The following is a 57671-nucleotide window of genomic DNA, read 5'->3' on the forward strand; positions in this document are numbered from 1 at the left end:
GTGGAGAAGTAATATTGCCTGGTATGGCAAGGACATCCCGATTTTCAGACAAAGCCAAACTAGCAGTAATTAAACTTCCTGACCTTTGCTTTGCCTCAACAACAATTAATTTTTCGCAAAGGCCAGCAATGATGCGATTTCGTTCCACAAAATGGTATTTTAAGGGCCTACTTCCTAATGGATACTCACTGATAACCAGGTTGGTTCTCATCAAATTATCCTGAAGCTGCGTACATTCAGCGGGATAAAAACGGTCCAGACCTGTCCCAATCACCGCAATTGTATGACCATCATGTGCTAAAGCACACTGATGACTTAAACAATCAACTCCCTTAGCCAGACCAGACACAATCGTAAACTTTTTAAGTACCTGACGTGTAATAATTTCCTTAATTGCTGCGATTGAATAACTTGTACACTGTCGTGCACCTACCACAGAAATCGAACGTGTTGTAAGTAACGACACGTCACCCACATAAAAGAGCACAATTGGCGCGCAATAAATATCAGCAAGTTGTTCAGGATAACCATCATCAAGAATGGTCATCCAATGATATTTTTGGTTCAAACGAAAAGATCGCTCTAACTCACTACTTAAAAATGAATTCTTAAACTTCGTTGTCTGCAAATGATGACGTTTTAATAGATTGATTAATTCACCTTCAACCTCAGATAAAGACATGTTTTCAACTGAAGTCCCCTTAACCCACCGTGCAAGAATTGCTTCGCCTTTAATCCCAATCCCACGACATAACTTGATTCTAAGCAATAATTTCCGTTTATCCATTTTCTACCTCCTGGTTTGTCTATGGATAAATACGTAAATTAATGATTGATTGTTTTTAATACTGGTGAAAAAGTCTTGCGATGAATTGGGGTCGGACCAAGTTTATCTAAAGCCCGTAAATGTTCTTTGGTTCCATAACCCGCATTTCGTTCGAATCCATATCCGGGATACTTACGAGCGTATTCATTCATTAAATCGTCTCGAAAAACCTTAGCAAGGATACTAGCAGCAGAAACACTAACTGATTTTGAGTCTCCCTTAATCAACCTAGTCTGCGGAATACTGTCATCAATTGTCATGGCGTCCACAATAATATGACCTGGCTGTGGATCTAACTTACTAATTACGTTTTTCATGGCAATTCTAGTTGCTTCATAAATATTGACTTGATCAATCATCTGACTTGAAACCGCAAAAAAGTTGTAAGCAATCGCCTCCTTTTTGATTTTTGGAACTAGTTCTCGTCTTTTTTCATCACTTAATTTTTTGGAATCATTGACGTCAATAAGATCAAAGTCAACTGGTAAAATTGCCGCACCAGCGACTACTGGACCAGCAAGCGGCCCTCTGCCCACTTCATCAACGCCAGCAATATACTTCACCCCGCGTTGCCATATTTCTTTTTCATATTTAAATCTGGTTAAAAAATCACGTTTTTTCTCGGTCTGGGTATTAATTCGCTTCAACGTTCTCTTAATAATTCTTTGAACTCCAATTCGTGGATCATCCCCAAAGCGGACAAAAAGCGGATCACTAACATTATCAACGTTAGCAAGCCGCTCAGAAATTTCTCTAATCGTCATTACCATACTCATTTCTTTCCACCAGTTCAAGGGAATCTAACGTAAAACGCCCTAATTTTCCCTTTTGAACATCATTAATAATCCTGACGCTGGCTCGGTCGTAATCGTCTTTCATTCCAATCTTTTCAGTAATTTTAAGTAATAACTCAACATCACTTAAGTTTAAATCGGACGGACCCAAATGATAACGTTTCAAGATCTCGTCGCTATGGTGACTACGAAAAAAATGAAGCGCAAATAAAGCAATATCATCAGGATGATAAATACTCTCCTTAATTGCTCCCGTTAACGCTAATTTATCAGCAATCTCCTGATTTTGAAACTTTGGCCACAATATTCCGGGAGTATCCAATAATTCCATCGTTTTACTGGAGGTTAACCATTGTTGACCCTTAGTTACTCCCGGACGATTGCCAACCGCTGCTGATCTCTTACTAACTAACTGGTTCAACAAAGTTGACTTGCCAACGTTCGGAACCCCAACACAGACAGCCTTAATGATGTCTTTTTTTAATCCCTTTGCTTGCGATTGTTCTAACTTATCCTTCAGAACTTTCCGAGCAGCAGTCTCAATCTTATTTCTGACCCCACGTGATTTTGAATCGATTGAGATGGCCGATAATCCCGTACTATTAAAGTAATCTAACCATTCTTTAGTCATCTTTGGATCAGCTAAATCAGATTTAGTTAAAATAAACAAGCGTGGTTTACTACCTGATACTCGCTTAATCTCTGGATTAATCGATGAATACGGAATCCTTGCATCAACCAATTCAAAAATAATATCAACAACGTGGACATTTTCCTCAAACTGACGAATAGCTTTCGCCATGTGTCCAGGAAACCATTGTATATTACTTCCCATTTATTGCTCCTTTATCGTTAATCGAGGTAGGCAAGATACTCTTTCCATGCATCATCAAAAATTGTCATGGATGGTAAATAACCAGCATTTTCCTCCAAGTACTTAGAAAGCCTTTCAAAATTATCCTCTTGCTTTGGAAATAATTGATCAAAGAACGCATTATTAGCAAACTCCGCAATCGGATCGGAACTCCCTGGATGTCTTCTAGTCATTAAAAATTCATAAAAACTTTTTCTCAATTTCTTACCTCTTATTTCTTACGCTTAAATATCTCAAAAGTATGCGGATAAACATTATGTTCATCAACTTTTCCAGAAATCTTCTTTTCTAATTCAAATTGAGAATAATCAATATCAATCATTTTAACATCCCCATCAAAATCATGATTGATACTAGTGCGATACAGATAATCAACAAACGGCAACAAATCTTCAAATACAGACGTTCCACCAACCACAAAAATCATTTCATTAGGGTATCTTTTTGCATACTTCAAAAATTCATCAACCGTTTTAAAGGTCACAACCCCACTCGGAAAATCACTCTGCGGGCGGTGAGTCAAAACCAAATTTTTGCGTCTTGGTAATGGTCTTTTAAAACTATCATACGTGGTTCTACCAGCTAGAATTTGATGATCGATCGTATTACGTTTAAAAAATTGCATGTCATCCGGCAAGTGCCAGGGTAATTTACCATCTTTTCCAATGACATGTCCGTTTGACTCTGCCCAAATATAAGCTAACATAATAATCTCCTATACTGCCACTGACGCTTTAATTGGCTTGTCGTGGTGATAATCAACCACCTTAATATCATCCATATCATAATCAAAAATACTTTCCTTATCGGGATTTAGCCAAAGATGTGGAGCTGGGTGTGGCTTTCTCGTTAACTGCTCTTTGACTTGATCAATGTGATTACTGTAAATATGAGCATCACCCAACGTATGGACAAAATCACCAGGAATTAATCCGACCTCTTTGGCAATTAAACTAGTAAGTAAAGCATAACTTGCGATATTAAATGGAACTCCCAAAAAAATATCACCACTACGCTGATACAATTGGCAACTTAACTTGCCATCGTTTACGTAAAACTGAAACATTACATGACAAGGTGGAAGAGCCATACTAGAAATATCTTCTGGATTCCAAGCACTCACAATCATTCTTCTGGAATCGGGATTAGTTTTAATGGTATTAATAACATTTTTAATCTGGTCAATGGCCTTACCATTGCTCGTTTTCCAGTTACGCCATTGACTCCCATAAACCAAGCCTAAATCGCCATATTTTTTGGCAAAATCATCGTCATTTAAAACTCGTTCACAAAATATTTTCTTCTGCTTTTGGTATTCTTCACTAAATTCGGGATCACTTTGTGAACGCAAACCAAAATTAGTCATATCTGGTCCATGATATTCATCAGAATTAATCCATTTTTCAAACGCCCATTCATCCCAAATATGATTATTATGTTTAAGTAAATAACGAATGTTAGTATCACCCCGCAAAAACCAGAGTAATTCTGACTTAATCAACCGAAAGGGAACCGCCTTAGTGGTTAAAAGTGGAAAGCCGTCCTGTAAGTTAAAACGCATTTGATAACCAAAGGTACTAATGGTTCCGGTACCAGTTCGATCTGATTTTTTGTGACCATTATCTAAAACGTAACGTTCTAGATTTAAATATGCATCCTCTAACATTTTAATCTCTTCCTTTTTTAATAAAAACAACTACTCATCAACGTACTGGCTCAAATATTCCCATCGGTTCATTAATTGATCTGATTTCTGATTTAATTCATCAAGATTTCGTTGTAACTCTGCTAACTTATCGTAATCCGAACTATTTTCTTGCATCTGTTTTTTTACATCTTTAGTCTGACGATCTAAAGAATTAATCTTGCCATCGATCTTATCCCACTCAATTCTTTCAGCATACGTTAACTTGGTTTTCGATTTCGTGCTTTTTTTCTCGGAAGTGCTATCTTTAGCTTCATCTAATCGGCTATTGGTTTGGTTCTTACTATCATGATGAACCTGTTTCCTTTGCATTTTCATTTTTTGTAGATAATCAGTAAATTGACCAGTATAACGCTCAATTTTAGCATTCCCATCAAAAATCAATAATCGAACAGCTACTTTATCAAGAAAGTAACGATCATGAGATACTGTAATCGTTGTCCCATTAAAGTGCTTGATGTAATCCTCTAGAACCGTTAAGGTCCCAATATCGAGATTATTAGTTGGCTCATCAAGAAGAAGCACATTTGGTTGCTCCATCAATAATTTCAGTAAATAAAGGCGCCTTTTTTCTCCACCTGAAAGCTTGCGGATCAAAGTTCCATGCATAAATTTAGGAAAAAGGAACTGTTCTAATAAATTAGTAACGCTGACCTTATTTCCATCCTTATCAACCACATTTTCACCGATATCAGTTAAATAACTAATAACACGTTTGTCTTCCGGGATTTTCTCCATTTTTTGTGTATAATATGCCATTTTAACGGTTTCACCAATATCAATGGTACCGGACTGAAGTGGAAGCTTTCCAGCAATTACATTTAAAAAGCTTGATTTCCCGGCACCATTTTCACCACTAATTCCGATTCGTTCACCATTTTGAATTAACATGCTGAAATCTCTTAGAATTGGCTTATGAGCAATTGTTAAGTTAGCGTGTTTAATGTCAATCACTTTTTTACCAAGCCGTTTTTGACCCATCGTGATATCGACATCTTCATCGATTGGATTGCCCTGATCAACATCAGCTTTTAAATCGTTAAATCGATTAATTCGTGCTTGTTGCTTAGTGGAACGAGCTTTAGCGCCTTTTTTCATCCACTTTAACTCTTGTTTGTAAAGCCGTTGCTGCTTATGAGAGGCAGCCTCTTGCTCTTCATCAAGTTCAGCTTTCCTCTGGACATAATCTTGATAATTACCGGGATACTTATAAAGTTTACCAAATGATAATTCCCATATTTGATTAGCAATTTGATCCAAAAAATAACGATCATGGGTAACAAATACTAAAGCTCCCTTGTATTTACTCAAAAATCGTTCCAACCAGTCAACCGAGTCAAAATCCAAGTGATTGGTAGGTTCATCTAATAAAAGTAAATCAGGTGACTGAATTAAAACCTGAGCTAATCCAACTCGTTTCTGCTGGCCACCCGACATGCTTCCCACCTTTTGATCTAAATCGGTAATTTTCAGTTGATTAAGGATGTTTTTAACGTCCACTTCCGCCGTCCAGGCATCCTCTTCATTCATTTTTGCTTCTGCATTCTCAAACTTTTTTTCAAAATCTGAATTTTCCGGATGCTTAGAGTAATTTTTAAGTGCATGTTCATAGGATCTGATGATTTTAAAAATCTTTTGATCACCAGCAAAAACAGCGTCAATAACAGTTAGGTTTTCATCTAAATCTGGAACCTGCTTTAGGTATCCAATTGTGTACGACTTAGAAGTGGTAATTGTCCCATTAACATCATGATCAATTCCAGAAATAGTATTTAAAAGGGACGATTTACCACTTCCATTCGTTCCAATTAATCCAATTCGGTCATGTTCATTGATAATAAAGTCAAGATTTTTAAATAAAGTCTTTTCACCATACGTCTTCGTCAAGTTTTCTGCTTTTAATGTTTGCACAATATCTGCTCCAATTATTTTTAATCATTATTTATTTGCTTCGATGCAGAAAGTAGTGAATCTGAATCATTTTTAATTTGGCCACTTATAACGGAACGTTCCAGTTGATTAAGAACATTTCCTAATAATGGACCTGGTTTAAAACCTCTATCAATCAACATTTTACCGTTAATTTTTAGTTCACTTTTACTTTTAATCGGAAGGCGATCATATTCATTTTCTATTTGGTCAATATTTACTACCTTACCTAAGGTCATGGCTACTTGACATGCGTTATCAAGATTGATGCGACCAACTTTATACGACGTTACTGGATCTAAAACATCACTTACAATCTTGTAAGTTGCTTTAACCGTTAGTTTAACGTTCTCGGTTAACCTATTTGATCCCTTCCAACTCTTCATCAGATGTCCAATCTGTTCACTATTTAATTCGCACTGACATGCAATTAAGGACCAAACCTGAACTTCATTATTAATGTATTCTGAAATGGGACGTGACCCTAACCTAGCTATTTCAGAAACATAATCACCCAAGACGGGAACATACTTAATTAAATTCGTTTGGATCATCTGTTTAAGCCCCCTGCCAGGAGCCATCCCTAGCATCATCTTTACAAATTCCACGTTAATTCGTTCCACAGCAATCTTTTTTAATAGATAACTATGTTTACTAATCGCATTAAAAGTGTTCTTTTCAATTGCAAAATTCAGTTTACTAGCAAAGCGAACAGCACGCATCATTCGTAAAGCATCCTCATTAAAACGTTGTTCTGGATCTCCAACAGCCTTAATTAGATGATTTCTTAAATCATTTAAGCCACCAAACAAGTCAATGATTTCACCATTTTCTTTCATGGCAAGCGCATTGATAGTAAAATCACGACGCTTTAAATCATCTTCAAGTGATCGAACAAAGGTAACTTGATCGGGACGCCGATAATCTTGGTATCCTGATTCAGTCCGAAACGTCGTGATTTCATAAGATCGACCATCGTGCACCACCGTGACGGTTCCGTGTTCAATCCCAGTATCAATTGTCTTCTTGAAAATGGTTTTAATTTCTTCAGGATACGCACTACTTGCGATATCAACGTCATGAATTGGTGCATGCAAAATAGTGTCACGGACTGATCCGCCAACAAAATAAGCTTGAAATCCCGCTTCTTCAATTGTCTGAAGAACCCTTCTAGCATCATCAAATTCACTTGGTAAGTTGTCTATTTTCATGATCCACACACCTTCACTGATTTCATTCTACCAAAATTATCATATAAAAGTTAGGCTTGTGTCTGGTTCTTGTGTTATGATTAAGTTAAAGTAACTTATTACAGGAGACAAATCATGAGTAACAATTATCCATATCAAGATCATTTTGAACGTTATCTAAGAAAAAAAGAACTCTCAAATGTAACCATTCGAGAGTATTCCAAAACCTTATCGGATCTTTTTAATTATTTATCTAATTTTAACGTGGGATACCAAGCGGATCACCGAGTTAGTCAAATCTTTGATCGAGACATCGAGCAATATCTAGATATGATCATTTCTAAGCGTAATAACGGAAACAATACCTATAACAAGGTTTTATCTCAGATCAACGTCTATTTTAAATTCTTATTTAACAACCACCTTAATACCCATCTTCCTACAATTAACATTAAAAGTAAGGAAAAAAACGAACATAATTCATACATTACCAAGTGGATCTATTCTTTACCAACTATCCTCGAAGATCCTGAGGTTCACTACTACACTAGAATGACGCTGTTACTTATCAGTAAGGGATACCAATCTTCAGAGTTTCTCTTACCTGGCTTTTATCATGAATTAAACCACGTTGACTTTTCACCTGAAGAAAAATCCTTTTTATCTAATTTTCAAAAATTTGTTACCCCGCTTCAAATTCGTCATCATTCAAAGGACCTCTTTTTAAAGCAAAGAATCGCTTCCAACTGCCATATTACATCTGCAGGTCTTCACAAATACTTAAAGCCAGATAGTGAATACCTAGCAATGAATCTCAATCCCAAATCACTATACCAAGCATTCGTCATTAACTATCTCAATCAACATCCAAAGGATAGTGACAAAACTCTCGCACAAGATTTAAGAATGGATCCAGCGTCACTAATCTATTATCAAAAATTAGCACAAAAATAAGGATCAGAGTATCAAATCCAACTCTGATCCTTATTTTGTTACTCGTAATCTTCTAAATCTTCAAGCATGTATGCCATTTCATCATCAGTCGGGACAAGTTTCACATAATGTTTTAGCAGTTTAATGGTTTCCTTAATTTGACCATTCTCTCTAAACAATAAAATCGCCTCATGTAAGAAATCAGGATTATCATCAAAGTACGGAAGAGCTCGCTCATAGTACTTTTGAGCATTATCATACTTTTCAAGATGAGCATAAGACACCGCCAAATTCCAGTAAATTTGTGGATCGGTTTCTTCTTCTTTTACGTATGGGCTTAAAAAATCAACATTTTTTTGATATTCGCCCTGCTTAACGTACAAATTAGATAACTTAATAATTAATTCCATGTTATCCGGATCAACCTGATGTCCCTTATTAAGATACTTCAGGGCTAGGTCTTCTTTTGAAAGTTTAGTAGCAACGTCTGCAGCTTTAATGTACATACTGACATTATACTGATCAACACTCATACCCTCCTGATAAACCTTTAAAGCATTTTTAGGTTCATTCATTTGAATGTATGCTTCCCCTAAGTAAGGATACAGTGAGGCATACTGAGGATCCTCTTCTCGCAACTGCTTGAACATCTCAATCGCCTTAGCGTAGTTCTTCAACTGTAAGTACGTAAAACCCGTTTCAAATTTGACGTCTGGCGTCATATCAATGGGCTTAATCTGTTCAAGGTATCCAATAGCCTGTTCAAAATGACCTGCATTAGCATATGCCACCCCTAACCTTTCAACCAAATTAACTGAAGAAATGTTCAAAACACCTTGTTTAATTATTCCCAAATATATAGGAATGGCTTTATCAAATTGTCCGGTAGAAAAATACAATTCAGCCAGGGCAAATTTAATTACATTTTCGTCTGGATCAATTTTTTCAGCTTCAAGTAACTTTTGTTCACTAACGTTATACATTTCCTGAGTTTGATAAAGATCAGCTTCAACCATCAAAGCATTAACATAATTTGGGGAATCAGGTTTAATCTCACTTAAATAATTAAGCGCTTTATCAATCTTGCCTTCAGAAATCAAAATATCTGCAATACTTGTTCTTAACTCGTCTTCCTCAGGATATTTTTTTAAAAGATCTTTATATATATCAATCGATTCGTTTAAAAAACCTAATGAATAAAGTTCTGCTGCTAACGAATAAATCATATCATCACTATCATTTACCTTGGCTTTTTTGATGTCATCGTTAAATTGACTCATATCACCCTTTTTTAGGGCGTCTAAGGCTTGCTCTGAATAAGTCATTACACATGTCCTCCTACTAATAAAAAAACCAGTACGCATAAGCGCACTGGTTAAACCATTAAATAAAACTATTTAACAGCTTCCTTTAAAGCCTTACCGGGTTTAAAGGCAGGTACTTTACTTGCAGGGATTTGAATTTCTGCACCAGTTTGGGGGTTACGTCCCTTACGAGCGGCACGATTACGTACTTCGAAATTACCAAAACCGATCAATTGTACCTTTTCACCGTGAGTCAACTTGTCTTGGATTGAGTCAAAAACTGCATCCAAAGCTGCGGTGGCATCTTTCTTAGTTAAACCAGTTGCCTTTGCGACATCATTAACTAATTCTGCTTTGTTGGCCATGTGTATTCACCTCCTGAATAGATGTTTTTTATGTAAAAAACACCCAATAAGTTAAAGATTAAGCCAGGGGAAATGATGTACTACTACATCATTTCTAGTCTTAATTTAGCATAAGAATGGTGTCATTGCAACAAATAATGGAAGTATAATTAACATTTACTAAAAAAATTTTAATATAATTATGATTAGAAGGTTGTTACCATTACTCATTACTTTCGACGCCTTGCTATCAAGTGAATTGGTGTCCCAGCAAAGTCAAAATTTTTTCTAATTTGATTTTCCAAATAACGTTTGTACGAAAAATGAAGTAGTTCTGGATCATTTACAAACAAGACAATCGTTGGCGGTCCAACAGCAACCTGGGTAGCATAGTAAATCCGAAGTCGCTTCCCATTTCTGGTTGGTGTTGGAGTAATTGCGATTGAATCCATGATAACATCATTTAAGGTTGACGACTGGATTCGACGCTGGTGATTTTCGTTAACTCGTTTAATCAAAGATGGTAACTGACTAACATGTTGTTTGGTCGTTGCGGATACAAAAATAATGGGTGCGTAAGCCAAATACTGAAATTGCTCACGAATATCAGCTTCAAATTGTTGTTGCGAGTGATTATCCTTTTTTAAAGCGTCCCATTTATTAACGACAATGATGACACCCTTGCCGGCTTCGTGCGCATACCCAGCAACCCGCTTGTCTTGCTCTCTAATGCCTTCTTCTGCATTAAGAACCATCAATGTCACATCACTTCCATCAATTGCTCTCATAGCTCGCATTACGCTGTATTTCTCGGTCTTTTCATAAACCTTACCACGTTTCCGAATTCCTGCGGTATCAACAATGGTGTACTCTTGACCATCATTTTCAAACTTAGTGTCAATCGCATCGCGAGTAGTGCCAGCTACATTTGATACGATCACCCGATTCTCTCCTAAAATAGCATTGACAAGTGATGACTTGCCAACATTTGGTCGGCCAATCACACTAAATTTAATACTATCATCGTCAGCTTCGTTAGCGTTTTCTGGGAAATTCTTAACAACAGCATCTAACAAATCCCCTAAACCAAGTCCGTGAGAGCCCGAAATGGGATATGGGTCACCAAACCCCAAAGCATAGAAATCATAAATGTCGGTCCGACTTTCGGGATTGTCAATTTTATTAACCGCCAATACAACTGGTGTATCAGATCGATACAATAATTGGGCCACTCGTTCATCAGCATCAGTCATTCCCTGCTTACCATTTACCATAAATATAATTACATCAGCTTCATCAATCGCAATTTCTGCTTGATCAGTAATTTGCTTAATAAATGGTTCATCAGCAACTTCAATTCCACCGGTGTCGATCAAATTAAAATTGTGACCAAGCCAACTCCCATGAGCATAAATACGATCACGGGTCACCCCAGGAGTATCTTCAACAATTGAAATTCGTTCACCAGCAATTCGATTAAAAATTGTTGATTTACCAACGTTTGGTCTTCCAACAATTGCTACAGTAGGTTTTGCCATTTTATATCACCTCTTATTTTTGAGAATAAAAAAAATCCTTCATAAATATGAAGGATAATTTTCTAATTACTCATTGTCATCATCATTTAATTCATTTCCAACAATGTCACCTAACGTAAAACCATTCTCTTCTTCAGGAGCATTATTAGTTGAATTATCACTCACATTTTTCTTTGGAGTTTTTTGATCATCTCTGGGGTCTTTTTCGAGAGCTTTCATTGACAATGCTAATCGATGTTCTTCAGGTTGAACGTCAAGGACTTTAACTTTAACGTCTTCGCCAGACTTCAAAACATCACTTGGCTTGTCAATATGCTTATGTGAAATTTGTGAAATGTGAACTAATCCTTCAACACCAGGGAAAACTTCAACAAAAGCACCAAAATCAACTAAGCGCTTAACTTTTCCGTCAAGGACACTTCCCTTAGGAGCTTTTTCTTCAATGTCACTCCAAGGACCTGGTTGAGTTTGTTTAATTGATAATGAAATACGATTACGATCAGGATCAACTGAAAGAACTTTAACCTTAACCTCTTCGCCAACCTTCAAAACATCACTTGGTTTGTTAACATGTTCATAAGAAATTTCTGAAACGTGAACAAGTCCATCAATCCCACCAAGATCCACAAAGGCACCAAAGTTAGTCAAACGAGCAACTTTCCCTTCAACAACATCTCCGGGTTTTAGTGTGCTCATAATTCGATCACGAGCTTCTTTACGTTCTGCTTCAGCAATCGCTCTATGTGATAAAATCAAACGATTCTCTTCAGGGACAACTTCAATAATCTTAACTTCGAGTTCTTGACCTTTAAATTGATTTAAATCATCAACAAAGTGATCAGTAATCATGGAAGCTGGAATAAATCCACGAACTCCGTCAGCATTTACCACTAAACCACCTTTTACCGCACGAGTAACAGTAACTTTGATGGTGTCACCCTTATCAGCTTTTTCCTTGATGTCATCCCAAACCTTGAGAGCCTCAAGTCTTCTGATTGAAAGAAGGTAACTTCCACCTTCCTTATCATCACCAATTCGAGATACAACAACAACCTTAACTTTGTCTCCAACTTTGTAGTTTGAAGTTGGGTTATCTTCCCTTTGTGCGGAAATTTCTTTCCTTGGAATAACTCCTTCAACACCAGCGCCTTCGATTCCCACGACTAATTGCTGGTCATCATCAATGGCCAAAATTTCACCATTAACAACATCACCAACGTTTACCTGCTTAATATTATCGAGAGCGGCTAATAAATCTTTGTTTGCATTAGTATCGTTTTCACTCATCAAACATTTCCTCCTTGCAACAACTCTAATTGCTATTTTATCTTAGTTGGAAATAAAATACCAGTTAATCGGCTTTATTATTTGAAAGTTGTTGAATTTTATTTTCGATTAATTGCGAAATTGCCGCAACCACGTCATCAATCGACATTGAAGTGGTATCAATTTCAAAAGCATCAGATGCTTTTTTTAATGGGGATATCTTTCGATGGGAATCCTTATAATCCCGTTCCTCAATATCTTTTTTAAGTTTATTGAGACTAACCGAAATTCCCTTTGCTTGATCCTCTTTATATCTCCGCTCAGCTCGCTCCGTAACACTGGCAATTAAAAAGACTTTTACATCTGCCTTTGGTAGAACCGTCGTGCCAATGTCTCTACCATCCATAACGATTCCACCATCTTTTGCCAAATCCTGTTGTCTTTTAACTAATTCGAAACGAATTGATCCAAGTGCTGAAACTGCTGAAACATTGCTAGTTACCTGAGGACTGCGAATATCATTTGTAACTTCTTTACCGTCAACAAAGACCTTTTGAACTGGATCACCCGGTTCAAAAGTAATCGTGGTTTTTTTTAAAAGATCAAGAAGGGTTTTCTCATCATTTAAATCCAATCCTAGTCTAATTGCTTTTAACGTAATTGATCGATACATTGCACCGGTATCACAATATATGTAATGAAATTTTTTTGCAACTAGTTTAGCTACCGTGCTTTTACCCGCTGAAGCAGGCCCATCGATTGCAACTTGTAAGCCGTTCTTACCCAAATGTAATCAATCCTTATCATTTATTTGTAATTACTTAACCCTTAAACTTTGTCCTGGATGAATCTGGCTGGATGAACTAAGTCCATTTAATTTTAATAACTGTTGCATACTAATACCCGCATTAGTAGCTACGCGATAAACTCCCTGACCTTTTTGAACCTTAACGTAATCATTACTACCAGCATTATCAGTGCCATTCGTTGTTTGGGCTGGTTTTTGTTGCTGCGCGTTATTAGCAGTAGATGATGAATCACTACTTGGAGTCGTACTACTTTGGTTACTTCCCATTTCGTTTTGAACGGATGAAGATGAAGTCTCTTCAGATCCAGCATCAGATGAAACAGTATTATCATTTGTAGTATCCTCACTTTGAACACTACCTGAGTTTGCTTTCGGTTTCTTTGATTTCTGACCTTTATTCTTTTTGGGCTTTGCGTGGTGCATCTTACTACTCTGTGTCTTTTGACTGGCACTCCCATTTCCAACCGCACGTTCCTTAGAAAGCCCAAAAACAAGTGCAACAAGGGCAATAATTACAATAACAGAAACCAGCATAATCACGACTAATGAATTACTACGATGGTGCTTACGATACTCGGTTCTTGAAAGATTTCCATCTGGATCGGTATCATCTGAAAATGAATCATCCCATGGATCATTTTTTTTGTTATCTTTATGTTTGTCGTCCCTCATAAATACATCCCTCCAAAACTTCTATGGTGATTATATCATTTTTTGCGCCTAATTATTATTAAAAAAGTTTGTCCAAAATCTCATACCAAGTACCAGCTAAATTGGACTTTTCACTATTAACGTCTTTTAACAAACCAAGACTCATTAAATCAAACTTTTCACTTCCAAAGTCACAACAATCATCAGTGTGGTCATCAAAGTTCACATCAAATAAAGAAAGCAGAAGTTTTCGCCGACAGTCAGTATGATTAATGTACCGGACAACTTGCTTTAAACTTTGATCCTTTTTAAGGGTGACCTCAGAAAAAATCTGTTTGACGTCATCATTACCATACCCATGATTTAAATAGAACTGAAGGAGTCTCTTATTCTGCTCGCTCATTTTAGCTTTGGGATTTGAAAAGAAATTATCAATCTGTTGATCATTAGGAATGGACCTAACAATTAAGCTCTGTGCAATTTGTTCATCACCATTAGAGTAAAGTAACACTGCGATACTCTGTTTACCGTCTCTTCCAGCTCTGCCAATTTCTTGAACATAACTTTCCATATCAGTCGGCATATGGTAATGGACTACAAATCGGATGTCTGATTTGTCAATCCCCATTCCAAAGGCGCTGGTTGCACAGATGACCTGAAGCTCATTATCCATAAACTGATGCTGAATCCGATACCGATCATCGTTACTAAGACCGGCATGATAAGCTGCCACTTTGATATCAGTTTGTTCTCTAAGTTTCAAAGCAACTTTCGAAGCCTTATCTCGGCTAGAGAAATAAATTATACCGGGATACTTGAGTTTCTCAATTAAATTAAAAAGATAGGCTTGCTTATCTTTTTCACCTGAACTTTTATGAACCGCAAGGAAAACGTTAGGCCGATCCACATTTTCAATTATTTCTTGAACGTCAGTTAACTTCAAATAATTAATGATATCTCTTTGAACTTTCTTTGAAGCAGTTGCCGTTAGCATTAGCGTTTGCGGATGTCCTAACGTACGAATCACCTGTCTTAATGACAGGTAATCAGGACGAAAATCAAGTCCCCACTTAGAGATACAATGTGCTTCATCAATCACCAATAAGCCAATTTTCAATTGCTTAATTCGGTTAAGCACATCAGAATTAGATAATAGTTCTGGCGAAACAAAAATATAACGAAACTGATCAAGATGATTCAATAGCCGGTGTCGCTTCGACCAATCGTTCATTGAATTTAAAGCACACACCCGCTTTTCTCCCATAAAGTTCATCCGACCAACCTGATCTTCCATAAGAGAAATAAGTGGCGAGACAATCACAACCGGCCGCTTAATTAAATACCCATATAACTGGTATATTAATGATTTACCTGCCCCAGTTGGCATGACTGAAAGAACATTTGCGCCATTTAATAGTGCAGAAATGGTCTTATCTTGACCAGGCTTAAAATCACTAAAGCCAAACTTGTTTTTTAATATTTGTTTAGCAAGTTTCATCTTGTTCATTATTAATTCCCTGTTTTGTCTGTTTGATTTCAAGTAATCTAAATTGAAAAAAACTAAACTGCTCTAAAACATCAGTTGGTAATTGATGATAGTCCCAGTCATCAACGTCCGTTCCAAGTAGAATACGCCTAACTTTTCTTTCCATTTGAAGGGAAATGAAATTTTGATAAGGAAACTTGTCATAATCAACGTAAATTGCAACTTCCAGAAGATGTTCTAGGACAGTTGACTCTTGTAGATTTCGCAGTTGTTCAACCTTTTTTATATTACCCAATCGTTCATATTCATTAAAAGTCCTTTTAGCACTACCAGAAATTGGATTTTTGAAAAGACCATTAAGTAATGGAACCATTACAGATTGGTCACTTTGCTCAACAAAGTTCGCCAATTTTGCATAATTGATAAAATCAGCAATATAACTTTTGACTAACGATTGGTTTAAATTATGTGCAATCTGCTGGATTGTGAATCCATTAGCATTAAATCCAACTAATCCTTGAGCAAATAAATCAGCGTCATTTAGATCGAGTAAGGATAAAAATCGTTTCAACTCTTTCTTTAAATCTGTGCCAACTTGCTTGCGATCAATCAGTCGATAATATTTTTTAATAAAATCTTTATTCACTCCATCAACATTGACTGGATAATAGTGTCTAACGTTATGGACATGCTCTGAGATAATCTGAACAAACAACTGAAATCGTTGCTTAAAACTAACTAAATCAATCCTTTGAAAAGTATGTAATGAAAAAGAAAGATTAGAATCATCAATCATTTTAACTAATTCTGCTCTTTCTTTTTCTCCTTCAGACGTTAATTTAAACTGACCATGTTCAACTTCTTCCAGCAAATTCGCACTAATCAGAGACTTAACATCTAATTCGTTTTTATTAAAGTATCGTCCAACTCCAAGAAGGTCTAAAAGACCATATCTCATTGCCCAGTATAAGGTGGCTACCGTTTTCTTACCTAATAGTAAGTTTTCAATTAATCGAGCTCTTCGTTTTTGGGTTGCACTAAAAACGAAAAGACCAAGAGCTTTATTTGTATTATTAATCATTTTTGATAAGATCGCTTATTAATCCATTTCTGCATTTGTTTTGCAATAATCACAAAAATCAATCCAATCACAATACCCTTGATTAAGTTAAAGGGAACTACTCCGTAAAGAATCGTTTTGGCAAGCGAAAAATCTAACTTTAAATTTGTTAGTTTCACATACAGTGGAGTACTAATGAACAAATTGGTAATACTCATGACAATTGTTAACGCCAGCGTTTCAACCAAAACAATCAAAAAGTCAATCCAATGACTTTTAAATAAATATTTTCTCAAAAAGTAAAACACCAAAATCATTGTTAATGAGGCTAAAAGAGAGGTGGTCAACCCAATTAACTCAAGTGGTGAAAAACCCATCACCATCCAGTAAATAAATAGTTTAAGTATCACAGCTTCAATGGCTGCACCCGGTCCCAATAATAACAAACAAATCAAAATTGGAATATCCGAAAAATCCAATTTCAAATAACTCATGTATGGGATGATTGGAAATGAAATCAACATTAACAAAAATGAGATCGCACCAATCACGGCAGTTATAGTAATTCTTTTAATTCGATCGTTTTTAGCTATCATCACAATTCCTCCAATTAAACGTTCTTCAAAGTCAATTAGGGTAAATTGCGCCATAAAAAAACTCATCTTCTTTATACCAGACTTTACTGTCGGCAATGGGATTTCACCATCTCAACCAATTTTCATTGGGTAGTGGGCTGTAACCACCGATTGGGAATTTCACCCGACCTTGAAGACGTTTTATTAATTATTTAGTTAAAGCATACAAATCTCGTATTTCTCTTTTTCGGAGCCTACGAAACTCACCAGGTTGTAAGTTTTCTAAACCGATCCCAGCAAACTCTTCCCGTTTTAATTTTTCAACAGGATGACCAACTGCTTTCAGCATATCTTTAACTTCATGATTCTTACCCTCGTGAATCGTCAAACGTAGCACCGAATTATTCTTTGAATTACCAGCCTTATAAATCACCTCAACTTCCGCGGGTGCACTCTTATACTTGCCATTAATTAAAACACCCTTTCGAATTTTATTCAACTCATTGTGATCGAGTTTCCCAATCACCTTAACTAAGTACGTCTTTTTTACTTCATATTTAGGATGAGTTAACTGGAAATCAAGCGTTCCGTCGTTAGTTAAAATAATTATCCCACTCGTATCATAATCTAATCGTCCAACCGGGTATATTCGTTCAGGAACCTTTTTAAAAAAGTTCAAAACGGTCTTTCGATCCCTTTCATCCCTCACAGAAGAAATTACCCCACGTGGCTTATACAGGGCAAAATATACTAGATCTTCTTTTCTTAACGATGTTCCATCCACCTCAATCTTATCAGTGGGTTCAACTTTTATCCCTAACTGATTAACAATCTTACCATTAACCTTCACATGTCCAGTACTAATGAGTTCCTCAGACTTTCGTCTCGAAGCCACCCCATCATGCGCCATAACTTTTTGTAATCTTTCACTCATTTCGCTGATCCTCCAATGGTTTCATTTTGTCATCAAACATCTGACCATAATCCTTTGGATCTCTTTCTGCGTCTAAAGCTGGTAAATCATTAATGCTTTTAAGGTTAAACGCGTTTAAAAAAAGGTCGGTAGTAACATATAGCTTAGGTTTGCCTGGTTCATCACGCTCACCCTTGATGGTAATTAAATTTTGTGCCAAAAGATTTCTAATTGAAATCAAACTATTTACGCCCCTCACCTCATCAACCTCAACGCGCGTTATTGGCTGTTTATACGCAATAATCGTAAGCGTCTCAAGTGCCGACTGCGTTAACAACTCTTCATCGGATTTAACGAACTTTTGAATTACTTTTGAATAATCCTTTTTAGTTGTCATATGGATAATGTCTCCATTTTGTAAAATGCAGATGCCAAATTGATCACTTGAATAACGCTCACTCAACGAAGCGATACAACTCCGAATGGTGGAATCATTTGCGGAAGTTAATTTTTTCAACCGTTCAATTGTCATTCCAGACTCTCCCGAAACATACAAGAGAGCTTCAATTTCTGCCATTAAATTCATTAATTAGATTTCCTTAATAAGATTTCTCCGTCATTACTGGTTTGCACAACCATAATACGATGATGTTTAACCATTTCCAAAAGTGCCAAAAAATCGGTCACTAATTCTTCTAAAGGAGAATTGGCCTCAAATAACTTGGAAAAATAGATTTCATGACTACTAGCTCTATTTATTCGTCTCATAATTACTTCACTTTGCTCATTAACACTAAAATTCCATTCTGAAACTTGTTGAACTGGCGGTTTAGAAGTTAACTGATGTCGTTTAATGATCTTATTCCATGCTTGTTCCAGCAAGCTAATTTCAAACTCATTTTCACCAATTGCAATCTCTGACTTATTAAAAGAACGAATCCTAGAATGATAATGATTTCGTTCTACTTCTTTTTTTTGCAACTTTTTCGACGCTTTTTTATACCGATTATATTCAACCAACTGATCAACCAGATCATCCCGTGGATCATCATCTAATTCATCATCAGTTTCTTTAGCTAACAACATTTTAGATTTAATTCGCATCAAATTAGCCGCCATTACAAAGAAATCACCAGCAATATCAAAATTTAAACGTTTCATTTTATTTAAATATTTAAAATATTGCTCAGTAATATCCTTAATGTCAATATCATAAATATCCATCTTTGCTTGTTTGATTAGATGCAGTAAAAGCTCTAGTGGACCATCAAAGTCATTAACGTGAATCTGTAGATTGTCTCTGTTCATGACTTAACTCCCATTTACTAATGACATCTTGCGTATTAAACGTTCCCATGACTTTTTTGTCAGGATATTCATTTTCAACACTATCAAGAATTCGAAATTCATTAAAAATATTGTTAGCATCTGGCGTAAGGGTAATCCTTCTAACAACCACGTTTTTCGGGTTGATTTCAACTCCTACAATTCCAGCCCAATTTCCAAATCGATCCTTCCAAAGAAAAATGTCACGATTGTCAGCATTTCGATACCAATTCATTTCTTCCACAAGATGTTTCGTTTTATCGTTACTTTTAGAAAGTGACAACATCCCCATCACAATCTTTTCATAATCATTTCGATACCTGAATAGCATCGACATCACCTCAATTACTTGCTGTCATTACTCCATCTCATTTTATGCTCTTGGATGATATTTATCATACACCTGACTTAACCGCTCGTGGGAAATATGAGTGTAAATTTGCGTCGTGGAAATATCAGAATGTCCAAGTAATTCCTGCACAGTTCTAAGATCGGCTCCATTTTCTAAAATGTGCGTTGCAAAAGAATGTCGTAATGTATGTGGAGTAACGTTCTTTTTAATGCCAGCTAAACTAACGTAACGTTTAATCTTTTCCCAAATGCTTTGTCGACTAATTCGTCCACCATGCGCATTCAAAAAAACGTACGGAGATGTCCGGTGCTTAAGTAACTGTAATCGACTATCATTTAAATACTTAAATAGCCAATTCTGAGCAACTTCTCCAATTGGAACAATTCGTTCCTTATCTCCCTTTCCGATGGTCTGAATCAGATTCATTTCTAAATGAAGATCAGATAACTTTAAATTAATCAATTCAGATACTCGAAGCCCAGTAGCATACATCACTTCTAAAATGGTTCGATCTCTTACCCCATACTTGGTGTTCACATCCGGCATTTTAAGTAATCGATCAACTTCATTAACGGATAAAACATCGGGTAAGTGCTTGCCCTTTTTAGGAGTATCAATCTTGTTCATGGGGTTCTTTTTAATCACCTTAAATTCCATTAAATATTGAAAAAATTTACGAAGCGTTGATACAAATCGAATGATTGTATTACGAGACTTACCACTATTTTTCATTGTTTCCATGTAATTTAAAATTGCATACTGGTCGACATCTTTAAACGAACTGATGTGATTTTTTTTTAAATCCAACTCAAATTCCCTTAAATCTTGTCGATAACTTTTAATGGTATTGTCAGATAATCCTCTTTCTACTAGTAAATAGTGGAGATAATCTTCAATTTGATCATTCACTTACTTTCATCTCGTTTCAGTTAATTTAATTCCATCTGGGGTTTCGGAAATAACATGAGCCTTTAATAAATGCCCCAGGGCTCGTTTAAACTGAGATTTGCTGATTCCAAAGTAATCCTTAATTACTTGAGGGTCACTTTTATCATTATAGGGTAATTCATTATTAGGCTTATGCTCAAGAATTGTCTGAATCATCTTGGCATCCTCACCAATCACTTCATAAGATCGTGGTCTAAGTGATAAATAAAGCGTTTTATTGGGTCGGATTCCAATAATCCTAGCGTTTACTTTCTCTCCTAGTCGTGGTTGTTCTTCCTCTTCTGATTTGTCAATGAACCCTAAATTATAGTGGTCCGTTATTACTTGCGTTCCCATCAGTTTAGGGTTAATGACCCAAGCGTTAACATCCCAATTTTTCAATTTTGGATCATTAACTGGTTGGGAAATCGCTTTATATATCTGAGGATCAGCTAATTTACCCCAGATTCGATTCTTACTATCTTTTTTTAAAGCAATTAAAAGTTGGTCACCAACTTCTGGCCATAATGACTTAATATCCGGCAAATCATCAAGAGAAACAGCAACATCTTTGTCCGGTAAACCGATGTCAACAAAGATTCCCAATCCAAATTTAATTCCAACCACTTTTCCCCATGCATAGCTGTCAATCCCAACATCAGGAACGTTTCGCGTGATTTTCATTTGATGCTTTTCATTTTCGTAGACAAATCCCTTAAAATTTCCACCTAATTTAATTGGCTTTTTTAACTCGCCCTTGTTTAAAGAATAGGTAATTCCGTTATTTTGAATGAAATACTCCTTATCGTTTTCATCAGTGACTTTTCCCGTAATTACGGTTCCCAAATCTTCATTCATATTAATTCTCCATCCCAGTGCTTTTAATGAATATTATACCAAATAAAAAAAGCATCCGATAATAATCGGGTGCTTCATTCTTAATAATTATTATTTAGCTTTTGATTGGTTACCAGCGTAAACAACACCGCGACGACCATCAACAGTAACTAATTGACCATCTTTGATGTTTTCAACTGCATCAGTAGCACCAACAATTACTGGAATATTAAGTGAGATACCAACGACAGCAGCGTATGAGGTCAAACCACCGTTTTCAACCACGATTGCACTTGACTTCTTCATTGCTGGTAAGTAGTCCTTGTTTGTATCCTTAACAACTAGAACACCACCATCAACGGCTTTATCGTTAGCTTCCTTAGCATCCTTAGCAACTACTGTCTTGCCAATGACAGTTTCACCACCAACACCTTGACCTTGAGCTAATTTAGTTCCAATCAACTTAACGCGAATTGTGTTAGTAGTTCCTTGATCACCTAATGGTACACCTGAAGTAATCAAGATCATGTCGCCTTCCTTAGCGAGTCCAGTTTCAACTGCCTTTTTAGCAGCCAATTCGAACATTTCATCTGGATTTGATGGTTTATCAACTAAGATTGGTTGAACACCATAGTTAACCGTCAAGCCACGACGAACACGATCGTTAAACGTTAAAGCAAGAATATCAGCGTCTGGATGATATTTTGAAATCATTCTTGCAGTGTAACCTGAACCGGTTGCAGCTACAATCGTGTGAATTCCCATATCCTTAGCAATCCGTGCAACTGCTTCACCAAGTGACTCAGTGACGTCACCAGTACCGAACTTAGGACGTGGAGTACCAAATTCAAAGAAGTGTTTGTCAGCTTCGATATCAATCTTGCTCATCATTGCAACTGACTTAACTGGGTAATCACCGTTAGCACTTTCACCTGAAAGCATAGTTGCATCAGTACCATCATAAACAGCATTAGCAACATCAGATACTTCGGCACGAGTAGGTCTTGGTTCTTCTTGCATGGAATCAAGCATTTGAGTAGCAGTGATAACTGGTTTACCTAAATCATTACAGATCTTGATTAAATGTTTTTGAACGGTTGGGACATTTTCTGGTGGAATTTCAACTCCCATGTCACCTCTGGCAACCATCAAACCATCAGATACTTTGATGATTTCGTTAAAGTTGTCGATTCCTTCTTGTGATTCAATCTTAGGAAAAATTTGAACGTCTTCCATATTCTTGCTTTCAAGTAAGGCACGGATATCTAGGACATCTTGTGGCTTTCTAACAAATGAAGCAGAGATATAGTTAATACCATGGTCACATCCGAAAAGGATATCATCAGTATCTTTTTCAGTAATACCAGGTAAGTTAATTGAAACTCCTGGAGCATTAACACCCTTACGTGAGCCCAAGACCCCGTTATTTTGGGCAGTAACCACTAACTCTTTGTTGGCATCATCTTTTTTGTCAATCTTGGTATCCAAAAGACCGTCATCAAACAGAACGTGTCCGCCAACTTTAACGTCGTCATACAAGCCTGGGTAAGAAACAGCAATCTTGTCTTTGGTTCCCTCAAGGTTACCATCCATTGAAATTCTAAATTGATCACCAGTGTGGTATTCAATCTTTCCGTCTTTTTGTACCGTGGTTCTGATTTCAGCACCCTTAGTATCTAAGACAATTCCAACAACCTTACCAGTTTTCTTTTCCGCTTCTTTCACTTTATTCATACGGTCTAAATGTTCCGCATGGTCTCCGTGTGAAAAATTGAAACGAAAAACGTTTGCTCCTGCTTCAATAAGCTTAGTGATGGTATCAACATCAGTACTTGCAGGACCAAGTGTACTTACGATCTTTGTTCTCTTCATAAGTAAAGCCTCTCCTTTTTGCATGGCACACATCTGCATACCAAGCATTATTTGATTTCAAGTGTATTGTATCACTTTTTATAAGGATTGTCGTTAGTTTCACAGGCAAAATTTATCATTGTGTAACAACGTTTCCCACTCCTAAAATGTCACGTAAATCATGCATTAAATCAGAATTAATGGCCACGTTATATGCTTTATCTAATAGTTGCTTTCGATCATCGGAAGCTCGATAAAGCAAAATTGGTGTTGAACCAGGATATCTTTTTATTATCCGGATTAAATCTTGATAGATTGAATCTCGATCATGATCTAACGCAATCTTTAAATAAAGCTTTTTTTGATGATCAACTTTTTTTAAAGACTGATGAACGACATTAGCAGCTGGTTCAATTGAATTTGCCACTAATTGAAGTCCCCGTTGAACCTCAATGTTTCCAGACACCAAAACCACTATTCCACTTTTTATCCATCCACTAATTTTAGCGTAAAGATTAGGAAAGATGGTCACATCAATATCACCAAACTGATCATTACCATCTATGAAAGCCATAAGTTGCCCTTTTTTCGTTCGGATCGTCTTTACATGAGATACAAACAAAATCATTTTCACGTTTTTACTGGGCTCATGAATATCATTAGTAGTTAAAGCATACACTTGTTCTTGTAAATCAGTATAGTGACCAACTGGATGCCCGGTTAAATAAGTTCCAAGGTATTCATTTTCCTTGTTTAGTTTCTCCCAATCAGAAAAATCATCAGTTCTTTTAATTTTGGGAGCCAACGCTTGAATTAATTCAATTGAGTTTCCACTTAATTCAGTAGAACTAATAAATTCTGGAATGGCATTAATTAATTCTTTTCGGTTATACCCAAAACCATCAAGCGCCCCTGAATAAGCAAGTGCATTTAAAAGATCAATTTTTCTAAACCTGGGATCGATTCGACTGATTAATTCCTGTAAATCATGAAAATTACCATTTTGTTTTCGTTCTTCCTCAACATTCTTAATAAAATCGGTTCGTAATCCTTTGATGGTACGAAGTCCAAACCTGATTTTACCATCCTGATAAGTATAAACATCTTTACTCTCATTGATATCAGGACGCTCAACTTGAATATCTGATTCTTTGGCTTCTTGAACGTAATTCTTGGTCTTACGTGAATTACCGATCACCGAATTTAGCAACGATGTAAAAAATGGACCAGGAAAATGAACTTTTAAATAGGCCAACTGAAACGCCATTTTGCTATATGCAACTGCGTGAGACTTATTAAATCCATAGTCGGCAAATCGTTCCATATAGTCAAACGTTGTCTTTGAAACGTCTTTAGAATATCCTTTTTTACTAGCGCCATCAATGAACTGGATCTTCATGTTATCCATTTCTTTTTTATGCTTTTTGCTCATCGCACGGCGCAAAATATCAGCTTGTCCCAGTGTAAAACCACCCATTGCCGATGCAAGTTGCATAACTTGTTCCTGATAAACAATAATGCCAAAGGTTGAACCCAAAATGTTTTTAATGGTTTCATTTGGATAGTTAACCGTCTGAGTCCCATTCTTTCTGGCAATAAACATATCAATATTCTTAATGGGACCGGGTCGATACAAAGCATTCACGGCTGCCACCATATCAAAATCATTTGGTTTTAATTTACGTAACACGTTTTGAATCCCAGATGATTCAAATTGAAAAACCCCATTAGTCTTACCAGATTGAAAAAGCTTCAAAGTATCCTGATCATTTAAATTGATGTCAGTTATTTCAAAATTACGATCAACTTTTGAATGAATAATTTCTAAAATGTTAGCCATTGTAGAGAGGTTTCTCAAACCCAAAAAATCAATCTTTAAGAGCCCCACGCTTTCAACATAATACTTGGAGTACTGGGTCATCAACAATCCATCATTTCCGGATTGAAGTGGAGCACGATCAACGATGGGATCTTCACTTAAAATTAAACCAGCAGCGTGAGTGGAAAAATGGCGTGGTAGTCCCTCTAGTTTTTCAGCAATATCAAATAGCAACCGATTGGTTTTACTATCAGCTAATAAATTTCTTAATTTCTGTGATTCTGATTCGGCCTTAGCCAGGGATTCATGAAGCTGATTTGGAATTGCAGATGACCACTTTGCCATTTGAGTTGGAGTCATTCCAAATACCCTGCCAACATCTCGAAGAGCTTGTTTGGCAGCTAACGTTCCAAAAGTCACAATTTGAGCAACATGTTCATTTCCATATTTTTGATGAACATACTGTAAAATATCATCACGCCGATTATCGGGAATATCTAAATCAATATCCGGCATCTGTGCTCGTTCTTCGTTTAAAAATCGTTCAAATAGCAAATTATACTTAATCGGATCCACATCGGTAATTTTTAAAGTGTACGCAACTAATGATCCCGCTGAAGATCCCCGACCAGGTCCAGTTATAATTCCTTGGTGATGAGCAAAATTTAAAACATCCCATACAATCAAGAAATAATCATCAAATCCCATCCGATTAATAACTTTTAGTTCAGAATCTAACCGGTCCTGATACTCACTACGATTAAGATGCGATTGATCCTTCAATCTTTCCTTTAAACCAAGTTCACATAATTGACGTAAATAGTCCTTTGAAGAAAGATTATCTGGAGCTTTAAACGTCGGTAGTTTAGGTTGCTCTTTGGGAATCGCTACGTCAACTTCATCAACCATTTTCTGGTTATTTAAAACCGCTTGATCAAGCCCTAGATTGTGATACTGAGTCTCAATATTATGACGATCCTTCAACCATTTTGTTCCAACCTGGTGCCGTTCTTCCATTGGATTTTTGATCACATCACCAGTTCCAATCGACTTTAAAACTTCATTTGAAAAATAATCATCTGCGTCAAGATATTCAACCGAATTAAGCGCCACTAAATCAACATCAGCTTGGACCCCTAGGTTCTTAAGCTCATTTATAATTATCTTAGTTCGATTTAAGCTAATTCCAACTTTTACTGCATTTGAATCGCTAACGCTCTTTACTTTAGCAATTAAGGTTTTAACCTCGCTCATTCTTCCTACTTCAATTAGTTTATTTAACTCACTATTCTCTGGAAAAATGACAAATAGATGGTGGAGTTTATCCTTGATTTTTTCAATAACATTAGTTTGATCATTACTCATCAAAAGTGATGAAATTTTCATCAAATTCTTGTACCCATCCTGATCTTTAGCAATCAAAATCAATTCGGACTTGTTTTCTTTAAAAAACATCCCGTCCAAAACTGCCGTTAAACCAATAATTGGCTTAATACCCTGCTTTTTTGCCTCATTATAAAAAGCTACCGACCCATACATCACATTCCGATCAGTTAGAGCCACACTTTGATAACCACGCGCACGAGCTTTTTCAATTAACTTAGGAACCGTATTGGTACTTTGAAGCAAACTATACGATGTGATGTTTTGTAACGGATTGTATCCCAAAATTTGTCATCTCCTTTCTTAATTCATATTCATTATAGCAAATGGACCCGATAAATTTTATTCGAAGTTTGTAATTGATTTTTTCTACTGTAGTGATAAACTACTGGTATTGAGAGGTGTTAATTATGAAGACGTTTGCTGCTAACTTAACTGGTGCTTTCTGGGGATTTGTATATGGCGAAATTATTGGTTATATTGGATCGGCCTTGGTTGGCGCACCTTATAATTGGATTCAAGTTGGAGTAATCGGCGCTGTTGTTGCCCTTATTGCCTTCAACGGAATTAAACTAATTAGTCGTTAATTAGAAATAAAAATAACCTGCAGGTTCAACCTGCAGGTTATTTTTTTAGTCTTTTGAAACATCCTCTGAAATCTTAATAATTAAATCGACAGCCTTTTCCATCGTTTGAAGCGACACATATTCAAAGCGGCCATGCATGTTTTCTGGTCCAGCAAATAGGTTGGGAGTTGGAATCCCAAGAAAAGAAATCTTAGAACCATCAGTACCACCACGAACCGGATAAATATTTGGCTTAATGTTAACTTCATTCATGGCATCCTTAGCAATGTTGACGGGTGTCATATCTTTCTTAATGATTTCCGCCATGTTGTAATATTCATCATGCATCTCAAGTTCAACTCTCCCATCACCATATTTATCATTAAACTTATTAACTAAGTTTTGAATGAATTGCTTGCGTTCGTTGAACTTACTCTTATCATGATCACGAATGATGTAATCTAATTTAGCATGATCAGTTACCCCATCAATCGCAAGCAGATAATAAAAGCCCTGACGATCTTTGGTATTTTCCGGTCGTTGGTCCTTTGGTAATTGATTATGAAAATCAATTGCAAGCTGAGAGGCATTTACCATCACACCATAGGCGTCACCAGGATGAACATCAGTTCCGTTGAATTTTATTGTGGCAGACGCCGCATTAAACGTTTCGTACTCTAAGTCTCCAAGTGGACCACCATCAACCGTGTATGCAAAATCAGCACCAAAATCAGTAACGTCAAATTGATCGGCTCCGGTACCAATCTCCTCATCTGGTCCAAACCCAACTACGATATCGCCATGCTTAATTTCGGGATGATCAACTAAGTATTTCATTGCCGTCATAATTTCAGCCACTCCCGCCTTATCGTCAGCTCCTAAGAGAGTTGAACCATCGGTAGTAATTAAAGTTTGACCAGCATACTTTTTAAGGGTTGGGAATACGCTCGGATCCAGCTGGTATTTGCCATCTTTATCAAGTTTAATAATCGATTTTCCATCGTAATTTTTAACTACTTGTGGATTGACGTGTTCTGAATTAAAGTCTGCAGTGTCTATATGAGAGATAAATCCAATCTTAGGAACTTTTTGCTTAACATTACTTGGTAAATCAGCAAAAACATAACCACTTTTTTCATTGGTTCGTACGTTTTCCATTCCAATATCCTTTAATTCATAAGAAAGTTCGTTTAAAAAATCAACTTCTTTAGGATCAGACGGAATTGTGTCAGAATTCGGATTAGATCTCGTATTCACCTTCACATATTTCAAAAAGCGATCCAGTAACTGCTTGCTATCAGCCATAACTATTCCTCCTATATAAACTCAAACGGATCCGTGTTTAGTTGCGATGCAAATACATTGATATCCCAACGATTTTCATCAGACCAGCGCGTAAACATTTCAGCTAACTTATTTTTACATATACTTTCAATATGGTGCCCGGGATCAATCGCAGACAGACCACTTGAAAGCATCTCTTGAGAAGTATGATAATACAAATCGCCAGTAATATAAACTTGAACGCCTTGTTCAATCGCTTGTCGATAGAACTTGCCACCGTCTCCACCTAAGATAGCAATCCGCTTAACACGCTGCTGATCATCATTTGTTACTATTCGTAAACCACTAATTCCAAACACTTGTTTACATAGTCGACCTAAATCAATGATTTTCATTGATTGTTTCAAGTTGCCAACGCGTCCCATCGAATAATTAGTAGGAAAACCCTTAGTATCCAAATGGGGTACCAGTCCAACGGTATTTTGAAGACCGATCGCATCTGCTAGCCAGTCATTCATTCCACCATTTGCATTGTCCAAGTTCATATGAGCCGCATAAACGGTAATATTATGTTTCAAAATATTAGCGTACATTTGATTTTGGGGATCAGCTAAATCTAAATTCTTTGCAGGATGAAACATCACGGGATGATGGGCAAAAATAAAATCAACGTTCTTGTTGATCGCTTCATCAACCACTTCAGGTCTAACGTCTAAAGTGGTCATGACGTTTTTAATACTTCGCTTTTTAGAACCAATTTGAAATCCAGTTGGGTCTTTTGGTTCAGCAAGTGAAAGTGGTGCGAATCGTTCAAATCTAGTAATTAAGTCATTAACGGTTGTCATCTAAAATCTCCTCTAATTCTTCGTTAATCTTTTGGATGTGTTGAATTTTTTCAAGAGGTGGATTAGTAGCATTATGCAGATTATCCAAAACAATCTTATTTTTCCGCATCCGATCAGTCCATTTTGCAATAAATGCTTGTTTTTGTTGTTTTAAAAGAATCGGTCCAAACCTTAGTTCCTGATTAGAATACTTAACCGGATTCGTTGATGGAGTTGCCAAGATCATTTCATAAAAATGACCAGCATCAAAAACAATGTTTTCAATATCGATCTTATACTGATTTGTAACTAACCAACTTCTTACTCGAATTTCATCAACGTTTGGTTGCAGAATTAGGGCCGTTTGTTTAGAAAGTTTCTCTTTGCCACGTTCAAGGATCTGAGTGATTAATTCACCACCCATCCCAGCAATCACAATTGCATTCACGTGGTCACTTGATTTAATCACATTAAGTCCATCTCCCAACCGGGTCACCATTTTATCACCTAAGTGTTGTTCTTTCATTTCCGATGTTGCGTTATGCAGTGGTCCAGGAGCAACCTCACCGGCAATCGCAAACTTAATCAAATTCCGTTTTAACAAATAAGCCGGAACATAAGCGTGATCCGAACCGATATCAGCTATTGTTGCCCCATTAGGAACTAAATCAGAAACTGCTTGTAAACGTGGCGATAACTTTTTTGCCGTCATCGTTTCCCTCCTAATCCAATAAAAAAGCAGCGATCCAGTTGGATCTCTGCCACATCTTTAATCTAAGAAATCTTTTAATTGTTTACTGCGTGATGGATGTCTCAGTTTTCTTAATGCTTTAGCTTCAATCTGTCGAATTCGTTCTCTAGTGACACCAAAGACTTTTCCAACCTCTTCTAAGGTTCGAGTTCTTCCATCATCTAACCCGAATCTAAGTCGTAAAACGTTCTCTTCACGGTCAGTTAACGTATCTAGGACACTTTCAAGTTGTTCTTTTAAAAGCTCATAAGCAGCATGATCAGCAGGACTAGTGGCATCTTCATCTTCAATAAAGTCACCTAAGTGGGAGTCATCTTCTTCACCAATTGGAGTTTCAAGTGAAACTGGTTCCTGAGCAATCTTAAGGATCTCTCTAACCTTTGAAGTTGGCATATCCATCTCAGCACCAATCTCAGATGGTAACGGTTCTCTGCCAAGGTCTTGGAGTAATTGACGCTGAATTCGAATCAGTTTATTGATGGTTTCAACCATATGAACGGGAATTCGAATGGTTCGAGCCTGATCCGCAATGGCTCGAGTAATTGCTTGTCTAATCCACCAAGTAGCGTACGTTGAAAACTTAAATCCCTTACGGTAATCAAACTTCTCAACGGCCTTCATTAAACCCATGTTCCCTTCTTGAATCAAATCAAGAAATTGCATGCCACGGCCAACGTAACGCTTGGCAATTGAAACAACTAATCGCAAGTTTGCTTCAGCTAATTCTTGTTTAGCTGTTTCATCACCCTGCTCGATTCTAAGAGCTAATTGTACCTCTTGATCAGCGGTAAGTAATGGAACTCGACCAATTTCCTTTAGGTACATTCTGACCGGATCATTAATTTTAACTCCCTTTGAACTGGAAGCATTTTTTAGTTCTTTTTGAGTAACTTTTTTAGCTGCTTTTAAAGCTCTGGGATCAGGTTCGCCACTTTCATCAACAATACTTATTCCTGAGTCTTCAACCTTTTCCATCAATTCGTTCATTTGTTTTTTATTTAAACTAAATGGAACCTGGAGTTCTTCCTCCAAGACCCCATAGGTGATGTGACCAACCTTCTTGTGCTTCTTTACAACGGCGTCAAAAACCTTCTTATATCCAGTTTTATCAAATTTTTCTTTACTCGTTGTCTTCTTTGCTCTAGTTGCCTTAGTTTTAGTCGTTTTCTTTGCAGTAGTCTTTTTAGTGCTCTTATTTTTAGGAGCACCGCTCTTTTTGGGAGCTGCTTTCGCAGTCTTATTTGTGGAATTTACTTCATTTTTCTTAATGTCTTTTTCTGCCATAAAAATTGCCTCCCATTACTGTATTCTTATTGATACTTCTTTTGCAGGTCCTGGTATTCTTTACCCAATTGGGCAGCCTTATCAGTATCACCAAGTTTAACTGCATCTAACATTTCTTGATACTTTGATTTAAGGGATACCCCACCAGTTAAAGCCTGCTTTATTATTTTAACACAATCGTCAACTTCTTTTTCACTTGGCTCATTAGATAAAGCAGCCATTTCAATATTAGCGAAAGTTGATTGCAAATCAGATTCCTTCAAAAAGTCACTAAATTCAGCAGGAACGTACTCGTCATGCGACTGAAAATAATGTTGTGCAAGTAAATAAATCGTTTGATACCCATCATGAACAAAACTAAAATCAGGATCATCGGTCACCTTTAGCCAAACATCATGATTATTCAACATTCGTGACAAAAGTAAGCGCTCCGCACTTTCAACTTTAGTAATCTTCTTTGGATTTCGATTCAAAACTTCAGGAGATGAGTCAGTCTTCAACCTACGAATTTGTTTTCTTTGCTGTTTATTGATGAAGGTCGAACGAATTTGTTTACATTGAACCGACAAAGCATTGATATCCAAGTCAAACTCATCAGCTAAATGTTTTAAATAAACACTACGTTCAACGGGTTTGTCAATTTTTGCAATCACATTAACGGCTTCATCTACATAATTTAGTTTTTCTTCATCATTACTTAAATCATACTGCGTTTTAAGAAAATGCAATTCAAAGGAAGTTGTGGTTTCTCGAGCACTTTTGATAGCATCTTTAAACTTGTCATTTCCATTTTTTCGTCGATACTCATCAGGATCAACCCCGTTAGGCATTTGAATCACGCCAACTTTAAACTTACCTTCACTACTTAAAAGGCTAATCGCTCGCTTAGTAGCCTTCTGTCCAGGTTCATCGCCATCATAACAAACGTATATCTGATTCGTTAACTGATTGAACTGATAAATTTGTTCGTTCGTCAAACTCGTTCCCATTGAAGCAACGCCGTTTTTAACCCCGGCCTGAAAAGCAGAAATAACGTCCATAAAACCCTCAAACAGAATTAAATTTTGCTCATTTCGAATACTAGACTTGGCAAGATCGAGATTATAAATAATCCTTCGTTTATTAAAGATGCTAGTTTCAGGACTATTTAAATATTTTGGAAGATCAGGATCTCGATGTAAGATTCTACCGGAAAATCCAATGGTCTTAGAATTAGGATCCCTGATAGGATACATGATCCGATTCGAAAATCGATCATTCAATTCACCACTCGAATTTTCAACAAACAATCCCGATTTTCGTAAAAGTTGAAAATCAGTTTTTTTGTTCTTAAAGAACGGTTTTAAGAGTCTTTGGCTAGGGGCAAATCCTAAGTTAAAAGTTTCAATCATTTCATCCGTTATTTTTCGTTCATGCAGATATTTTAATGCGGGAACTCCAAGCTCAGTGTTAACCAATACATGATGATAGAGTTTACTGGCTTCCTCATGAAGATTAATGAGGCTGTTCTTTTCTGAATTTACTGGAGATTTACTATTATCATTTTGAACTGAGTCAGGAAGAGTAATTCCCTCATCTTCTGCCACAGCAATAACAGCTTCTGGAAAGGAAATTCCTTGCAAATCCATGAGGAATTTAAAAACATTTCCACCGCGTCCACAACTAAAACAATGAAAAATCTGTTTACTTTCTGACACAGAAAAGGATGGTGTTCTTTCCTCATGGAACGGACACAAACCGAATAAATTATTTCCTGACTTCTTTAGATTGACATACTTACTAACAACGTCAGTAATGTTAGTCTTACTTAAGACATCATCAATTACCGTTTCAGGAATTTTTGCCATGAGATCACCATCCTTTCTCGGAAATCTATTCTAATATTAATTTTTTTATTTAACAATTATTTCGTCGACATCAGCAAAGTGATCAATCATTCTTGCTAAATTAGCCAATTCTGCCAGACGATTATTGCGAACTTTCGTGTCGTCTGCCATTACCATGGTTTTATCAAAATATTCATCAATGAGTGGCTTTAAAGAAGTTAATTCATTAAAAGCTTGGTTAGCATTCAATTCATTAAAGTTTGGGCTGATAAGTTTGATTTTATCATTAAGGACTTTCTCTGAATCATTTTCAAACAACTTTTCATCAACTTTAACACTACCAGCTGGAAAATGACCTTTTTGAGCAATCCGAACCACTCGTGTCAGTGCTTCAATTGATTCTTTAAAATTAGGATCATCTTTATGATCATTTAATGTCATTGCGGTTTCAACGTTAAAGTAAATATCACTGTCAGTTGATCCCACCGCCGCATCAATTAGATCATAGCGAATATCTTTCGACTTGAGTTGTCGTTTAATTCTTTCTTTAATAAACGCAACCACGTCAGAAACAATCTTAGTTTGATCTACTTTTGGTAAGACCGCTTTAGCTTTCTCTTCAGCAATCACTTGATTCATTAATGGCATAAGTGGTACTCGCCACTTTTCACTAACAACAATTCTAACAATTCCAGCTGCCTGCCTTCTTAATGCATACGGATCATTTGAACCACTAGGAATCATATCTGCAGCAAAGAAGGTCATCACACTGTCAAGTTTATCTGCCAATGACAAAACAGCACCTACTCTAGTTTTGGGAAGTTCCCCGTCGGATGAAATGGGAAGATAATGTTCACGAATTGCAGTAGCAACTTCCGGATCTTCACCCGCAAGCAATGCGTATTTTTCACCCATTACTCCTTGTAATTCAGCAAACTCTCCAACCATCCCGGTAACTAAATCAAATTTATAAATTTCTGAAGCACGTTGTAATTGTTTTAATTGAGTTTCATCTAATCCAACATCTTCCCCAATTATCTGGGAAATAACTTGAACCCGCTGCATCTTATCGTATTCAGAAGAAATCTTATCGTGAAAACTAACTGTTTTGAGCTTATTAACATAATCGTCAATTGATTGCTGTTGATCCTCATTATAGAAGAAATCAGCATCATCAAGTCTAGCAGTCAAAACTTTCTCGTTTCCGGCAACCACGTTATCAAGATGATTCTCATCCCCATTTCTAACGGAGACAAAATAAGGTAAAAGATTACCATCCTGATCTTCAACGTAGAAGAATCGTTGGTGGTTTCTCATTGAAGTAATCAATACTTCACGTGGAATTTTTAAGAAACGGTCGTCAAATTTTCCAGCAAAACTAGTTGGCCATTCCACTAAATTATTAACCTCTTCAAGAAGATCATTATCAATATTGACCTTCCAATTGTTCTTTTTAGCAATTGCTTCAATCTGTTTACGAATTAAATCTTTTCGCTTGTTAGCATCGGCAATCACGTGTTGGCTGGTTAAAGCTTCTTCATAATCATCGGCATTTTTTAACTCGACGTCTTTTCCAAGAAAGCGGTGTCCCCAGGTGGTCCGTCCAGAATGAACATCAACAATCTGCATTGGGATCACTTCATCGTCCAGTAAAGCCACAATCCATTTAATGGGGCGAATAAATTCAAACTTGTTGGTTCCCCACTTCATTAACGTTGGAAAAGTCATTGATTTTACAACATCATTAAGACCACTTAATACTTCTTGAACTGGTTTTCCCGCTACGTGTTTTTCAACAAAAGCATACTTAGTTCCCTTAACATCCTTAAAGACGATATCATCAGGCGTTAATCCTTGTCCTTTAGTAAAACCAATTGCCGCCTTACTCCAATTGCCATCTTTGTCCTTTGCAATTTTTTCGGCCGGACCTCGAACCTCTTTATCAACATCTGGTTGTTTGTTAACTAAGCCAGTAATTTGAATTGCCAGTCTTCTAGGAGTAGAGAACTTTTTAATTTGGTCATAAGAAATTCTTTGATCTTTTAAATACTGAGCCGCTTTTTCTGCCAATTGATTAACACTTGGCGTCACGACGTGAGCGGGCATTTCTTCTAATCCAATCTCCAACAAAAATGTCTTAGCCATCTACTTATCCCCCTTGCCATCATGATGCTTTTTGTTTTTCTTCTTACTATTTTTTGAATCATCTTTTAAAAGCTCTTGTCGTTTTTGCTCATCCTTAATAAGTGGAAAACCACGCTTTTTACGCTCAGCAACAAATGCTTTGGCGATCGCGTGTGCCATTTTTCGAATTCGTGAAAGGTAACCAGCACGTTCAGTGACAGATACGGCTCCTCTTGCATCTAGTAGATTAAAAGTATGACTACATTTCAAAATATAATCATAGGCTGGGTGAACTAGTCCAAGTGATATTAATCGTTTGGCCTCTTTCTCGTAAGCATCAAACATTTCGTGCAACATTTTTTGGTCTGATTCTTCAAAACTATACTTAGAATGCTCATATTCGGGCTCTTTAAAGATGTCGCCATACTTAACTCCGTTACCCCATTCCAGGTCAAAAACATTGTTGACGTCTTGAATGTACGAAGAAAGCCGTTCCAATCCATAGGTGATTTCAACCGCAACTGGATCCATAGTTAATCCACCGACAACCTGAAAATAAGTAAACTGAGTTACTTCCATGCCATCGAGCCATACTTCCCATCCAACACCGGCACATCCCATTGATGGATTTTCCCAGTTATCCTCAACAAACCGAATATCATGTTCAAGTGGATTAATTCCTAGTTGTTCAAGCGAATTAATGTACAATTCTTGGATGTTGTCCGGAGATGGCTTCATTAATACCTGAAACTGATGATGCTGATAAAGCCGATTAGGATTTTCTCCATACCTACCATCAGCTGGACGTCTTGATGGTTCAACGTAACAAACATTCCATGGCTCTGGTCCAATCGCACGCAAAAAAGTGTACGGACTCATTGTTCCCGCACCTTTCTCAGTATCATATGATTGCATCCGCATGCAACCAAGCGAACTCCAATATGACTCTAGAGTACTGATAATATCTTGGACTGATAGTTTTTCTGTCATTAACTTCTCCTCCTAATCAATAAGCAAATAAAAAAACCTATGCAAAAGTACAATGACTTTCACATAGGGACGATTTATTCGCGGTTCCACCCTACTTCTGAACTTAATCAGCAACTCGAGATTAAATGGCTCCGAAAGTGCCAATTTATACCCACATTAACCATTTCCCACTAACATGGTTTCACTGAAATGTGATAAGCATAAAACTTCCTTCATCAACACCAATTATTTAACTACTATAATTATAAAATTATCACACAAAACAGTCAACGGTTAACCATCAATTAAGGTTGATTTTCCAATTGTTCATCTGATCTAAAAATTTTTTACTCTTTAAATTTAGTCCAACAGAACTATCGTAAATTTTATCAATCACACTGCGAATTTTCTTTTTAGTTTTGTTATTAACCTGAATGTTACCAATCTTTTTTAAGTTAACCGCAGAAAATAAGCGAAGATAGTAAATTGTTTTTTGATCGAGATGCATTCGATGAGGATCAAGATGAAAATGATCCTCACAAATAATTCCTCCATACTCTTCTGAATAATCAAACTTTTTATTGGTTTGATGACAAATAACACAGGATTTAAATTCAGGTGCTACCCCAAAAGCAGGAAGAAGTTGAATCTCAATGATATTGGTAATTACTTCAGCATCAAAACCACTGTTAATCATATTTAAAGCATAGTATAAACGATTAAACCAATCGTTTATCTTAACTCCCTCAGGAAATGCCGCATCCACTAACGTCATAATGTAAGTAGCGTACGCATCTAAATAAATATCATTTGCAATCTGTTCAAAATGCTTAACCTCATTACCACTACTAATGTACGACAATCCTTCTGATTTGAGCGTGCCCTCGTACGTACCAAAGCTAAATGGCAAAATATCACCTGCCATTTTAAAGTTCGCTTTATTGGCTCCTCTAATAAAAAACATTTTGAGCCCAGCTTCTGCCGTCAAAAATTTCACCAACATATCGTGCTCGCGATAGTTCTTACGATACAATAAAATTCCATGAAAAGTTTGACTCCTTGGATTTACTGACAAAATATCACCTAGTAACTATCTTTTCGGTATCCTAATTGTCTTAAAGCTGATTCTTTTTCACGCCAACTTGGTTGAATTTTTACCCACAATTCAAGATAAACTTTGCTTCCAAGTAGAGTTTCAATCTCTTTTCTGGCCAATGTCCCAATCTTTTTCAGCATTTCACCATTCTTCCCAATCAAGATCCCGCGTTGGCCCTTTCGTTCAACAATAATATTAGCGTCAATATGAACGTTTCCATTATCTTGGGTCTTCATTTTTTCAACTTCAACTGCAACAGAATGTGGAATTTCTTGCCTCGTTAGTTCTAAAACTTTTTCGCGAATTAATTCGGAAACGATGAAACGTTCGGGATGATCGGTAATTTCATCGTCAGGATAATACTGCGGTCCTTCTGGCAACTTAGAAACCAAAGTAGTCAGTAATTCATCAACATTGTTCCCTTGAAGAGCAGAAATAGGAAACACATCAGCCCATTTATAAGCTCGTTTGTACGTGTCCATGATTGGTAATAAACTGTTCGGATTGACTTCATCAATCTTATTGATAACTAAGTAAACCGGACAATCCACTTTTTTTAATTGATCGATGATGTAATTATCACCAGCACCACGAGTTTCAGTAGCACTAACCATAAAAAGGACTGCATCGACCTCCTTTAAAGAAGAGAGAGCAGCGTCGTCCATATAATCATCCAACTTGTTTTTTGGTTTATGAATTCCGGGAGTATCAATGAAAACAATTTGTGCATCATCAGTGGTATAAATTCCCTGAATTTTGTTACGAGTGGTTTGTGCCTTGTCAGACATAATCGCAACCTTTTGCCCAATCACTCGATTTAAAAAGGTTGATTTCCCAACATTTGGACGTCCTACAATTGCTACAAATCCTGACTTATACTGTGCCTTTTCTGCCATATTTTCCCCTTTAGCTCATTAAATCAATAATTTTTGGAACGAAAACAATTAAACCTACAATGATCGCAAAAATTGCCGTTAAAACAACGCCACCAGCCGCAACGTCTTTAATTACCTTAACTCGTTCGTCGTAATGATGGTCCGCCATAAAATCCATGATCCTCTCAACAACGGTGTTAAGAATCTCACCGACAAGAACTAAAATAATTGCGGTAAACAGCCACATAAATTGTTCCAAACTAATTTTCAAAAGAAAACCAATTATTAGGGTAATAATGGCACTAGTTATATCAAACTTAAAGTTTCGTTCATGAACAAAAACCCATTTAATGCCATCAAACGCATGTCCAAAAGCCTGAAATATATTTTTATTTTTCCCAGTCTGTTTATTATTTTGTGAGTCCATAAGAGTCCATAATCTTTCTTTGAAGTGGGAACATGATGGCTTCATCCTCAGGCTTCATATGATCATAACCATTTAGATGCAAAAATCCATGTACAACTAAAAAACCAAGTTCTCGATCATTTGAATGATTTAAAAAATCAGCCTGTTCAGCAACTTTATCAACACACACAAAAATATCCCCAATATTTTCAGGAATATCTTTTTTCATTTCATCATTCATGATTACGGGAAAATCATCATCACTCTGATCTTCAATCGCAAAACTAATCACATCAGTGGCCCGATCTACACCACGGTAGTCCCGGTTAATTTCCTTGATGCGATCATTGTTGACCAAAGTAACCGACATTTCGGTATTATTCTTTAAATCAATATACTTAGCGGCATAATTTAGAATATCTCTAATCAAATCAATTTTTTGGGGGTCGACCCCATCCTTAGTTTGATCATATATTTCCAGATCCATATCTATTCCCCATTATCATTTTTTTCGTAGGCATTAATGATTTTAGCCACAACTGGATGTCTAACTACATCATCAGCACTAAAGTTTACAAAATTAATATCATCAATATTTCTCAGGATTTTAGGAGCGGTGACTAATCCACTCCGGATTCTTCCGTTTAAATCAATTTGAGAAATATCACCATTAACAATCATTTTAGAACCAAAACCCAACCGGGTTAGAAACATTTTCATCTGAGCATTAGTAGTGTTTTGAGCTTCGTCTAAAATAACAAAAGAATTATCGAGGGTCCGACCACGCATATAAGCTAATGGCGCAATTTCGATAACGCCACGATCCATTAGCCTTTCAGTGTGATCAGATCCAAGGGTCGAATTCAGTGCATCGTACAGTGGTCGTAAATATGGATCAACTTTTTCTTTTAGGTCGCCAGGTAAAAAGCCTAAACTCTCACCCGCTTCAACAGCTGGTCTGGTTAAGACAATCTTATCAACGTCACCCTTTTTTAAAGCGGCAACTGCCATTACAACTGCTAGATAAGTCTTTCCCGTCCCAGCAGGTCCAATTCCAAAGGTGACATCATTATGCTTGATGGACTGAACGTACTGACGCTGCCCAAAATTCTTAACTCGAACTGGCTTCCCCTTATTATCCTTTAAAAGGACTTGATTATATAATTCTGGGAGAAAACCTAGAGTTCCTTTCTCAGCCATCTTCATTGCCGAAACAAAATCACTACCATTCAAAGTGATCCCAGAATGAACAAGTTCAAGCATTCCATTCAAAATATCAATGGTATTTTGAACCGCTTTCTGAGTGTCACCTTCAACCGTAATCTTACCACCAGAATGGCGAATAGAAGTTTCCATCCCTTGTTCTAGAATATCTAAAAAGGCATCTTGAGCTCCAAATAAAGCTGATTCATCATTTGGATTCTTTAACGTTAATTCTTTTTTAAATTCAAAATTATCTGTCAATCAAACAAATTCCTTTCATATCAACTCAACTTTTACTTAAAATACTAGCATATAATTTGCCACTTACAAAGTAAAAGAACAAAAAGAACCCATTGACCATTCAATGAGTTCCCTTCTTAACTAAGCGCTTTATTAACAAGTTTATTAACAGTGTTGCCATCGGCTTGTCCTTTAACTTTACCCATGACAGCACCCATTACCTTGCCAAAATCGCTCTTGTTTGACGCACCAAGTTGCTTAACCGTTTCATTAACAATTTTTTCAAGATCAGCTTCTGACATTTGCTTTGGGGCATAATTTTCAAGAATCTTTAGCTCATCTTCTTGCTGCTTCACCAAATCATCCCTGCCACCGTCTTTAAACTCGGCAATCGAATCTTTGTGTTGTTTAACTTCTCGATTAACAACAGCTGCTCCTTCACTATCAGAAAGATCATGACCTAATTTAATCTTTTCATTCATTAAGTTCGACTTAAGCATTCTGACAATTGTCAGCTTAGTCTTATCATGATTCTTCATTGCATCTTTTAGATCATTATTTAATTCATTTGATAAAGTCATATTGGACCTCTTTTCGTCAATATAAAAAACGCTCCTGATCAGGGGCGTTTACTATTAGAAGCTGCGACGCTTCTTTTTCTTATTGTTACGTTTACGAGCTGCTTCTGATTTTAATTTACGTTTTACGCTAGGTTTTTCGTAAAATTCACGTTTACGGAATTCCTGAAGGGTACCGCTTTTTGAAACCGTGCGCTTAAAGCGTCGAAGAGCATCATCAAGAGATTCGTTTTTACGAACGACAGTTTTTGACATGATAAAATCCCTCCCTCCGAGCTTAAATGATACCGTCTGTAATCCTCAACGGTCAATATTAATTATACATTATGGCACGGAGCCCGTCAACGAGTCTGAACAAGAAATATGATAAAATGTTAACAAAGTAGGAGGTAATATTATGGCAACTAATTTTAATGCATTTATCATTTCTGATTCAAGTGGTGCCACGGCAACTTCGATCGCCCGAACCGCTGCTTCTCAATTTCCAGAAGCAAACGCTAATTTTAAACGATACCCATTTACTCAAACGCAATCCATGCTCGATGGAATACTCAAACTTGCTAAAAAACAGGACGCCATCATTTTTCACACTTTAGTTGATCCAAGCCTGAGTAAAATGGTATCTCAATTTGCACTAGAAAATAACCTTTATAGTTTTGACTGCATTCAAAAACCCATTCAAATCATTTCTAAAAAACTTCATGAATCTGCTGCAGAGGTACCTGGCCTAGTTCACAACTTAAATGAAGACTACTTCAAACGGATCTCAGCAATCGAATTTGCGGTAGCTAATGATGACGGAAAACGACCTAATGACCTCAAAAAAGCTGATATCGTTCTTTTAGGAATATCAAGAACATCTAAAACGCCATTATCGCTATACCTTGCCAATCAAAACTTCTTGGTAGCAAACGTCCCAATCGGTCCTACCATCCAATTACCAGAAGAGGTTTATCAGATCGACCACAATAAAATATTTGGTTTAACCAATTCAGTTACCAATCTAAAAAAGATTCGGCAAGAACGGATGATTGCTTATGGGTTAGACCCAAACACTCCATACTCGGACTCAAATCAAATAAAAAAAGAGCTTGACTATGCCAAGCAACTTTATCGAAAACTAAATTGTCTTCAAATTAACGTGTATAACAAGTCAATTGAAGAAACAGCTACCATCATAACTCAAAGTCTTAATATTAACGAACAAGATCATTAATCTTTTTAGCTTGATAATCTTCTTTAATATCCTCAATCATATCAGGATTAAATTTCTGTTCTTTTAACATTTTAATTTCATATTGATGAGGATTAATTTTAACATCCCCAATCTTAACAACCGGCGTCTCTAAAATCTTAGGAACTTGATCAAACTTGGGATACCGGGCTACATAATTTAAAGCATCAAATCCAATGGTCCCGAAACCAATGTTAGTATGACGGTCTTTATGGGATCCCATCGGATTTTTAGAATCATTTAAATGAATCACTTTGATTCGATTAATACCAATAACTTGATCGAACTCTTCCATAACCCCATCAAAATCATTTTTAATGTCATAACCAGCGTCGCTAGTATGACAGGTATCAAAGGTAACCGATAACTTATCATTCAAATTAACACCGTCAATAATCTCAGCAAGTTGTTCAAAAGTCGACCCGATTTCAGTCCCTTTTCCTGCCATTGTTTCAAGTGCAATTTGAATCTTTTGTTCTGGGGTGATTACTTCATTTAACCCTTTAATGATCTGCTTAATTCCGGCTTCAACGCCAGCACCAACATGTGCACCGGGATGCAAAACAATTTGATCAGCTCCCATTGCTTCAGATCGATCAATCTCTTGTTTAAGAAAATCAACCGCAAAGTGGAAACTTTGTGGCTTTTTTGTGTTACCTAAGTTAATGATGTAAGGTGCATGAACTACCACCTCACGTAAATCATGATCAGCCATGTAGTCGTGTGCTTGATCAATTTTAAGATTTGCAATCGGGGTCCTTTTTGAGCTCTGAGGAGCACCAGTGTATAACATAAAGACATTCTCACCATCGCGTTCGGCTTCTTTTGCGGATCCTAACATCATCTCTGGCTTTTTCATTGCAACATGTGAACCAATCAAAAATTCATCATTACTCATGTTTATCCCCCATTACTTTAACAACTTGATTAGAAGCATCTCCATGCTCCCAACTACAAAACTTACTATAAAATTTCTTCATTTTTTGATGATACCCAGCAAACTTACCATTTTCATTAAAATTAGACAACTCTTCATAAAAAGAATTTTGATTTTGAACAATTGGACCAGGAGCATCGCTTAGAAAATCAAAATAAAATCCACGTAGTTCATCCTTATAATGCTTTAAGTCGTAAGTATAAAACAACATTGGCCGTTTTAGATTGGCATAATCAAACATTACTGAAGAATAGTCAGTAATGAGTAAATCTGAAATTAAGTATAACTCATTAATATCACGATCAGCTTCAATGTAAACTCGCTTTTCATACCCAGAAATATCAATTTGGTCCTTGACTAAGTAATGCGGACGAATAATTAAAATAGTGTCACTAGATACATGCTTAAAGAAACCTTTTAAAGAAAACGGTAACTCAAAGTTATAACTGCCCTTCTTTTGATAATCATCATCACGCCAAGTTGGTGCATACAAAATAACTTTAGAAGTCGAGTCACCAATAATTTTTTCTTTTAATTTTTTAATCTCACCTGAAGTATTTTTATGATATAAGACATCGTTTCTGGGATAACCAATTCGTAACGGAATATTTCTAAAATCAAAGGCGTGATCAAAGATTCGTTCTGAATACTGATTAGGCATAATTAAATAGTCCCACCGCTTGGCTTCTTTGACAAAATCATTATGGTATTGATTAGTGGAAATACCTGGAATCGCAACGTGTTTGATATCAATTCCTAATTTTTTTAACGGGGTTCCATGCCATGTTTGGATATAGGTGGTCCGCTTATTCTTTTTCCACCACTTCGGAAATCGGGAATTAAAAACCCAAAAGTCTGCCCTAGCAATGTGCCAAATCCACCTTGGAAAAAAACGCCGTAAAATTTTTATGTTGGGATACTTTTCGTGTAATTGTTTGTACTTAGAAGCTTTGACACCAAAATAGGCTCTTTTAACATCATGAGGATGTTGCTTCACCCACGCAAGGTAAATGGCGGCTGGATTATCGTTTATATCCCTACCATTAAAACTTTCAAACATTACTTCATTTTTTTTAGTTGGTAAACAAATAAACCCATCGTTTAAAACGATGAGCCCAGTGCGAATAGTCAACTTAATCCCATTAATTAACTTGTTTTTAATTTGTTTTCCATTCATGTTATTTTTACCTATACTAAATCAACAAAATGCGATCTAAATTTAAAGTGAAGATGAGATCCAATTAAAAAGAAAAATAACGTCATCAACCAAAAAATCACGGTTAACAATGGCTTCTCCCAAAACCAGCTACTCGATAACATTGAATCCCTGAATCCTTGAACAATGTAAAAAAACGGATTCAACTCCAAAATTCTGATTAAAAATGGCGGAAATGATGCAGACGATTCAAAGTTAAATAGAACTCCTGAGATGTAGAACAGCATTCTCATAAACGATTGCAACATGACATGATAATCTCGTACCAAGACGGTAATGGTCGAATTAAAAATGCCAAAAGCAATTAACCAAGCAATCATGGCAATAAAGTAATAAATCCACTGGAACCAGAACAAACTCGGTCGAACTCCATAAAGATAACCAATTACAATTGAAAACGCCAACATTGTCCAAAAAGAACTCAAGTTACTGACTAACTTAATCGAAGGTAAAATGCTAATTGGAAACTTCATTTTTGAAACTAACCCAGCTCGTTGGTAAATACTCTTAGAAGCGTCTAGTGTAACTCGGTTCATAAAAAACCAAGGAGTAATCCCAATGACCATCCATGGGAGATAACTGCCGTTGTGTCCAGTACTACCCTTTAACCCAACACCAAAGACTAACCAGTAAATTGCAATTTGAATCAGCGGATAAAGATACTCCCAGACTAAGCCCAAATAATGACTTTGATACGTAGCCTTATCTTCATACTTTGAAATTCGAAAAATAATGCCCAAATTTTCAAATTGTTCCTTAAGTAAGGCCCAAACTTCCTTCAAGCTCAGCACTCTCCCTTTTCTGTTTATCTAATTATTTTGTAAAACATACTTTTTAATAACCCGTTCGGTTGCATACCCATCATTATAAGTGTTCCAGTGTTTATTAAAATTAGTAAAATCAATTTTTTGATTATCCACAATGGCTTTATTCAACTGATCAACCTTAGTGATTGGTTTAGATGGTAACCACTGTAAGAAATCCTTTTGAATTCCTGGGTCTTTTTCGTATTGTTCTAAATCAAACATAAAGAAAATCATTGATCGTGCTTGTGGCAATAAACTAAAATCAAAGGCAACTGAAGAATAGTCCGTTACGAGTGTGTCACAAACTGAAAGTAAATCAGACGTTGAAAGTTGATTATAAAAACGAATATTTCCGTTTGAAAACTTTCTAATACGTGCTTCCTGATCCCTGAGTAAGGGATGAAGTTTAACCACTGTAATCGCATTTGGATCGGCGGTCAATGCTTCGCCAATACTTTTTGGAGGTTCAAACTCTAAGCCATCCCGATATGTTGGAGCATACAAAATGACCCTTTTACCCTTTAATTCTGGAGCAACCTGATAAACACGATGTCTGGCAACTCTTCTCCAGCGTTCCTTAAACAATCGATCCGAACGTGGATAGCCTAAATATTTCATTTTACTAGGAACTTCATGATAACTGCGTTCAAAGATCTTTCCCATCGCTTTTGAAGCTACCACAAAGTCATCAAAATGATTGTACACACTTTGAAATCTAAGTCTATCGAAAAACGATCTTTTCTTGGTCGTGGGATCTTCCCATCCAAAACATTTAATGGCACCATCAGCATGCCACAATTGAACAATTCTCATCTTACTCTTTGGTCGTACTAAACCAGCCAAAAATGGGAAGTAATTATCACAGAACAAAACTCGAGCTGACATTAATTGAGGAACGGTAAATAACGCAAATTTAGCGTTTTCATTAAAGGGAATCGTCTTGATTCCAAATGCACTCAAATCAGTTGCTGCAGCTTCAATTTCGGGTTCGTATAATACGACTAATTCTTGTCCAATGGGCGTGTTAGTGGCAATCTGTTTAATCAACCTAAGGTTATTATCGAAACTCATAACATAATATATATTTTTCTTTGGTCGAAAATAAAAAATTGCAGAAACTATTTTAATTAACCATGTATACATGACTTTCACTTAAACCACCATTTTCAATAATTACAATGAGACATTATATCATAAAGAAAAAACCGGGACACTCTAACTTAATAAGCTATTTTCGCTTCTTTTCATAGAAATTCCCTAGTACCTTATCAACATCCACAACCACTCCAAATGAATCTGGATCAGATTCATTTAAAGCCGCTTCAAATTCGGTCATTTCATATCGTGAAATTGAGGTGAACAAAACCGACTTTTTTTTATGGTTATAGGCTCCCTCAGCATTATGAATAATCGTAATACCTCTCCTAAGGTGATTTTGAATACTATCAACCACCGTCTTAGGACGATCAGTAACTACCATTACTTGCACGATTTGTTGCCTTGTATATGCCAGATCCATCGCTTTCGCGTTAACTAGGACTCCAATTGCTGAATAAAAGGCATAGGGCCAACCATAAAAGAATCCCGCTGATAAGATGATAAAAGTATTGAATATCAGATTAATTGTCCCAATTGATTTACCGGTTTTACGTTGGATAACAATTCCTAAGATATCTAACCCACCAGTAGAAATCCCATTTTTAAGCGACAGACCCACTCCAAATCCGTTAATGGCACCACCAAAGATAGCACAAATCAATGGATCCGTTGTCAGAGTCAGTGGCCGTAATATTTTGATCATAACACTGGCAACCACAACGGAAACGAACGTAAACATGGTAAACTGATGACCAATTTGTTTCCAAGACAAAATAAACATTGGAATGTTCAGTAAGAAAAGTCCCAAAGCAGCTGAAATTGTAAATGGAAAATACCGTTCTGTAAGAGTATCCAATAGCTGTGCAAAACCGGTAACTCCTGAAGAATAAATGTGTCCGGGAGTCCAAAAGAAATTCATCGCAATTGAAACCATGATTCCGTACACGAAGGCGGTCGAGAACTTAGATATGTACTGATGTCGCTTTAAAATTTTCTGTACGTCGTCCATTTAAGTAACCCCTGATCATTTAGAAATTCATAACTAGTATACCATTCCAAAATTTAAAAAAAATAAAAAGTTGTGGGGTTACCACAACTTTTAGCTAATATTTAATTATCCCTTTTATCAACTGAAATGCCTAATTCATCTAACTGTTTGTCAGAAACAGGTGTAGGAGCACCAGTCAATGGTTCAACTGCCTTTGAATTCTTAGGGAAGGCAATTACATCTCGAATATTACCACGATGTGCTAATAACCTAGCAAAACGATCTAATCCAATTGCCAAACCACCATGTGGTGGAAAACCATAATCCAATGCTCTAAGGAAATACCCAAATTGATTCTCCGCACTTTCCTTAGTAAATCCGAGGGCTTTAAACATCTTTTCTTGAAGATCACGGGTATGAATACGAATTGATCCTCCACCAAGCTCCAGTCCATTCAGAATAATATCATAACTTTGAGCATGCGCTTTGTGGGGATCTTCTCCATCATTTAGGTAATGTTCGTCACCTACATTTGGCATCGTAAATGGATGGTGAGCAGCAACCCAACGCCCAGCACCCTCATCATATTCAAATAGTGGCCAATCAACAATCCAAAGGAAATTATACTTGTCTTCTGGAATCATATTTAACTCATTGGCAATGGCAACCCGGAGATATCCTAAAGTATCAGCCACTACCTTACTCCGATCAGCAGCAAATAATAACAAGTCACCGTCTTTTGCCCCAGTGGCTTTTTTAATTTTACTTACCATTTCTGGATCTTTGAAGAATTTAGCGATTGGGCCAGAGAATCCATCATCAGTGACTTTCATCCATGCAAGTCCCTTAGCGCCAAAACGCTTTACGTATTCACCGTACTTATCAATATCTTTTCTTGAGAAGTTTGCTGCACCACCAGGAACAGCAATGGCTTTAACCTGACCACCATCTTTAATTGCTGAATCAAATACCTTAAAGTCGGACTCAGTAACTACGTCCGAAAGATCCTTTAATTCCATCCCAAAGCGAGTATCCGGTTGATCTGTACCAAATCGGTCCATTGATTCCTGCCAAGTAATCCTCTCAAAGGGCAAATTAACATCAACGTCAACCGTATCTTTCATGACTTTTTTAATTAATCCTTCTGTGATTTCCTGAATTTCTTCAGCAGAAAGAAATGAAGTCTCCATATCAATCTGGGTAAATTCTGGTTGACGATCACCCCGTAAGTCTTCATCTCTGAAGCACCGTGCAATTTGATAATAGCGATCAAATCCAGCTCCCATTAGTAATTGTTTAAACTGCTGCGGAGATTGAGGTAATGCATAAAATGATCCCGGATATACTCTTGATGGGACTAGGTAGTCTCTTGCTCCCTCTGGAGTTGAAACCGTTAGATCTGGGGTTTCAATATCGATAAATCCATTTTCGTCAAAATACTTGTGAGTAGACTGTAAGATCCGATTCCGGATCAATAATCCCTTTTGCATCACTGGACGTCTAAGATCAAGATAACGATACTTTAATCTTAAGTCATCAGACGCATTGATATCATTTTTGATTTCAAATGGGGTTTGCTTGGAGGTGCTTAAAACCTTAGCGTCAGAAACATCAACTTCAACTTTTCCGGTATGGATATCCGGATTAATTTCTTTTTCTGCTCTAGCAACCACTCTTCCCTTAATCTGGATAACATACTCATTTTTAACTGATTCGGCTACTTTAAAGGCTTCTTTGCCATTTTTTTCATTAAAAACCAACTGAACGATCCCAGCACGATCACGTAAGTCAATAAAAATAAGACTTCCCAAGTTACGCTTTTTAGCAACCCATCCATCTAAGACTACTTCTTGATCTAAATAATCCTCGTTAACGTTTCCAGCATACGTTGTTCGCTTCATGTACTAATCTTCCTCTCATTTAGTTGAGTCAAAAGCATAAAAAAAGCGCACCATGTAATCACAAGGGCGCAATTAGCACGGTACCACCTTTTTTAGTTTCTTTTGTTTATTCATTTTACCTCGATGCGTCTTTACCATTTATAGGACACGCCCTCTCAGCATTTGGACGTTCTCTTCAGACCACTAAACGGTTACTATTCATCGTCAACAGCATTTTAAATCACTTTAAGACTAATAAAACCCACATAAATTGTCAAGATTCTAGTGAATATTTTTATTATATGCTTAAACAAAAAGTCAAAAAGTTATACTATTATGAGTAATCGTATCATTAATGAGGTCGAAAAGATGAATATAAATTTATACATAAAAAATAAACGTGGTTTTTACACTACTCTGATAATTGTGGGCGTAACCTTGATTATCCTTTTAGTTATGTTAATAAAAAATAATGTCAGTATTGGCTTTAATAACCTGGACATAAAATCCGGTCCAGGGATTGAATATCGTACGGTCAAAACCATTAACCGAGGAACTAGACTTCAAATTCTAAGTGAAAAAGACAACTGGTACAGAGTTGTATATCAAAACCAAAAGATTGGTTGGGTACCTACTTGGTTAGTCAATAATCGTAAGCTTAATAAAGCCACTAAACTATCAGAAACAACCATCGTCTTAGACCCTGGTCATGGAGGAAGTGACTCGGGTGCACTATCAACCAGCGGGCAAAAAGAAAAAAACTACACCCTTAAACTAGCCCAACAAGTCGCAAATAAGCTGCGTAATCGTGGTGCGCATGTTATCATGACAAGGGATTCAGATAAGACGGTTAGTCTATACAAACGACCCGATTTTTCAACTGATAATCATGCCAATTTCTTCGTGAGTTTCCATTTTGATTCATCCAGTACCGATAATACCGCAAGTGGATTTACCAGCTACTACTATCATTCAGGAAAATCAAAACAACTGGCATCTGACATCAATTCCAATATGGATGATGTTCCCCTTAATAATCGTGGTGTCCAAGTTGGTAACTATTTAGTGATTAGGGATGTCTCAATCCCATCGGTTTTACTCGAAATGGGATACATTAATAATGACCATGACTTTAGTAAGATTAAAAATGCTAGTTACCAAAATCTCGTTGCAAATGATGTAACCAATGGAATCAATAATTATGTAAACAAGACTTATTAGAAGGGAGTTTACTATGAAAAAATTAAATCAAGATTGGATTACTCAATTACCATTAAAGAACGTTGAATCGTTAACTCCGGTTTCAGGCGGAGACATCAATGACTCATATCAAGTTAAAACTCCAGATAAAACTTATTTTATGAAGGTCCAGCCTAATCGTGGAAAAGTATTCTTCGATCATGAAGTTGAAGGAATTCACTTGTTATCGAAAGCGGCCAACGTCCCAACGGTAGTAGCATCTGGTGAAATTGATGGTGACGGCTTTTTAATCCTGGATTGGATTGACGTTGGTTCTGGAAACCAATACGATCTTGGCAAAATGGTCGCAAACGTTCATAAAATTCATAACGATCAGTTTGGATTAGACCAAAACTTTGATGCTGGAAAAATACCAAAAAATAACACCTGGCAAGACACTTGGCAAAAATTCTACGTCGAACAACGCATTGATCCGTTGGTAAAAATAGCAAAAGAAAAAGGCCGCTGGAATGATTCCAGAGACCAACATTATCAAGTTATGAGACAACAAATTATTGACTACTACACAAAACATCCCAGTACCCCAAGCTTGCTTCATGGAGACCTCTGGTCTGGGAATGCTATTTTTACAGCTAATCATGAGCCCATGTTGATTGATCCAGACGTCTACTTTGGCGACCGTGAGTATGACCTTGGTGTAACAACCGTCTTTGGTGGATTTAACCGCGATTTCTACCGCGGTTACAATGACACCTATCCAATTGAACCGGGTTTTGAAAACCGGGTCGGTTGGTACCGCTTCTATTACTCACTAATGCACGTTGTATTATTTGGGGAAACATTTGGGCCCTTATTAGACGGCGTGCTAAGTTCATTTAATTAAACTTAACATATCGTTAAAATCATGAACTACGTAATCTGGGTCTCCTGGTTCAACAATTACGTAGTCAGGATCGAAAAGGATGGTTTTAATTCCAGCATTATGACCAGCATCAACATCTAAACGTCGATCACCCATCATAAAAGTATCAGAGCGATCTAAATTCATCTTTTCAATTAAATAATTCAAAGACCCCGGATCAGGTTTCCTTTTAAAAGACTGTTTGCTGGTAACAAAACCAGTAAACAGTCTTTTTAAGTCAAAATGATCAAGTAGAGTTAATGCTTGGTCATCTCTATGAGTTAAAAGTCCGTTCTTTCCATCCGTTTTTAAAACTTTTAACAAAACAGATTGAACCCCTTTAAATGGCTTTGCTAACATAACTTCATCAACTTCAAACTTTTTATAGTCTTTTAGAAATTGATCTCGATTAAGATTAAATTCAGCGCAATATTTGGTCTCAGACGAGCCCAATGAATGAACTCGCATATCTTCGTAGATTGACTCAGGATCAAAGTCAACATCACTCACTCCATTCTCAGCTAACGCCTTACAAAACGAAGTCACCATGTACGGGTAAGTATTAAAAAGTGTCCCATCAAAATCCCAAACTGCATTTGTCATGTTAAATCTTTCCTTTTTTCTGATAATTCAAAATAAATGTGGCAGGACCATGGTTCTCTAAATCAACGTTCATATCGGCACCAAACACGCCAGTTTCAACTTTCAATCCGATCTCTCTGAGTGCGTCATTAAACTTTTCGTAAATGAGTTTAGCGTGCTCAGGATTACCAGCTCCAGTGAAAGCTGGACGATTTCCCTTTTTGGTGTCAGCAAGCAATGTAAATTGCGAAACAGAAAGAATTGAGCCGTTAACTTGCTGGATGTTTAAATTCATTTTGCCATTCTCATCTTCAAAAATCCTTAGATGAGCAACCTTATGAACAAGATGATCAATTTCATCTTGTCCATCGGAATCTGTAACCCCAACTAAGATCATATATCCGTTGCCGATTTTCCCGTTTATTTTACCATCAATACTCACACTTGCATGATTAACTCGTTGAATTACTAATTTCAATCTTCTTCATCCTTCCGTTCGTTTAACTTCATAAACATCAGGAACAGCACTCACACTATCAATAATGCGATTTAGTTGTTGAATATTTCTTACGCCCACAGAGACCCGGATAGAAACAAGGTCCTCGTGAATGACCTTTCCTTCAACTGAATTCAAATTCTTAGTAGCAGAATTAACTCGTTTTAAGATATCGTTTAAAAGACCACTTCGGTTGTATCCCTGAATCTCTAAATCACTACTATAAGTAATAACGTTATTATCAATTTTACGCCAACTAAGATTAATAATTCGATTATTACCATTCTTTGCTTGAATTAAGTTGGGACAATTACTTCTATGAACTGAAATACCATTTCCCATGGTGATGTATCCCTCAATTTCGTCTCCTGGAACCGGATCACAACAACGACTGATATGAACTAATAGATTGTCAACGCCTTCAATCTTGATGTTATCTTCAGGTTTCTTTCCTTGTTCTGCGTCATCACTCTCATGTGAAATGGTTTTATGACCCTCTAATACATCACGCTCGGCATCTTTTTGTCTTTTTTTCTCAATTTCATCTTTTTCGGGTTCCAGTAAACGATTAACAACTCCGTTAGGTTGAATGTCACCAAATCCAATGGCAGCATATAAATTATCAATACTTGTATAATGCATTTCATTGATAACACGGGATAAATTGTCATCAGTTAGAATGGTAGTTGGATCAAATCCAGAATCGACAATTTCTTTTTCAAGTATTTCTTTTCCAGAATTAATGTCATCATCATGACTACTCCGTTTGAAAAATTGCTTAATCTTATGCTTAGCACGACGCGTTTTAACCATGTCCATCCAGTTCTTGCCAGGGCCGTCGGAACTACTGGAAGTGATAATATCAACAATATCACCATTCTTAATTTCATAATCTAATGGAACTAATTTGCCATTAACTCGTGCCCCTGTCGTTGAATTACCAACATCAGTATGAATTGAGTACGCCATATCAATCGGAATTGACCCTTTAGGTAATTCAATAACATCACCAGAGGGGGTAAAAGCATAGACTCGATCGCTAAATAAATCACCCTGCACACTATCCATGAAATCAGAGGCGTCCTCTGACTCTTCTTGAATTTCAATAATCTTTTTAAAAAGATTGAGTTGAACATTGTTTTTATTACTTTTAACTTCGTCCTTTTGCCCTTCTTTGTAAGCCCAGTGAGCAGCAACACCATATTCAGCAATTCGATGCATTTCCTCAGTTCGAATTTGAATTTCAAGTGGTTTGCCTTCAGGACCAACAACTGTAGTATGCAACGATTGATACATATTAGGCTTGGGCATTGCAATGTAATCCTTAAACCGATCTGGGAACGGTTTCCATTCAGTGTGGATCGCACCTAAAACTGCATAACAATCCTTTACTGATTTCACAATCACCCGAACAGCCAGTAGATCATAGATTTCTTTAAAGTCTTTATGTTTGTCATGCATCTTCCGATAAATGGAGTAGATATGTTTAGGTCTTCCATATACCTCTCCTTTGATTCCCAGTCCTTTTATCGCTTGTTGCACCTTTTTTACAGCGTTATCAACATAGGCCACTCGCTCATTCCGCTTGGAATTCATCAAATCAACAATTTGATAGTAATCATCAGGCTTTAAGTAACGCAAAGAAAGATCTTCTAATTCCCACTTAATCGTTCCAATTCCGAGCCGATCGGCTAAAGGGGCATAGATATCTAAAGTTTCTTGAGCAATTCGCTTTTGTTTGTCTGGGCGAAGAGCATCTAACGTTTCCATGTTATGCAATCGATCCGCTAATTTAACAATCATTACTCGAATGTCTTTGCACATTGCTAGTAATAGTTTCCGGTGATTTTCAGCAAGTTGTTCTTTACTCGATTTATACTTAATCTTACTAAGCTTTGAAACCCCATCAACGATTAATGAAACGTGTTTACCAAAAAGTTCAGTAACATCTTCAATCGTTGCACCGGTGTCTTCAACCACATCATGAAGAAAACCAGCCGTGATCGTTTCTGCATCCATATGAAGATCAGTTAAAATGCCTGCCACCTCAACAGGATGATTAATATAAGGCTGCCCAGAAGCACGTTCTTGCCCCTCATGAGCAATTTTGGCAAATTTATATGCTTTTTTTATCATTTGAACATCACTATCATCAAGATACTCAGAAGCATCACGAAAGATTTCTTGTGGTGTCCATTCTTTAATTTTCGACATTATATCCTACTCACCTTGTTTTAATTCTAATATAGTTGAAACGGCTGATAAAAAATATAAAGGCGCTGATTCAGTTCGCAAAATCCTCGGCCCCAATCCGACGGGAACAAAACCATCTTGCTTTAATTGTTCGATTTCTTTAAGTGAAATTCCACCTTCAGGTCCAAAAAAAGCGGTCAAGCTTTTGCCAGGCTTCATTTCCGACACACATTCATACAATTTACTGTTTTCACCCTGTTTAGCCGATTCCTCATAGGCCACAACTTTTTGATCACTACTAAGTTTTTTTACCTTAGTGATTGAATCGGTGTACTTCACCATTGGAATAATATTTCGGTGAGATTGTTCGGCAGCACTTTGAGCGATTTTTTGAAGTCTCTTAATCTTCTTCGGTGCCTTATTCCCCCATTTAGCAATTGACCACTCAGTAGGCACAAAAATAATCTCACTGACCCCCATTTCGGTTGCCTTTTGCGTGATGAGGTCGGCTTTGCTCGCCTTCGGGATTCCACAAATAATCGTTACTTTAACCGGAAGTTCAGTATTTTGACTAGTTACATCAACAATCTTAATTGTTGAGGCCGTTTCATCAACTAATTCCCCAATATAAATAATATTTTGACTAGAAACAAACTCAGCCTTGGTTCCAGCTTTTGCTCTCATAACCCCAACAAAATGATGTGTCACATCGTTTGGAAGTTTAACAATTTGACCCACTTTTAGTGGCTTATCTAAAAAGTAGTGTTGCAATTAATTAACCTCAATATCTTTCTTTGCAATTACTGATCGCCAATCATCCATACTTAAAACTTGATCAACCTTAAAATGATGTTTTTTTAGCGCGTCAATCACTAGCTCTAATTTATCGGCAATAATACCGGAAGTAATGAACACGCCACCTTCATTTAAACATTGTTCTGCTTGCGGGATTAACGGAATGATAATCTCAGCTAAAATATTAGCTACCACAATATCTGCTTTTTCATCGATTCCATTTAACAAATTATTAACACTAACGTTGATTCCCTTCATCCCAGAATTTAATTCAATGTTTTTTTCAGCTGATTTAACGGCCACCTTATCGACATCATAAGCATTTATATTGCCAGCACCAAGTTTCCTCGCTGCAATACATAGCACTCCAGATCCAGTTCCAACGTCAAACACTCTTTCGTTTCCTCTAATAACAATCTCAAGTGCTTGCATGGCAAGTTTAGTAGTAGAATGGGTGCCGGTTCCAAATGCCATTCCAGGGTCTAATTTTACCATCAACTCGTCAGAGCTTTTGACATCATAGTCTTCCCAACTTGGGACAACGGTTAAAAATCGTGTCACCCGTTCTGGATGATAATACTTTTCCCAGGATGTCGCCCAATCCTCATCTTTTACATCATGAACATTTATCACATTTTTACCAGGATTCAAACCGAACCGCGTTAAATCAGCAACTTTTTCATGAATCTTTTTTACGGTCGCATCTACCTCAATATCATCCTGAAAATAAGCACTTACTTTAGCGTTAACTAGATCGTTATCAGCTTTAGAATCTCCCAATTCATACTGATCCCAATTAGATTCTCGTTTTAAAACCTCATAATCATTTCTATCATTAATCTGAACTCCATTTGCTCCAAAGTCCATTAAAATATTAGCGACCGCATCAACTGCTTCGTGACTGGTTTCAACTGAAATCTCGACTAAGTTCATTGTTACCCCTCATTCTTTTTATAAAAAAAGCACCCGTTAATTGGATGCATTATTTTTATTGTCCTCAATTTTTTTAAGCTTCTGCTCGTGTTGTTTCAAATGACCAGCCAAATACTTAAGCAATCCTCGTTCAGTCTTAAAAATCCGAGGATGCTTTTGTTTATGCAATCGAAGATCAATTTCCTTAATTCTTTGTCGCCCTGTCCATCCATGGCCATAACGAATAATGAGCCGATTATTTAAATTATCTTTACCGAAGCGAAATACATAGACGTTATCTGGAGTAATTAACGGTCTGATATATGTTTTTTTGTAATGATATCCTTGATCGCGCAAAAACCTTTTAGTTTGATCTAACATATTCATCCTCCTCTCATATTTTTAATAAAACTCGTTCTTAAAACCTTTAGTCTATATCATAATGGAGATATATTTAATTGGCAAGCATCTAACTTCCAGCAAACAAAAAGACGTGTATCGCCACGTCTTAATATAAACATTCAAACTATAAACTAAACAATTTGACAGAATTCAATTTTTTCGTGGTTAGGCCCATAAATGTTAAAGAAACGGATTCCCTTATCCCAGAATGGACGAGTATCAATTTCATCTTCCTGAACATCTAAGCCCATTTTCTTAGCTTCTTTAAACGCTGCGTCAGCATCAGTAGTGTTTAATGAGATATGGTTAATAGCGCCATCTTTATCAGCAACTGGATCGCCCTCCCATGTCTCAATCATTAAATTGCCATACTTCATAAAAGCACAACGATTTCCTTGATACATGAATTGACCAGCTTTATCAAAACCTAACTTCTTATAAAAATCAATCGTTTCATCTAAATCTTTTGCTGGAATACCAACATGTTGGATGCCGGTAAAGTAATTACTAAGTGCCATAATAATTCTCCTTATGATATATTTTTCACCATATGTGAAATCTCTAACAACTACATTGTAAGACATTAATGATAAATAATAAAGCCATCATCCTAGTTTATTTTATTAATTTAGCACTCACAATTTCATTCCATTTAAGAATTTGGTCTCCCACAATTACTAAGTTCTTATAATACCCTTTCATCCTACCGATAATTTGTTCCACTTTTAGTTCGTTTTTGTCATAATAAGCATACTGTAGTTCCACTCTCAGTCGACTGACAAACGATTTTTGCAGAATTTCATCAATTTTTGAGTGATCCATCTGATCATCTAATTTTCTGGTTTGCTCATTATCCTTTTCTTTCTTTATTTGATTTAGTTTACTGGTATGATCTGATAAAAAATAACCCTGCCATTTTTTAATCCCACGATCATGATAATCAAACTTAAAAAAATCATGTACAGCTTCTTCGTTCATAACGTTCTCCTAACTTTAAGTTAATCTTGAATTTTCTTCTGTGAATCAGGCCAAACCATGTCATCAAAATTACGATAATAAATGGTTAACAGGTTATATTCAGTTACATAGTTAACTACCTTTTCTAAAAGTTCCAAGTCGTAATCAGAAATAACATAGATTGGTTGCGATCGCTCCTGTTGATACTTCTTCTTAGAACTCAAAAACCAATCGTACTCTTTATCAAAAGTGTTATTAACAATCATCATCCAGTAGCGGGTCTTAGGAATTCGCAAAAATAGATGATTAATATGGGATAAAACTTGATTCCCAATAAAAATCACATCATTACTCATA

The 57671-nt window shown here is 36.6% G+C and carries 59 protein-coding genes, 1 pseudogene and 1 riboswitch (2 of these 61 only partly in view); of the genes and pseudogenes, 5 read left to right on the forward strand and 55 right to left on the reverse strand.

Going from position 1 to position 57671, the window contains the following annotated elements; translation table 11 throughout:
• The 8 genes in view from dprA to AC6UDA_RS03860 are tightly spaced (at most 38 nt apart) and all read right to left on the reverse strand, a layout consistent with a single transcriptional unit that may run on beyond the window.
• On the reverse strand, positions 1–787 hold the 5' portion of the coding sequence (gene dprA, locus AC6UDA_RS03825) for a DNA-processing protein DprA (protein WP_500711006.1). The gene continues 86 nt to the left of window position 1, outside the view; only the first 787 of its 873 coding nucleotides appear in the window; the start codon lies at positions 785–787; the stop codon falls past the left edge of the window.
• Between the two features lie 38 nt (positions 788–825).
• Positions 826–1590 carry a ribonuclease HII gene (gene rnhB / locus AC6UDA_RS03830; RefSeq protein WP_500711009.1) on the reverse strand — a complete coding sequence of 255 codons (765 nt, stop codon included), beginning with the start codon at positions 1588–1590 and terminating at the stop codon, positions 826–828.
• Positions 1580–2455: a ribosome biogenesis GTPase YlqF gene (gene ylqF, locus AC6UDA_RS03835; protein WP_500693771.1), complete on the reverse strand. Its 876-nt coding sequence runs from the start codon at positions 2453–2455 to the stop codon at positions 1580–1582. Before ylqF ends, rnhB begins: the two co-directional genes overlap by 11 nt.
• A 17-nt stretch (positions 2456–2472) precedes the next feature.
• The gene (locus AC6UDA_RS03840; protein ID WP_500693772.1) at positions 2473–2694 is read right to left on the reverse strand and encodes a YozE family protein; all 222 of its coding nucleotides are present in this window, start codon (positions 2692–2694) and stop codon (positions 2473–2475) included.
• Positions 2695–2705: 11 nt separating this feature from the next.
• Positions 2706–3200, reverse strand: coding sequence for a dihydrofolate reductase (locus AC6UDA_RS03845; protein ID WP_500693773.1), 495 nt, complete (start codon positions 3198–3200; stop codon positions 2706–2708).
• A gap of 9 nt (positions 3201–3209) precedes the next feature.
• Entirely contained in the window at positions 3210–4160 is a 951-nt protein-coding gene (locus AC6UDA_RS03850; RefSeq protein WP_500711011.1) for a thymidylate synthase, read from the reverse strand.
• Positions 4161–4190: 30 nt separating this feature from the next.
• Complete coding sequence (locus AC6UDA_RS03855; RefSeq protein ID WP_500711014.1) at positions 4191–6110, reverse strand: ABC-F family ATP-binding cassette domain-containing protein; 1920 nt, start codon at positions 6108–6110, stop codon at positions 4191–4193.
• Between the two features lie 20 nt (positions 6111–6130).
• Positions 6131–7339, reverse strand: coding sequence for a CCA tRNA nucleotidyltransferase (locus AC6UDA_RS03860; protein WP_500706467.1), 1209 nt, complete (start codon positions 7337–7339; stop codon positions 6131–6133).
• 114 nt (positions 7340–7453) lie between these two features.
• Here AC6UDA_RS03860 and AC6UDA_RS03865 point away from each other — a divergent pair, with 114 nt between their 5' ends.
• Positions 7454–8272, forward strand: a complete 819-nt coding sequence (locus tag AC6UDA_RS03865; protein WP_500711017.1) for a site-specific integrase — start codon at positions 7454–7456, stop codon at positions 8270–8272.
• Between the two features lie 38 nt (positions 8273–8310).
• Here AC6UDA_RS03865 and AC6UDA_RS03870 read toward each other — a convergent pair whose 3' ends face one another.
• The 17 genes from AC6UDA_RS03870 to dnaE form a co-directional block, all read right to left on the reverse strand.
• Positions 8311–9576 (reverse strand): tetratricopeptide repeat protein, encoded by a 1266-nt coding sequence (locus tag AC6UDA_RS03870; RefSeq protein WP_500711019.1) that lies wholly within the window; start codon positions 9574–9576, stop codon positions 8311–8313.
• A 68-nt stretch (positions 9577–9644) separates the two neighbouring features.
• Positions 9645–9920 carry a non-specific DNA-binding protein Hbs gene (hbs, locus tag AC6UDA_RS03875; RefSeq protein WP_010021419.1) on the reverse strand — a complete coding sequence of 92 codons (276 nt, stop codon included), beginning with the start codon at positions 9918–9920 and terminating at the stop codon, positions 9645–9647.
• A 209-nt stretch (positions 9921–10129) separates the two neighbouring features.
• Positions 10130–11437: a ribosome biogenesis GTPase Der gene (der, locus tag AC6UDA_RS03880; protein ID WP_500711022.1), complete on the reverse strand. Its 1308-nt coding sequence runs from the start codon at positions 11435–11437 to the stop codon at positions 10130–10132.
• A 66-nt stretch (positions 11438–11503) separates the two neighbouring features.
• Positions 11504–12724 carry a 30S ribosomal protein S1 gene (rpsA, locus tag AC6UDA_RS03885; RefSeq protein WP_500699464.1) on the reverse strand — a complete coding sequence of 407 codons (1221 nt, stop codon included), beginning with the start codon at positions 12722–12724 and terminating at the stop codon, positions 11504–11506.
• A 64-nt stretch (positions 12725–12788) separates the two neighbouring features.
• Complete coding sequence (gene cmk, locus AC6UDA_RS03890; RefSeq protein WP_500696668.1) at positions 12789–13490, reverse strand: (d)CMP kinase; 702 nt, start codon at positions 13488–13490, stop codon at positions 12789–12791.
• 30 nt (positions 13491–13520) lie between these two features.
• Positions 13521–14183 carry a LysM peptidoglycan-binding domain-containing protein gene (locus AC6UDA_RS03895; protein ID WP_500711024.1) on the reverse strand — a complete coding sequence of 221 codons (663 nt, stop codon included), beginning with the start codon at positions 14181–14183 and terminating at the stop codon, positions 13521–13523.
• Between the two features lie 58 nt (positions 14184–14241).
• Positions 14242–15669, reverse strand: a complete 1428-nt coding sequence (locus AC6UDA_RS03900) for a RecQ family ATP-dependent DNA helicase (protein ID WP_500711026.1) — start codon at positions 15667–15669, stop codon at positions 14242–14244.
• Complete coding sequence (locus tag AC6UDA_RS03905) at positions 15647–16729, reverse strand: helix-turn-helix domain-containing protein (protein ID WP_500711028.1); 1083 nt, start codon at positions 16727–16729, stop codon at positions 15647–15649. Before AC6UDA_RS03905 ends, AC6UDA_RS03900 begins: the two co-directional genes overlap by 23 nt.
• The gene (locus tag AC6UDA_RS03910; protein WP_500693785.1) at positions 16726–17358 is read right to left on the reverse strand and encodes an ECF transporter S component; all 633 of its coding nucleotides are present in this window, start codon (positions 17356–17358) and stop codon (positions 16726–16728) included. Before AC6UDA_RS03910 ends, AC6UDA_RS03905 begins: the two co-directional genes overlap by 4 nt.
• Before the next feature lie 6 nt (positions 17359–17364).
• Positions 17365–17485: riboswitch (FMN riboswitch) on the reverse strand.
• A gap of 6 nt (positions 17486–17491) precedes the next feature.
• Positions 17492–18217: a pseudouridine synthase gene (locus AC6UDA_RS03915; RefSeq protein ID WP_500696663.1), complete on the reverse strand. Its 726-nt coding sequence runs from the start codon at positions 18215–18217 to the stop codon at positions 17492–17494.
• On the reverse strand, positions 18210–18782 hold the full coding sequence (scpB, locus tag AC6UDA_RS03920; RefSeq protein ID WP_500711030.1) for an SMC-Scp complex subunit ScpB: 573 nt from the start codon (positions 18780–18782) through the stop codon (positions 18210–18212). The genes AC6UDA_RS03915 and scpB overlap by 8 nt, the downstream gene beginning before the upstream one ends.
• Complete coding sequence (locus AC6UDA_RS03925) at positions 18782–19504, reverse strand: segregation and condensation protein A (RefSeq protein WP_500711033.1); 723 nt, start codon at positions 19502–19504, stop codon at positions 18782–18784. Before AC6UDA_RS03925 ends, scpB begins: the two co-directional genes overlap by 1 nt.
• Positions 19473–19853, reverse strand: a complete 381-nt coding sequence (locus tag AC6UDA_RS03930; RefSeq protein ID WP_500711035.1) for a riboflavin biosynthesis protein RibT — start codon at positions 19851–19853, stop codon at positions 19473–19475. Before AC6UDA_RS03930 ends, AC6UDA_RS03925 begins: the two co-directional genes overlap by 32 nt.
• 42 nt (positions 19854–19895) lie before the next feature.
• Positions 19896–20783, reverse strand: coding sequence for a site-specific tyrosine recombinase XerD (gene xerD, locus AC6UDA_RS03935; RefSeq protein ID WP_500693790.1), 888 nt, complete (start codon positions 20781–20783; stop codon positions 19896–19898).
• Positions 20784–20789: 6 nt separating this feature from the next.
• Complete coding sequence (locus AC6UDA_RS03940; protein ID WP_500711037.1) at positions 20790–21659, reverse strand: CvfB family protein; 870 nt, start codon at positions 21657–21659, stop codon at positions 20790–20792.
• 90 nt (positions 21660–21749) lie between these two features.
• The gene (pyk, locus tag AC6UDA_RS03945; RefSeq protein ID WP_500695614.1) at positions 21750–23510 is read right to left on the reverse strand and encodes a pyruvate kinase; all 1761 of its coding nucleotides are present in this window, start codon (positions 23508–23510) and stop codon (positions 21750–21752) included.
• A 115-nt stretch (positions 23511–23625) separates the two neighbouring features.
• Positions 23626–26976, reverse strand: coding sequence for a DNA polymerase III subunit alpha (dnaE, locus tag AC6UDA_RS03950; RefSeq protein ID WP_500711039.1), 3351 nt, complete (start codon positions 26974–26976; stop codon positions 23626–23628).
• 125 nt (positions 26977–27101) lie between these two features.
• Between dnaE and AC6UDA_RS03955 the strand changes: the two genes are divergently transcribed.
• Entirely contained in the window at positions 27102–27278 is a 177-nt protein-coding gene (locus tag AC6UDA_RS03955) for a YjzD family protein (RefSeq protein WP_500693794.1), read from the forward strand.
• A gap of 45 nt (positions 27279–27323) precedes the next feature.
• On the opposite strand, the gene pepT is transcribed toward AC6UDA_RS03955, so the two are convergent.
• From pepT to rpsU, 14 genes are all read right to left on the reverse strand, one after another.
• Positions 27324–28562, reverse strand: a complete 1239-nt coding sequence (pepT, locus tag AC6UDA_RS03960) for a peptidase T (protein WP_500699455.1) — start codon at positions 28560–28562, stop codon at positions 27324–27326.
• A gap of 11 nt (positions 28563–28573) precedes the next feature.
• On the reverse strand, positions 28574–29386 hold the full coding sequence (locus tag AC6UDA_RS03965) for a Nif3-like dinuclear metal center hexameric protein (RefSeq protein ID WP_500706440.1): 813 nt from the start codon (positions 29384–29386) through the stop codon (positions 28574–28576).
• Positions 29373–30077, reverse strand: coding sequence for a tRNA (adenine(22)-N(1))-methyltransferase (locus tag AC6UDA_RS03970; RefSeq protein WP_500693797.1), 705 nt, complete (start codon positions 30075–30077; stop codon positions 29373–29375). Before AC6UDA_RS03970 ends, AC6UDA_RS03965 begins: the two co-directional genes overlap by 14 nt.
• A gap of 57 nt (positions 30078–30134) precedes the next feature.
• On the reverse strand, positions 30135–31400 hold the full coding sequence (gene rpoD / locus AC6UDA_RS03975; protein WP_500693798.1) for an RNA polymerase sigma factor RpoD: 1266 nt from the start codon (positions 31398–31400) through the stop codon (positions 30135–30137).
• Between the two features lie 26 nt (positions 31401–31426).
• On the reverse strand, positions 31427–33247 hold the full coding sequence (gene dnaG / locus AC6UDA_RS03980) for a DNA primase (protein WP_500706438.1): 1821 nt from the start codon (positions 33245–33247) through the stop codon (positions 31427–31429).
• A gap of 45 nt (positions 33248–33292) precedes the next feature.
• On the reverse strand, positions 33293–35371 hold the full coding sequence (gene glyS, locus AC6UDA_RS03985) for a glycine--tRNA ligase subunit beta (RefSeq protein WP_500711041.1): 2079 nt from the start codon (positions 35369–35371) through the stop codon (positions 33293–33295).
• Positions 35372–36340, reverse strand: a complete 969-nt coding sequence (glyQ, locus tag AC6UDA_RS03990; RefSeq protein ID WP_500696652.1) for a glycine--tRNA ligase subunit alpha — start codon at positions 36338–36340, stop codon at positions 35372–35374. It lies immediately after the preceding gene.
• A gap of 280 nt (positions 36341–36620) precedes the next feature.
• A complete protein-coding gene (recO, locus tag AC6UDA_RS03995; protein WP_500701107.1) occupies positions 36621–37394 on the reverse strand; it encodes a DNA repair protein RecO in 774 nt (257 codons plus the stop codon).
• 8 nt (positions 37395–37402) lie between these two features.
• Complete coding sequence (gene era / locus AC6UDA_RS04000) at positions 37403–38311, reverse strand: GTPase Era (RefSeq protein ID WP_500711043.1); 909 nt, start codon at positions 38309–38311, stop codon at positions 37403–37405.
• Positions 38312–38321: 10 nt separating this feature from the next.
• Positions 38322–38717 carry a diacylglycerol kinase family protein gene (locus AC6UDA_RS04005; RefSeq protein WP_500693804.1) on the reverse strand — a complete coding sequence of 132 codons (396 nt, stop codon included), beginning with the start codon at positions 38715–38717 and terminating at the stop codon, positions 38322–38324.
• Positions 38701–39183: an rRNA maturation RNase YbeY gene (ybeY, locus tag AC6UDA_RS04010; RefSeq protein WP_500696650.1), complete on the reverse strand. Its 483-nt coding sequence runs from the start codon at positions 39181–39183 to the stop codon at positions 38701–38703. The genes AC6UDA_RS04005 and ybeY overlap by 17 nt, the downstream gene beginning before the upstream one ends.
• Before the next feature lie 2 nt (positions 39184–39185).
• Positions 39186–40160: a PhoH family protein gene (locus tag AC6UDA_RS04015; RefSeq protein WP_500693806.1), complete on the reverse strand. Its 975-nt coding sequence runs from the start codon at positions 40158–40160 to the stop codon at positions 39186–39188.
• A 116-nt stretch (positions 40161–40276) separates the two neighbouring features.
• Positions 40277–40720 carry a GatB/YqeY domain-containing protein gene (locus AC6UDA_RS04020; protein WP_500693807.1) on the reverse strand — a complete coding sequence of 148 codons (444 nt, stop codon included), beginning with the start codon at positions 40718–40720 and terminating at the stop codon, positions 40277–40279.
• Positions 40721–40774: 54 nt separating this feature from the next.
• A complete protein-coding gene (gene rpsU / locus AC6UDA_RS04025; protein ID WP_039142968.1) occupies positions 40775–40972 on the reverse strand; it encodes a 30S ribosomal protein S21 in 198 nt (65 codons plus the stop codon).
• A gap of 142 nt (positions 40973–41114) precedes the next feature.
• Here rpsU and AC6UDA_RS04030 point away from each other — a divergent pair, with 142 nt between their 5' ends.
• On the forward strand, positions 41115–41933 hold the full coding sequence (locus AC6UDA_RS04030) for a pyruvate, water dikinase regulatory protein (protein WP_500696648.1): 819 nt from the start codon (positions 41115–41117) through the stop codon (positions 41931–41933).
• On the opposite strand, the gene AC6UDA_RS04035 is transcribed toward AC6UDA_RS04030, so the two are convergent.
• From AC6UDA_RS04035 to aspS, 6 genes are all read right to left on the reverse strand, one after another.
• The gene (locus AC6UDA_RS04035; RefSeq protein ID WP_500693809.1) at positions 41914–42849 is read right to left on the reverse strand and encodes a deoxyribonuclease IV; all 936 of its coding nucleotides are present in this window, start codon (positions 42847–42849) and stop codon (positions 41914–41916) included. The genes AC6UDA_RS04030 and AC6UDA_RS04035 overlap by 20 nt on opposite strands.
• Entirely contained in the window at positions 42842–44065 is a 1224-nt protein-coding gene (locus AC6UDA_RS04040; RefSeq protein WP_500711045.1) for a CDP-glycerol glycerophosphotransferase family protein, read from the reverse strand. Before AC6UDA_RS04040 ends, AC6UDA_RS04035 begins: the two co-directional genes overlap by 8 nt.
• Before the next feature lie 11 nt (positions 44066–44076).
• Complete coding sequence (locus tag AC6UDA_RS04045) at positions 44077–44886, reverse strand: ABC transporter permease (protein WP_500693811.1); 810 nt, start codon at positions 44884–44886, stop codon at positions 44077–44079.
• A 27-nt stretch (positions 44887–44913) separates the two neighbouring features.
• Positions 44914–45981 (reverse strand): CDP-glycerol glycerophosphotransferase family protein, encoded by a 1068-nt coding sequence (locus tag AC6UDA_RS04050; RefSeq protein ID WP_500695603.1) that lies wholly within the window; start codon positions 45979–45981, stop codon positions 44914–44916.
• A 157-nt stretch (positions 45982–46138) separates the two neighbouring features.
• On the reverse strand, positions 46139–47017 hold the full coding sequence (locus AC6UDA_RS04055; protein ID WP_500693813.1) for a YitT family protein: 879 nt from the start codon (positions 47015–47017) through the stop codon (positions 46139–46141).
• Between the two features lie 101 nt (positions 47018–47118).
• Positions 47119–48897, reverse strand: coding sequence for an aspartate--tRNA ligase (aspS, locus tag AC6UDA_RS04060; RefSeq protein WP_500693814.1), 1779 nt, complete (start codon positions 48895–48897; stop codon positions 47119–47121).
• Positions 48898–49245: 348 nt separating this feature from the next.
• On the opposite strand from aspS, the gene AC6UDA_RS04065 reads away from it, so the two are divergent.
• Together AC6UDA_RS04065 and AC6UDA_RS04070 are read left to right on the forward strand one after the other, a co-directional pair.
• Complete coding sequence (locus AC6UDA_RS04065; RefSeq protein WP_500701114.1) at positions 49246–50097, forward strand: N-acetylmuramoyl-L-alanine amidase family protein; 852 nt, start codon at positions 49246–49248, stop codon at positions 50095–50097.
• 13 nt (positions 50098–50110) lie between these two features.
• Positions 50111–50959, forward strand: a complete 849-nt coding sequence (locus AC6UDA_RS04070; protein WP_500693816.1) for a fructosamine kinase family protein — start codon at positions 50111–50113, stop codon at positions 50957–50959.
• Here AC6UDA_RS04070 and AC6UDA_RS04075 read toward each other — a convergent pair.
• From AC6UDA_RS04075 to AC6UDA_RS04120, 10 genes and pseudogenes are all read right to left on the reverse strand, one after another.
• Positions 50948–51580 carry an HAD hydrolase-like protein gene (locus tag AC6UDA_RS04075; protein WP_500711047.1) on the reverse strand — a complete coding sequence of 211 codons (633 nt, stop codon included), beginning with the start codon at positions 51578–51580 and terminating at the stop codon, positions 50948–50950. The two genes, AC6UDA_RS04070 and AC6UDA_RS04075, sit on opposite strands and share 12 nt — an antisense overlap.
• A gap of 1 nt (position 51581) precedes the next feature.
• Positions 51582–52037 (reverse strand): D-aminoacyl-tRNA deacylase, encoded by a 456-nt coding sequence (gene dtd / locus AC6UDA_RS04080; protein ID WP_500696639.1) that lies wholly within the window; start codon positions 52035–52037, stop codon positions 51582–51584.
• 6 nt (positions 52038–52043) lie between these two features.
• Complete coding sequence (locus AC6UDA_RS04085; protein WP_500696638.1) at positions 52044–54269, reverse strand: RelA/SpoT family protein; 2226 nt, start codon at positions 54267–54269, stop codon at positions 52044–52046.
• 6 nt (positions 54270–54275) lie between these two features.
• The gene (locus AC6UDA_RS04090; protein ID WP_500711049.1) at positions 54276–55019 is read right to left on the reverse strand and encodes an RsmE family RNA methyltransferase; all 744 of its coding nucleotides are present in this window, start codon (positions 55017–55019) and stop codon (positions 54276–54278) included.
• Positions 55020–55976, reverse strand: coding sequence for a 50S ribosomal protein L11 methyltransferase (gene prmA, locus AC6UDA_RS04095; protein ID WP_500711051.1), 957 nt, complete (start codon positions 55974–55976; stop codon positions 55020–55022).
• Positions 55977–56012: 36 nt separating this feature from the next.
• The gene (locus AC6UDA_RS04100; RefSeq protein WP_500695594.1) at positions 56013–56336 is read right to left on the reverse strand and encodes a hypothetical protein; all 324 of its coding nucleotides are present in this window, start codon (positions 56334–56336) and stop codon (positions 56013–56015) included.
• A gap of 152 nt (positions 56337–56488) precedes the next feature.
• Positions 56489–56875: a VOC family protein gene (locus AC6UDA_RS04105; RefSeq protein WP_500693823.1), complete on the reverse strand. Its 387-nt coding sequence runs from the start codon at positions 56873–56875 to the stop codon at positions 56489–56491.
• A gap of 97 nt (positions 56876–56972) precedes the next feature.
• Positions 56973–57335, reverse strand: a complete 363-nt coding sequence (locus AC6UDA_RS04110) for a hypothetical protein (protein WP_500693824.1) — start codon at positions 57333–57335, stop codon at positions 56973–56975.
• A gap of 20 nt (positions 57336–57355) precedes the next feature.
• Positions 57356–57670 carry an acetyl-CoA carboxylase gene (locus tag AC6UDA_RS04115; RefSeq protein WP_500693825.1) on the reverse strand — a complete coding sequence of 105 codons (315 nt, stop codon included), beginning with the start codon at positions 57668–57670 and terminating at the stop codon, positions 57356–57358.
• A pseudogene (locus AC6UDA_RS04120) lies at positions 57663–57671 on the reverse strand (Y-family DNA polymerase) (it continues 1291 nt past the right edge of the window). Before AC6UDA_RS04120 ends, AC6UDA_RS04115 begins: the two are co-directional and overlap by 8 nt.

Source organism: Fructilactobacillus sp. X8R4C1 (assembly GCF_059900905.1).

Bases quoted from the DNA above. Each gene is read 5' to 3' on its own strand.
- rnhB (WP_500711009.1), bottom strand. From the start codon at position 1,590: ATGACGATTAGAGAAATTTCTGAGCGGCTTGCTAACGTTGATAATGTT.
- ylqF (WP_500693771.1), bottom strand. From the start codon at position 2,455: ATGGGAAGTAATATACAATGGTTTCCTGGACACATGGCGAAAGCTATT.
- AC6UDA_RS03845 (WP_500693773.1), bottom strand. From the start codon at position 3,200: ATGTTAGCTTATATTTGGGCAGAGTCAAACGGACATGTCATTGGAAAA.
- AC6UDA_RS03850 (WP_500711011.1), bottom strand. From the start codon at position 4,160: ATGTTAGAGGATGCATATTTAAATCTAGAACGTTACGTTTTAGATAAT.
- AC6UDA_RS03860 (WP_500706467.1), bottom strand. From the start codon at position 7,339: ATGAAAATAGACAACTTACCAAGTGAATTTGATGATGCTAGAAGGGTT.
- AC6UDA_RS03865 (WP_500711017.1), top strand. From the start codon at position 7,454: ATGAGTAACAATTATCCATATCAAGATCATTTTGAACGTTATCTAAGA.
- AC6UDA_RS03870 (WP_500711019.1), bottom strand. From the start codon at position 9,576: ATGACTTATTCAGAGCAAGCCTTAGACGCCCTAAAAAAGGGTGATATG.
- hbs (WP_010021419.1), bottom strand. From the start codon at position 9,920: ATGGCCAACAAAGCAGAATTAGTTAATGATGTCGCAAAGGCAACTGGT.
- der (WP_500711022.1), bottom strand. From the start codon at position 11,437: ATGGCAAAACCTACTGTAGCAATTGTTGGAAGACCAAACGTTGGTAAA.
- rpsA (WP_500699464.1), bottom strand. From the start codon at position 12,724: ATGAGTGAAAACGATACTAATGCAAACAAAGATTTATTAGCCGCTCTC.
- AC6UDA_RS03895 (WP_500711024.1), bottom strand. From the start codon at position 14,183: ATGAGGGACGACAAACATAAAGATAACAAAAAAAATGATCCATGGGAT.
- AC6UDA_RS03900 (WP_500711026.1), bottom strand. From the start codon at position 15,669: ATGAACAAGATGAAACTTGCTAAACAAATATTAAAAAACAAGTTTGGC.
- AC6UDA_RS03905 (WP_500711028.1), bottom strand. From the start codon at position 16,729: ATGATTAATAATACAAATAAAGCTCTTGGTCTTTTCGTTTTTAGTGCA.
- AC6UDA_RS03910 (WP_500693785.1), bottom strand. From the start codon at position 17,358: ATGGCGCAATTTACCCTAATTGACTTTGAAGAACGTTTAATTGGAGGA.
- AC6UDA_RS03915 (WP_500696663.1), bottom strand. From the start codon at position 18,217: ATGAGTGAAAGATTACAAAAAGTTATGGCGCATGATGGGGTGGCTTCG.
- scpB (WP_500711030.1), bottom strand. From the start codon at position 18,782: ATGAATTTAATGGCAGAAATTGAAGCTCTCTTGTATGTTTCGGGAGAG.
- AC6UDA_RS03925 (WP_500711033.1), bottom strand. From the start codon at position 19,504: ATGAACAGAGACAATCTACAGATTCACGTTAATGACTTTGATGGTCCA.
- AC6UDA_RS03930 (WP_500711035.1), bottom strand. From the start codon at position 19,853: ATGCTATTCAGGTATCGAAATGATTATGAAAAGATTGTGATGGGGATG.
- AC6UDA_RS03940 (WP_500711037.1), bottom strand. From the start codon at position 21,659: ATGAATGAAGATTTGGGAACCGTAATTACGGGAAAAGTCACTGATGAA.
- pyk (WP_500695614.1), bottom strand. From the start codon at position 23,510: ATGAAGAGAACAAAGATCGTAAGTACACTTGGTCCTGCAAGTACTGAT.
- AC6UDA_RS03955 (WP_500693794.1), top strand. From the start codon at position 27,102: ATGAAGACGTTTGCTGCTAACTTAACTGGTGCTTTCTGGGGATTTGTA.
- pepT (WP_500699455.1), bottom strand. From the start codon at position 28,562: ATGGCTGATAGCAAGCAGTTACTGGATCGCTTTTTGAAATATGTGAAG.
- AC6UDA_RS03965 (WP_500706440.1), bottom strand. From the start codon at position 29,386: ATGACAACCGTTAATGACTTAATTACTAGATTTGAACGATTCGCACCA.
- AC6UDA_RS03970 (WP_500693797.1), bottom strand. From the start codon at position 30,077: ATGACGGCAAAAAAGTTATCGCCACGTTTACAAGCAGTTTCTGATTTA.
- rpoD (WP_500693798.1), bottom strand. From the start codon at position 31,400: ATGGCAGAAAAAGACATTAAGAAAAATGAAGTAAATTCCACAAATAAG.
- dnaG (WP_500706438.1), bottom strand. From the start codon at position 33,247: ATGGCAAAAATTCCTGAAACGGTAATTGATGATGTCTTAAGTAAGACT.
- glyS (WP_500711041.1), bottom strand. From the start codon at position 35,371: ATGGCTAAGACATTTTTGTTGGAGATTGGATTAGAAGAAATGCCCGCT.
- glyQ (WP_500696652.1), bottom strand. From the start codon at position 36,340: ATGACAGAAAAACTATCAGTCCAAGATATTATCAGTACTCTAGAGTCA.
- era (WP_500711043.1), bottom strand. From the start codon at position 38,311: ATGGCAGAAAAGGCACAGTATAAGTCAGGATTTGTAGCAATTGTAGGA.
- AC6UDA_RS04005 (WP_500693804.1), bottom strand. From the start codon at position 38,717: ATGGACTCACAAAATAATAAACAGACTGGGAAAAATAAAAATATATTT.
- ybeY (WP_500696650.1), bottom strand. From the start codon at position 39,183: ATGGATCTGGAAATATATGATCAAACTAAGGATGGGGTCGACCCCCAA.
- AC6UDA_RS04020 (WP_500693807.1), bottom strand. From the start codon at position 40,720: ATGACTTTATCAAATGAATTAAATAATGATCTAAAAGATGCAATGAAG.
- rpsU (WP_039142968.1), bottom strand. From the start codon at position 40,972: ATGTCAAAAACTGTCGTTCGTAAAAACGAATCTCTTGATGATGCTCTT.
- AC6UDA_RS04030 (WP_500696648.1), top strand. From the start codon at position 41,115: ATGGCAACTAATTTTAATGCATTTATCATTTCTGATTCAAGTGGTGCC.
- AC6UDA_RS04035 (WP_500693809.1), bottom strand. From the start codon at position 42,849: ATGAGTAATGATGAATTTTTGATTGGTTCACATGTTGCAATGAAAAAG.
- AC6UDA_RS04040 (WP_500711045.1), bottom strand. From the start codon at position 44,065: ATGAATGGAAAACAAATTAAAAACAAGTTAATTAATGGGATTAAGTTG.
- AC6UDA_RS04050 (WP_500695603.1), bottom strand. From the start codon at position 45,981: ATGAGTTTCGATAATAACCTTAGGTTGATTAAACAGATTGCCACTAAC.
- AC6UDA_RS04055 (WP_500693813.1), bottom strand. From the start codon at position 47,017: ATGGACGACGTACAGAAAATTTTAAAGCGACATCAGTACATATCTAAG.
- aspS (WP_500693814.1), bottom strand. From the start codon at position 48,897: ATGAAGCGAACAACGTATGCTGGAAACGTTAACGAGGATTATTTAGAT.
- AC6UDA_RS04065 (WP_500701114.1), top strand. From the start codon at position 49,246: ATGAATATAAATTTATACATAAAAAATAAACGTGGTTTTTACACTACT.
- AC6UDA_RS04070 (WP_500693816.1), top strand. From the start codon at position 50,111: ATGAAAAAATTAAATCAAGATTGGATTACTCAATTACCATTAAAGAAC.
- AC6UDA_RS04075 (WP_500711047.1), bottom strand. From the start codon at position 51,580: ATGACAAATGCAGTTTGGGATTTTGATGGGACACTTTTTAATACTTAC.
- AC6UDA_RS04085 (WP_500696638.1), bottom strand. From the start codon at position 54,269: ATGTCGAAAATTAAAGAATGGACACCACAAGAAATCTTTCGTGATGCT.
- prmA (WP_500711051.1), bottom strand. From the start codon at position 55,976: ATGAACTTAGTCGAGATTTCAGTTGAAACCAGTCACGAAGCAGTTGAT.
- AC6UDA_RS04100 (WP_500695594.1), bottom strand. From the start codon at position 56,336: ATGTTAGATCAAACTAAAAGGTTTTTGCGCGATCAAGGATATCATTAC.
- AC6UDA_RS04105 (WP_500693823.1), bottom strand. From the start codon at position 56,875: ATGGCACTTAGTAATTACTTTACCGGCATCCAACATGTTGGTATTCCA.
- AC6UDA_RS04110 (WP_500693824.1), bottom strand. From the start codon at position 57,335: ATGAACGAAGAAGCTGTACATGATTTTTTTAAGTTTGATTATCATGAT.
- AC6UDA_RS04115 (WP_500693825.1), bottom strand. From the start codon at position 57,670: ATGAGTAATGATGTGATTTTTATTGGGAATCAAGTTTTATCCCATATT.